Source organism: Polyangium sp. 15x6 (assembly GCF_029960785.1).
Classification (GTDB): domain Bacteria; phylum Myxococcota_A; class Polyangia; order Polyangiales; family Polyangiaceae; genus Polyangium.
The window spans coordinates 57,672-110,137 of sequence record NZ_JASBQE010000037.1; the positions used below are offsets into that span (position 1 = coordinate 57,672).

Sequence of the window (52,466 nt, forward strand, 5' to 3'; positions counted from 1 at the left end):
GCTCTGGAGCTGGTCGAGAACGGCAATGCCCAGTGCGGCGTCAACGCCGGCAATGGCACCATCGTGTGCGAGAACGACTGCAAGTTCGAGCCCGAGCTGCACGGGGTTCGGGTGTACGCGAACCGGGTGGAGAGCACCGCCGCCGACGGCATCCAGGTCGGCAGTGCGTGGTCGGACAACGACGGCACGGTCGATTACGACACCGAGGTCTACGACAACGTCGTGATTGCCGGGGCCACCGGCGACAGCCCCTACAACTCGGGCGCCCTCGACATCAACCCCGGGACTTCGGGCCGGGTGTACCGCAACTTCGTCCGCGGCACCGACGCTTATGCTGGCCTGTTCATCGCGGGCCCGGGCAACATCGACGTCTACAACAACGTCATCATCACCGCGACGGACGTGGGCCTGGTGATCCAGGACAATGACGTGGGCGCGAAGAACGGGCCGTTCCGCATTCTCAACAACACGATCGTCAACGACGGCCCGCACGGCATCTACATGTACCATTCGCACAGCCAGGGGAACCTCTGCCACAACAACCTGCTCCTGCGCGCGTCCGAGGCCATCCACCTGCTCAACGCCAGCGTCGACTGGACGGCGTCGAGCAACGTCACCACGGGCAGCCTCGAGAGCCACTTCGTGAACGCGGGCGAGGATGACTATCACCTCGTCTCGACGTCGAGCGCGGTCGACGCCGGGACCGACGTGTCCAGCCTGGGCCTCACCACCGACTTCGACAGGCTGCCCCGCAAGGTCGGCCCGTACGACGTCGGAGCCTTCGAATACAGGCCGTAAGCGATGCACCGCGCGGGAGGTCGCCGCCGAGCTCGAGGTCGGTGAGCGGGAGTGTGGCGACCGCACGAAGCAGCTCCTCAAGGGCCGGCCATACATGAAATTGCGGTGATCGATGCGCTTGCACCGCAACAGCTAAGCCAGCTCACGCAAGAACGACAGGACCACCTCTCCCAGGCGCTCGGGTTGTTCGAACGGAAGGCCGTGGCCGGCGTCCTGTACCTGTTCGATTCGTACGCGTGGGTTGAGACGCCGCAGCTCCGTTGCCATCTCGAGCGTGACGACGGGGCTATTGTCACCAATGACGAGCAGGCTCGGGACGTCAATCGCGCTCACCAGGTCGCGATACTCGGGGTTGGGCGGCGTGAGAACGTCGAACGCGCCCATGCGGGTCTTCCGTCTCGCCTCGGCTTGAAGCTCGACGATCTCGGGCGAGCGACGCGGGTGTCGGGCTCGGGCCTGCGCAACGAGGTCAGACTTCTGTAAGCCGAGGGCCTTCCGGTGTTGATCGGCGACGTCGCTGTCGCGCACCTCGCGTTGGCGCTCGGGGCTCAGGAACGTCGGGTCGACCAGGATGAGGCCGCGGATGAGCCCTGCCCCTCGACTCGCCACCACCGCGGCGGTCATGCCGCCCATCGAGTGGCCAAGCAGAACCGGACGAGAGAGCGCAAGGCCGCGGATGAGGCCTACGACGTCGCTCGCGTGATCGTCGTACCGGTATCCGTGGTGCGGCGCGCTCGAACCGCCGTGCCCTCTGGCATCGGGCATGACGACGTCGAATTCACCTTCGAGCGCCCGCGCCAGGGGAGTCCAGCAGGCGCCGCTCCCCATCAATCCATGGAGCAGAACGACGGGATACTTGGCGCCTCCCGTTCGGAGGTAGTGGATGTCGATGCCGTTCGTTTCGCAGACTTCACGTATCCAGGTCGTCATGGAACTGTCCCTGCCTGCCGCAGCTTCGCGCACGGACCCCTCGCTCAAGGCGGGACGGGTCGGTGCTGGAGGGCGTGCTCGGCTTCCATCATGTACCTCCGGTATTCGGCCTCGTCGGGCTCGAGCCCGAGCTCACCATGGAGATACGCCAGGGCCAGCGTTTGCAGCGCGGGCGCATGTTCCAGCTCGCCGGCCTTCTCGTAGAGCGCGAGGGCCTTCTTGTCGTCCTTCGGCACGCCTGCGCCCGCGCGGTACGCATTGGCGAGCAGGAACGTCGCGTCCGGCGACCCTCTCTCCGCAGCGATCTCGAACCAGCGCGCGGCCTCCCGAGGGTCGGCCCTGACGCCTTGCCCATTCTGGCTCATGACGCCGAGGAAGTAGGCGGCGCTCGGGTGGCGCGAGGGTTCGGCGCGAAGGAAATGATCACGCGCGCGCCTCACGTCCTTGGGGACCGTGGGTATACCCGCGAGGTAGATCCTCCCGAGCGCGATCTCCGCCTCGACATCTCCCTGCTCCGCGGCGCTCGTCAGCGTATGCATCCCGGCCTTCACCTGCTCCGGGTCGGAGAGGCCGAGCAGACGGAAACCGAGGTTTCGCATGGCAAGGCCGTCGCGGGGCTTGGCCGAGGATCGTGACGGCGGCGCGGACAAACCGGCGAGAGCAGGGCGATCGGGCTCTCGGCGAGCACTTCGGCCGAGCCATGACACGAGGAGAAGGGCGGCGGTGATGGCCAGGGCCGCACCGCCGATCAGCGTGACTCGTCGCACACCCAATTGAGAGCTTACTGGCTCAGGTCGATGGCGTAGATCGACAACAATTTGCCGCTCCCGTCGTCCTGTTGCAAAAGCGAGATGTTCGTGAGCCCGGCGGCCTGCGCCTTCGGGAGCGCGTTTTGCGCCGAGGTGAAGGTGACCGGGCCCATGGTCGTGACCTTGGTGAACTGGAAGCTCCGCGCGGAGCCGTTGTCTGCGCGCGTGATGTTCTGGATCTTCTTGATGTACGCGATGAGCACTTCGCGATTCGTATCGGGTGCGGCGAAGATCGTCTTCGACCCGTCGAGCCCGGGGAAGTTGCCGCCGCCGCCCGCGCGGTAGTTGTTCGTCGCGACGATGAACTCCTGGCCCATGTCCATGGGCGCCCCCTCGAACATCAGGTTCTTGATGCGCCCGCTCGCCTTCATGCCCAGGGGCGGCAGCGGCTGCGTCACGTCGATCTCATACGAGATACGCGTGTCCGTGAACATATCGAAGTTGTAGCCGGGCATCGCCGGGTTGATGAGCGGTTGCGGCATCGTCTGGGTCGGATCGATCTGGGCGTAGCGCGTCGCCGCCCACTCGAGCCAGTCGAGGATTCCCGCGCCGGTCACCTTCACCGCCTGGAGCGTGTTCGCGTAGAGGTAGAGGTCGGCTGCGTTGTTGATGGCGAGGCTGCCGGCCATCACGTCGGTATAATCGGTCCCGCCCTGGAAACCGGTCTTGAATGGGGCGCTCACCGACAGGACGGGGAGCCCCGCGTACTGGGGCAGGTTTTGCTGGATGTAGGACGCGACGTAATCTGCCTGGGCCTGGTTGACGATCTGGATCGCGCCGACGTCGCCCACCTCGGCGAACAGCGTCGTCATCTCGAAGTCGGTCGTGCCGATCGGCGTCTTGACGTAAGCGATGGTCGCCTGGTGCTCGGTATCGAGCAGCGACGCGATGGCCGGGTCGGCCGGGACGTAGACCTTCGTCTTGTCCGCCTGCATGTTGCACATCGTCGCGAACGCGCAGGGCGCCCCCGTGAGCCATTGCTCCATCGCATCGCACGCGGCGGGAAGCCCGTTCTCGCACGTGGTCGCGATGGGGCGGGCCTCGACGATGGTCTTCGTCTTGTCCACGGTCCAGCTCGTGCCATCGTAGGTCAGGCCGAGCTTGATGACGCCGAGGTGCTGGCCCCAGAAATTCGCCATGACCGCGGGTATCCCCGCGACGGTGCCGAGTGCCTTGTCGACCTCGGGCAGGTCGAACTGCGGCGTCGTGCTCTTTGCGTTGGGGAAGATCTGGTGGGAATGGCCCATGAGCATCGCGTCGATGCCGGGCACGTGAGCGAGGTGCCATGCCTGGTTCTCGAGGGACGGCACGTACGGCGTGTCGTCGAGGCCGCCGTGGATGATGGCGACGACGAGATCAGCCCCGTTCTTGCGAAGATCGGCGATGAGCGGCGCGGCGACCTCCTCCACGCCCTTCGTGAACACCTTGCCCTCGAGCCACTTCTTGTCCCAGTTCAAGATTTGCGGGGGCGTGAAGTCGATGAAACCCATGCGGAGCGTGCTCTCGACGGCCGTGCCGTCGGGCCCCGTCGCCGTGATGGTCTTCGTGACGAGGACCGACGGCTGGAAGAGCGTCTCGTTCGTCTTCATGCTGAAGACGTTGGAGTTCACCTGCGGGAACAGCGGGCCCGCGCAGGCCGAAGAACCGCTCAGCTCGAGGTCCGGGACGTCGAACGGGGTATGGGTCACCTGCGACAGGAAGGCGAGGCCGTAATTGAATTCGTGGTTGCCAATGCCTGCCACGTCGAACTTCAGCTGGTTCATGGCCTTGTACATGGCCAGCGTTTGATCACAAGGTAGCGGGGTGACGAGCGCCTGGTAATCGGCGAGCACGGTGCCCTGGATGGTATCGCCGTTGTCGACGAGCAGGTTGTTCGGGAACTCGGCGCGCGCCTGATTGACGAGGGTCGAGGTGCGCTCGAGGCCGATCGCCTTGTCCTCCACCAGCTTGAAATAGTCGTAGCTCAGGATGTTCGTGTGCAGATCCGTCGTCTCGAGCAGCGCGACGACCGCCGTCGATCCTTCCGGGGTCACCTGCATCCCGCCCGAGCCGCCCGCGCCCGCGGAGCCACCCGCGCCGCCGGAGCCGCCCGCGCCGCCGGAGCCGCTCGAGCTCGCATTGTTCGTGGTCGTGCCGCCCGTGTCGTCACCGCATGCTGCGAGCGCCCCCATCACCAGGACCGCCCCAGAAATCGCCAAAAGGCTTCCGAGTCGAGCTCTCATCTCACCCTCTCCGCCTAGGGCGGCCGTTTCGCAGGAGGGTAGGCAACGCGAAGGACTTTGTCCAGGTCTGGAGGGTAGGCAACACGCAGGACTTCGTCCAGGTCTGCCAAGGCCGCGTCATTTGGGGTAGAAGTGAGCCGGTCGTTGCTCTGGGACGCAGCCGGGACCGTTTCCCGCTCCGAACTTCGCGAGGTCGCGCCGCGGAACGTTTCCTCCGTCCTCCTGGCTGAGCGATTACGACTTTATTCGATGCCCGCCGGGCCAGGGCGGAGCCGCCTCTGCGCCGCCGAGCCCGAGCCCAGGCTGGTTGCCGGCGTGAGCAGCTTCGTCGCATCCACACGCCACGGCGCATCCCCCTGGGGCAGGACCGCGATGCTCGCGTTGTTCGGGTACGCCGGTGTGGTGGCGAAGTTCAGCGAGCTCAGATCGATCATCGTGAGGATCCCGCTGAACGCGGACATGAAGTAGTACTTGCGATTGGTGTGATCACGCACGCTCGTCCACATCGTGTAGTCGCCGTACGTGGTCGTGTACGAGGGCGGCGTCGTGGCCGGGATGCCCGTGGTGGCCGGCGAGTTCGCCACCGTCTGCAGCAGCATCCCGTACGGCGTCCCCATGCAGATCTGCGTGAGCTGCAGCGCGACGGTGACCGCAGTCTGCTCTGAACCGGCGAAGCCGGGCGGGTTCTTCGACGGCGGCGTCGTCGCAAAGATGCCTGGCGCCGGCAGCCAACCCGTACCGTCCGCCGGGAGCTGGCTGATGCCCTGGGAGAGGATCGTTGCCCTGACGAATCGCGAGGCGGACAGCGAGTCCCCTGGCAGCCCGACCAGGCCGCCTCCGACGGGATTGCCGGCACCCGTGGTGGAGGTCTCGCTGCCGACGAGCGTCAAATTGAAGTAGTTTTTGACGTTCGTGATCTGCCAGTCGTAGGTCGGCCAGTTGGTCATGACGCCGTTGGTGCATCTGTAGACGTTGGGTTTGCCCCCGATGAACTCGATGACGGCGCTCTGACCGGTGCTGTCCGTCACGATGTAGTGCAGCGGAACATAGAACCGAGTTCCCGGCGCAGGCCCCACGACGGAGATCGTCTGCAGGGCTGCCAGGAAGTCCTCGACCGACGCGAAGTTGCCGAGGATCCACGCAGGAAAATCCAGGTAAGACACCTGGTTTTTCTGCGTCCCAATGGGTGGGTACTCGGTACCGGGGGCGAGCCACAGCGCTCCGACGGACAATCCCTCCGTGTTGATGCCGTCGTTGAAGGTCGGCAGCGATGTCCAAGCGCTCCCGGAGGGGGCGATCCCCACGAAGCCATAGGGATTGGTCCACTGGAGCGTCGTCCATCCCTTTGCTGCCTCGGCGGGATGGACCGCTTGCAGCGGCCAGGACTGGTTGCTCGGCATGACGTAGACGCTCTGCTCAATCAACCCCGGCATCTCCAGCGCTCTCGCGCTCACGTACGTCTTCGCCGTGTCCGGGGGGCTCTGACCGGGATTGGAGGGGACGCTGATCATCAGGGTCGTGCACATTTTGGGGGCCTCCTTCTGTGGTCATTCACCGGCTATGCGCGACGGCTCATCGTCGGTTGGAGCTGGCCGGCAGCGCCTGCTGGTCGTTGGGTCGTTCCGTTGCTCGATCAGGAGCTCGAGGGAATGGCAACCCCCGTGCCGAACCGGCAGGCGCGCGTATTTCTCCGAATTCGTCCCGATCGATGGCTACGCGTCGATGGAACGCGTGCCTCGCTCGCGCCCGTCGACGCGTCGACGCCCCGCGCTTCGACATGTCGACGGCGCCGGGAAAGGTCCGGGCGCCTGCGAGGCCGCCACGTGGTGGCAGGAGGATTGCTTTCGCTCGGCCTTTCCGGGCACGTGAACTTCCCCCGCTTCGTGGACAGACCGACGATGCGTCCGGCAGGCGACACGGTGGGCAGGGCGGGGGTGGCCCGTGGGGCACCCCACGCCCCTTCCCGCGCTCGCCCGCCGCCAGACGGACGCCTTCAGCTTTGTCCTCATGATGCTGCTGTGCGCCCTGTGGGGCCTGCAGCAGGTGGCGATCAAAATGGCCGCCCAGGATATCGCCCCCGTCCTTCCAGGCCTCGCTGCGCTCGGGCATTGCGGCGCTGTTCGTGGGCCTCTTGATGACGTGGCGCGGGGCATGGCGGGGTCTCGGCCAGGGCACTCTCCGCGGAGGCCTCCTCGCCGGCTTGCTCTTCACCGGGGAGTTTTTCCTCATTGCGCTGGCGCTGCCCCATACCACCGCGGGGCATGTGGCCGTGTTCCTGTACACCGCGCCTGTCTTCTCCGCGCTGGGCGGGGGTGCTCGTCCTCGACGAGCCGCTCACCCCGAGCTTTTTTCTCGGCGCGGTGCTCGTGCTCGTGGGCATCGGGCTGAGTCGTTCTCGCGTAAAACCTCGAAGCGTGGTCTGGTACACTGGTTGCTTTGAGGAGGGGCGAGCCATGGATGCCTTCAGGAAGAACGAGGTGCCGGATGAAGCGACGGCCAAGCAGATCGCGGAGGACATGATCCTCGCGCGGAGGTCGAAAGCCGAGATCTGGCAGGAGCTCGTTGGCAGGAAGGTCGACGCGGACATGGCGACGGCTGTCGTCCAGATGGTCGCGGAGCGGCACGAGGTCGCCTGTTCTGATTGCGGCGCCTCCGCATTGAGGTCCGACACGACGCTCTCCCCAGCGGGGGACCCGATCTGCCCGGCGTGCGCCCAGCAGCACCACGCGAGAGCGCTTTATCAGCGCGCGACGGAGGCTGCGTCCACCGAGGATCGGGCGCGCCAATGCCGTCGTTGCGGTCGGTCGATGGTCTGCGTGGAGGTCGAGACGTACCGGATCCGCTTTCAAACCGTCACGATGTTCACGTTTCAATGCCGCTCGTGTTCCCACCGCTTCACGGGGTACGAGGGAACGCTGCCCGCCACATTCATCGTGGTCGCTTGCGGGGTCGCAGCCATTACATGGGGGCAAACGACCTGGGACGCCGAGCGCATCGCCAAGCTCGCGGCGTGCCTGGCGGTGATCCTGTTTCTCTTGTACAGGTACCTGGTTTGGCTTCGCTACCCCGCGCTTGGTTGGGATGGAGGGCCGGAGTGACAGGAAGCCGATCACGGTGCCCATTCTGACCTGGCGAGGGACTTGGTTCGGGCGTGTCACGCTCCCGAGACACTGTCATGTTGCCGTGACACCCGCTGTCACGCGCCTGTACCAGCCCTCCCGAAGACCTGGGATCAGCGGACGGGCGTCGCCCGGAGAGCTCACGCTCGGGCGCGGCAGTCGTCGAGGAACGCGCGCGCCTCGGCCTCGTGGGCGAAGAACTGCAAAGGGGGCAGCGAAGGCCGGAGCAGGGTGCCGGCGCGCGTGAGCATGTTCATGACCATGCGCTGCCGGAAGCTGCCGCCGTAGATGCCCGTCGCGGCGATGATGCCCGTGGGATCGAGCGCCGTGGAGAATTTGCGCGCCTCCGTGGAGAACTCTCCGAACCTCGAGATGTCGACGAGGAGAAAGACGGGCCGACCGCTCGCCATGGCGAGATCCCGCTGGAGGCCGTAAAGGTGCTCGATGATGGGCCCTTCCACGTTGCCCGCGAATCTGACATGGAAGATATCGGTCGACTCGACACGATAATGGTGCTCGCCCACCGGCTTCCAGTCCGTGAGATCAGCGCCGTTCGTGTCGCGGAGGTCCTCGGGAGGGCTCGTATGCATGGAAACCGGGGGAGTATCGCAACCGTGGCGACGGAATCAACGTCCACGTGCGTGGTTTCCCTGCCCAGTTTTTGCCGTCACCCGTCGAAGTCGTCGTCGAGGTCGAGGAGGTCACTGTCCTCGCCATCGGGAGCCGACGCGTGTTCGCTGCCTTGCGGCGTGGACGTCACCGAGGCGGGTTTGCTCGACCAGGGCCTTCCCCAGCCACCGGGCGCGCCGAAGGGACGCGAGGGGGGCACCGCGGCGGCGGCTCGACGTTTGAGAAAGCCCTGGCTCGTCGCGACGAACCCTGCTTCTTTCAGGACATCGGCGAGCGGCGAGCGGGCCGTGGGTTCGCCGTCGACCGTGGCGATGAGGACGATCCGCGCGCGGCCTTCGTCGACGAGGTCCGCGAGCGCGCGGGCGAGCGCGCGGCTCTCCGCGGTGCGCTCGGGCTCGTCGCGCGGCAGGAACGTGAGGAGCCCACGCTCGCTTTTGCCCATCCAGGCGAGCAATTTGCCGTCGTGGAGAAGGACACGCGCGCCGGCCGCGCGTTTGGGCCGCGAGGCGCCGCGATTGCCGCTCTCCGGCTCGGCATCGTCGCCCGGCCAGCGCACGGATGCGCCGAAGGGATTGGCCGGATCGGCGGCCGAGAGGACCAGCGTGCGGCCCTCGGCCGAGGGCTCGCGGAAGGAGCGCAGCCGATCGTCGGCGCCCGGAAGCGCGAATTGCGCGGCGCCGAGGCCCGCGACGAAATAGCCGCGACGAACCCTTCCCGCTTCCTCCATCGCGCGGAGGACATCGTACACGGCGGAAAAACCGCCCACGAGGCCCTCGGCGTGCGCGGCCTCGCGGGTGAGCACGCCGTGGCGATCGAGGAGAATCCGCGCGAGCGCGGCGCGGCGCTCGGTTTCGCTGGGACCTTTTTCACCCATCGGAGGCAAGAGCGACCAGCGGCCCTCGCTGCCGGGCGGCCCCGCGCGGCGGGCGCCGAAGAGACCGCCGCGGCTCGAATGCCGCCGACCACCGCGTTTTTCGTCGCGGCCGAGCGAGCGCAAAGGCGCGAGCGTGTCGTTCGTGACCTCCCCGGCCCATACGAGCTCCCACAAGGCCGCGAGCACGTCGTGCCCGAAGCCGCCCGTTTCTCGCAGAAGATCGCTGAAAAAGACGGCACCTCTCCGCGCGAGGGTCTCGCGGACGCGCGCGGCGACCGCGCCCTCGGCCTTGCCGGGCGGCGGCGCGAGATAGGGATAGGCCTGCGAGAGATACAGGGCAATGCGGCCCGAGGAATCGCCGACGGGCTCGACGCCGCGCCAGATGACCTCGCCGGCGGCGCATAACGCGTCGAGATCACCGGGGCGATACCCCTCCACGCGCGCCGGGAGGATCTCGGCTTCGAGCGCGGAGGCGACGAGCGGCGCGCCTTGCAGGAGCTCGACGGCATAAAGCAAGGCCTCCTGGCCGCGGCGCGGGCGCGTGAGGCCGTGCCATTCCAAAAGGAAACGCGCGTACGCCTCGGGCGGGACGGGCTCGACCTCGGCGCGGAGGCGCGCGAGAGAGCGTTGCTTGAGCGAGCGGAGGACCTCGGTGTCGCAATACTCGCGGCCGGATCCGCCGGGCAAGAGCTCGCCCTCCGTGACGCGGCGGCGCTCGACGAGCGTGGCGAGCGCGACCCGCACGGGGCCGACGCCGAGGCCATGACGTCGTGCGACGTCCTCGGCGCGGAACGGGCCGTGTGTCCGGGCATAACGGGAAACGATGTCGACGAGCGGATCGGCCGACGGTTCGAGGAAGGCCGCGGGCAAACCCCCCGGAGGCACGACGCCGAGCGCGTCCCGGAAGCGCCCCGCGTCCTCGGATGCGACGAACCGTCGCTCCCCCGCGATCGTGACCTCGAAAATCCGCCGCGCGCGCGTGAGTTCGTCCAGAAAACCGGATACGCGACTCGCCCCGCCGCCGTCTTCGTCGGTCCCCGCGCGGGCGAGGATCTCGTCCCGCGAGAGATCCCCGAGCGAGAGCAGGAGATCGTGGACCTGATCGGCGTGCTTGAGCGGGCGTTTTCCGTCGAGGCGCTGGAGCGAACGCGCGAGTACGTCAATCGAGGCCGGATCGAGCAGCTCGCGCATCTCGGCCTCGCCGAGCAGCTCCCGCAGGCGCGCGTGGTCGATCGCGAGCATCTGCGCCTTGCGCTCGGCGAGCGGCAGATCGCCGTCGTACATGAAGTTGCCGACGTACCCGAAGAGGAGCGACGCGGCGAAAGGCGAGGCCGCGCGGGTGTCGACCTCGTGCACGCGGACCTTGCGAGATTCGATCTTCTTCAGCAGATCGACGAGCGCCGGCAGATCGAAGACGTCACGAAGAACCTCGCGGTACGTTTCGAGGAGAATGGGAAACGAGCCGTACCGCGCGGCCACGGCGAGCAGGTCCGAGGCGCGTTTCCGCTGGGCCCAGAGCGGCGAGCGTTTGCCCGGGCGCTTGCGCGGCAAGAGCAAGGCGCGGCCGGCGCATTCGCGGAAGCGGGCGGCGAAGAGCGCGGAGGCGCCGAGGCTCCGGACGACGAGATCCTCGACCTCGTCGGCGTCGGGGAGCAAGAGGCGCGCGTCGGGCGGGCCCTCGGATTCGGGGAAACGGAGGACGACGCCGTCGTCGGCCCAGACGGCCTCGATTTCGAGGGCGAGCTCGGCGCGGCAACGCTCCTCGATGGCGCTCGCGAGCGGAGCGTGCACGCGCCCGCCGAAGGGCGAGAGAATGCAGACGCGGGTGTCGCCGACCTCGTCGACGAAGCGTTCGAGCACGATGGTGGTATCGCTCGGGACCTCCCCCGTCGCCGCGGCCTGATCGCGGACGTAACGAATGAGGTTTTTCGCGGCGCGCGTGTCGAGGTGGTGTTTTTCGCGCAGGAGGCGCTCGGCCGCTACGTCGTCGGCCTTTGTGATCTCGCGGGCGACGCGGCCGATCTCGGTCCCGAGCTCGACGTTGCGGCCCACGCGATCGCCGCGCCAGAACGGCATTTTGCCAGGCTCGCCGGGCGCGGGGACGACGAGGACGCGGTCGTGCGTGATCTCGGTGATGCGCCACGAGGACGCGCCGAGGACGAAGACCTCGCCTTCGCGCGCCTCGAAGACCATCTCCTCGTCGAGCTCGCCGACGCGACGACCGGGTTTGCCCGCGGACTCCTCCGTGGCGAGGAAGACGCCATAAAGGCCGCGATCGGGAATGGTGCCGGCATTGACGACGGCGAGGCGTTTGGCGCCTTCGCGGGCGCGGATCGCGCCGGTCGTCCGGTCCCAGACGATGCGCGGGCGCAATTCGGCGAACTCGTCCGAGGGGTAGCGGCCGGAGAGCATGTCGAGCAGGCCCTCGAAGCTCGCGCGCGGGAGATCCGCGAAGGGCGCGGCGCGACGAACGAGCGAGAAGAGGGCGTCTTCGTGGATCGAATCCATCGCCGTGACGGCGATGATCTGCTGGGCGAGGACGTCGAGGGGGTTTCGCGGGTAAAACGTGGCCTCGACCTTGGCGTCGATCATGCGGCTCGTGGCGGCCGCGCACGCGAGCAGATCGCCGCGGTGCTTCGGAAAAACGACGCCGCGCGAGGTGGCCCCGACGGCGTGGCCGGCGCGGCCGACGCGCTGGAGGCCGGCGGAGACGCTGGGCGGGGATTCGATCTGGACGACGAGATCGACGGCGCCGAGGTCGAGGCCGAGCTCCAGCGAGGAGGTCGCGACGATGCACGGCAGGCGCCCCTCTTTGAGGGCCTCCTCGATGCGCGTGCGCTCGTCCCGCGCGACGGATCCGTGGTGCGCGGCAGCGATCTCGGCGCCCGCGGCCTCGTTGATCGCCGCCGCGAGCCGCTCGGAGAGCCGGCGGCTGTTGGCGAAGATCATGGTGGATCGATGCGCGCGGACGAGCTCGACGAGGCGCGGGTGAATGCTCGGCCATATCGAGCGCGCCGCCGGATCCGCATTCGGCCCCTTCCCCGCGTCCTCGCCGGGTTCGCCCATGCGGGTCATGTCTTCGACTGGGACTTCAATCGAAAGCTCCAGCGATTTCGGCGCGCTCGCGTCGACGATGGTGACGGGGCGCGGGACGAACTTGCCCTGGTCGTCGATCTCGCCGCCGCCGAGCAGGCGCGCGATTTCATCGAGCGGGCGTTGCGTGGCGCTGAGGCCGATGCGCGTGGTCCGCGATCCATCGCCGCGCAGGGCTTCGAGCCGCTCCAGGGACGAAAAGAGGTGCACGCCGCGCTTCGTGGCGGCGAGCGAGTGGATCTCGTCGATGATGATGGTGTCGACCGAGCGCAATATCTCCCGCGCGTTCGAGGTGAGCAGGAGGAAAAGCGATTCGGGGGTGGTGATGAGGATGTCGGGCGGGCGTTTTGCGAGGCGCGCGCGCTCCTCGGGCGAGGTGTCGCCGGAACGAATCGCGACGGTGGGGACGCGGAACGGGATTTCGAGGCGCTCGGCGGTCTTCGTGAGGCCGGCGAGCGGGGCGCGGAGGTTTCGTTCGACGTCGGCGGCGAGGGCCTTCAGCGGCGAGACATAAAGGACGCGGCAGCGCGCGTCTTTCGGAGGTTCGTCCGAAAACACCAGTCGATCGAGGGCGACGAGGAACGCGGCGAGCGTCTTGCCGGAGCCCGTGGGCGCGAGGAGGAGGGTCGACTTGCCCGCCTGGATCGGCGGCCAGCCTTTCTCCTGGGCCTCGGTGGGCCCGGGGAAGGCGCCCTGGAACCAGGTACGCGTCGCCTCGTGGAAATGGGCGAGCGCGCCGCCTTTCGAGGTTTTCCCGCGGGGCCGCGTCACGCGCATGCCTCCCGATGCGCCGCGTGTCGAGGTGCCTGACATCGAGGACAATAATAGGTGGAGCGTCGCACCTCGCCCTGGCGGCGCATTTCGACGATGGCGCCGCAATCGTAGCAGGGCTCGCCCGCGCGGCGGTAGACGGAGAGAGGTCCCTCGCCGGGGCGCGCGCCCTCCCGGGTCGTTCGCGTGTGGCCGTCATGCGCGCCGGGGCCGCTCGCATGGGGTTTGGCTTTGGCGTTGGCGACCATGATGCGACGGGCGAAGGCGAGCAGGCGCGCGAGCTCCTCGTCGGAATGGGTTTCCACGAGGGCGAACGGGTCGAGCCGCTCGTGGAAGAGGATCTCGCTTTTGTAAACGTTCCCGATTCCAGCGACGACCTGCTGATCCATGAGCGCGTCGCCGATCTCCTTCTTGCCCATGCGCCGGAGCCGGGCGAGCGCGGCGGCGTCGTCGAACGCGGGGGCGATGAGGTCCGGGCCGAGCCTGCCGAGGGCGGGATCACCGGCGAGCAAGCTCGCGCGGACGAGGCGCGCGACGGGCGCGCGGAAGCAGACGGCAAAAAGGCCGGGGACGGCGAGTACGACCGTGGCGAACGCCGGAGACCGGCGCCAGCGCTCGTTCTCGCCATAAAGATGCCAGGCGCCGCCCATGCGGAGGTGGGTGTGGAGGACGGTGCCTTCGTCGAAAAAGACGAGCAGGTTCTTGCCCCGCGCCTCGATCTTGGTGACGAGGTGGCCCGTCAGGCGATCGATGGACTGGTGCCGAAGCAGGAGCGAGCGCACAGGCTGTCCCACGAGCCGCGGGCTGAGCGCGCTGGCAATGCGGTGGAGGGTGTCGCCTTCGGGCACGGCTCCGTCGTAACAGCGGCGAGCCGGTCCGACAAGGGAGCGGGCACGGACGCAGGCAAACCTTCCCTTTTCCGCGGTAAAACGCGACAATAGCGACATGCGTCGAGGGTTCGGGGGGCTCGTCGGGTGGATCGTGGCCGCGGCCGGCTGCGGCGCGCCTCCGCCGGCGCCGCCTCCGCATCGAGCGATCGCTTCCGCTCCCGCGACCGCTTCCGCCTCCGCTCCCGCTTCCGCCTCCGCCGCCGCATCCGCTCCCGCTTCCGCTCCCGCTTCCGCTCCCACGACCGGGCCCGCCCCTCGAGGCGACGCATTCGCGGCCCTTTACAGCAAACATCGTCGCTTCGTCCGGTCCGTTCTTCGCGGCTGGGGCGCTCACCTCACGGCCGCGCGCCTACCCGAGCGCTCTGCCGCCTTCGCCGCAGCGCGAGCAAGAGCCCAAGACCGATCCAGGGGGCCCCGTTCGCCGAGCCGCCCCCGACGACGCAGGCGCCACAGCCACTCTCGCTCGACGGGATTTCCCCGGCGCTACCGCCTGCGCCTGCACCCGTGGTCGTGCTCGTCGTTTCACCCGTGCTCGTGCTCGTCGCCATCATCCCGCCGCTCCCGGTCGCGCTGCCGCCGCCACCGCCGCCACCGCCGCTCCCGGTCGCGCTGCCGCCGCCACCGCCGCCACCGCCGCTCCCGGTCGCGCTGCCGCCGCCACCGCCGCCACCGCCGCTCCCGGTCGCGCTCGAGCTCGAGCTCGACGTCGGTCCCTCGATCTGGCACACGCCGGCGAGGCAAACCCCGCCTGCACAAGGCGTGTTATCCGGCTTGTGGATCGGTGAGCACACCCCATTGACCGGGTTGCAGAGCCCAACTTCGCACTCGCCCACCGGCGGGCAGACAAGCACGTTGGCTCCGGTGCACATCCCATTCTGGCACGTGTCCGTTTGCGTGCACGCGTCGCCATCGTCGCATCCCGCCCCATTGGCCTTCGCCGGCGTGGAGCATATGCCCGTCGCGACATCGCAGATGCCCGCATCGTGGCATTGGTCGAGTGCCGCGCAGGTCACCGGGTTCGCGCCGGTGCAGGTGCCTGCCTGGCACGTGTCCGTCTGCGTGCAGGCATTGCCATCGTCGCACGACGAGCCGTTTGGCTTGAGCGCGCCGCTGGAGCACACGCCCGTCGCCGCGTTGCACGTGCCCGCCGTATGGCACTGGTCCACCGCAGCGCACACCACCGGGCTCGCCCCGGTGCAGGTGCCCGACTGGCACGTATCCGTCTGCGTGCAGGCATTGCCATCGTCGCACGACGAGCCGTTCGGCAGCAGCGCGATGACGCAAGCCCCTGTCCCCACGTCGCACGCGGACATGCCGCGGCACAGCGAAAAGAGGCTCAGTCCGCTCGTTTGCACGGGGAAGTGGCTTTCGATGGTGGAACCGTCCCCGAGCTGCCCATGGAGGTTGTCCCCCCAGGCCCGGACCGTGCCGTCCGACTTCAGCGCCACGGTCTGACTGTAGCCTCCCGCCACCGCGGTGATACCGCCGAGGTCGGTCACCTGCCCAGGCGTGTTTCGATTGATGGTGGAGTTGTCGCCGAGCTGGCCTTGGGTGTTCCGGCCCCAGGCCCAGACCGTGCCGTCCGACTTCAGCGCCAGATTGTGGTCGCCGCCCCCCGCTACCGCAATGACACCACCGAACAACCACAGCTTCGTGGGAAAGTGTCGATCGTTGAACGTCGAGTCGCCAAGCTGGCCGTGGCTGTTTCGCCCCCAGGCCCAGACATTGCCGTCCGACGTCAGCGCCAGGGTGGTGTACATGCCCGCCGTGATGGCGGTGACGTTGTTCAGCCCGCCCACGGTCACGGGTATGCGTCGGTCGATGGTGGTGTTGTCCCCGAGCTGGCCGTTCAGGTTGTGCCCCCAGGCCTTGACCGTCCCGCTCGACTTCAGCGCCACGGTGTGGTCGAAGCCAGCCGCCACCGCGGTGATGTCGCTCAGCCCGGTCACCTGCACAGGCGCGCTTCGAGACGTGGTGGTGTTGTCGCCAAGCTGACCGTAATCGTTTCGCCCCCAGGTCCAGACCGTGCCGTCCGACTTCAGCGCGACCGTGTGGTAGCCGTTCACCGCCACCGCAGCGACACCGCCGAGGCCGCTTACCTGCCCGGGAGTGGATCGATTGATGGTGGAGTTGTCGCCGAGCTGGCCTTCGGTGTTCCGGCCCCAGGCCCAGACCGTGCCGTCCGACTTCAGCGCCACGGTGTGTCCGTAGCCCGCCGCCACCGCGGTGACTCCAGCGAGGCCGTTCACTTGCACGGGCGTAAGTTGCTCGGTGGTCGTGCCGTCCCCGAGCTGACCGAAGTTGTTGTACCCCCAGCCCCAGACCGTGCCGTCCGACTTCAGCGCCACGGTATGGGACTCGCCGGCAGAAAGGCTCACCGCCGCGCAGCGCACCGGGTTCCCGTTGCAGTCACCCAGGCTGCCCGCTCCCGCCGTCAACGCTGCCCGCGCCTCGGCCGTCGCCTCCGACGCCGGACTCGCGGCCTGCCCGCCCCCGTCGCCTCCTGCGCCCATCCCCGAGGAATCGACGTCACAGGCTCCCGCGAGCAAAACGAGCGGCCCGAGCCACAGCGGTACATAGAATCGATGATTGATCACTTGAGTTCCTTCTTGGGAGGAGACGGCGAGAGGGCGCGCAAACGTCGCGTTTCGTCGCGAGGGCAAAGAAGCGTGCGACGAAGGCGCGCCGGTTTTCCTTGTTACACTGCGGGCGAGCCACGATGCAATCCTTCGAATCGGACAGTGTCCGACACCGGTAACGTACCGTGTCCTCCGGTCGATGCCGCTCGTACCGGTCGCCGCCATGCAATGCGGAAAGCGCGTTCGAAGGACCCACGCGCGGCGCCATCGCGCGCGGCGTGCCAAACGAAAGGCGCGCCGATTGCCGAGCTCTTCATCGATCATCCCTGACGCCGGCCCCCCTCCGCCATGGTTCCCGCCACACCTTGCAAGGCCCATGGCCCATCCGGCGCTCGACCTACCCCCCTTCCTCAACAGCGGTACACAATCAGATCTCGGTTGCCGCCTCCGCATCCGCCCCCACACCGCCGCCGAAATCCGCGCGGGCCGAGGCGGCCGAGCGTGTGCTTTTCCTCGCCACGCACCTGCGCACGACGGAGCTCCGCGAGGCTTGCCCGGAGACGCTCGCCGAAGCGCCGCGCGTGCGTTGCTTGCTCTCACTGCGGTACGCGGACAACGCGGCCTCGAAAAAACTCGCGCTCGAACTCTACGAGGAGACGGGCTCGCTCGCGGGGCTCTTGCCCGAGGAGGAGACCGAGGACGGGCGCGGGCAGAAGGTGCGGCTCCGGCCCGCGCGGCCCGTGGGCCAGAACCGCGACCACCTCGTCTGGATCCTCGCGGCGATGCGCGGGTACGCGCGCTTCTTCGCCGCGCTCGAGGCCCGCACGGGCAAACGCGTGACGATGCGGGATCGGCCGCTCGATTTTCGATTTTTTTACACCGAGAAGGGCGGCGCCCCGAGCGCGTTCGCGGTGAACCAGAACGTCGGCTACAACCTGTTCGGCGCGGTGAACGTCTCCGAGGAGGCCGTGCGCGATACGTTGTTCCACGAGATCTTCCACCTGAACGACGCGTGGCACGATCAGTGGTCGACCCGCGCGCTCGGCGCGCTGCACGCGGGGATCGTCGCGCGCTGCAAGGACGATCGGCGTTGCCTCTTGCCCTACGCGCCGACGGACACGACGCTGAACGGCAGGCTCTACGCGTTCCTCCCCCGCGGCGGCGTGCGCGAGTACGCGGCCGAGCTCGCGCTCCGGTTTTTCCGGGAGCAACGCCTCGCGCTGGAGGACAAACCCCTGCCCTCCCGGCCCTTCAAGTGCGGGCCGACGGAGAACGCCGAGGCGATGCGGCTCCTCGCGGACGAGTTCTTCGGCGGCGCGGACTTCACGCCGGCGTGTGACGCCGCGCCCTAGATCAGTAGATCAGTCGTCCTTCTCCGCGAAGACGACCATGCGGTTGTGCGCGAGGCCGATCGGATCGCCGTCCCAGGTGCCGAAGGCCTCGGTCACGTGCAGGCCGACGGAGGCGAGCAGCGCGCGTAGCTCGGTGAAATGGTAGAGGCGCACGGAGAAGCGGGCCTCGCGCGTCCGGCCGTCCCGCACGAGGATGCGGTAATCGACGAGGCGGCCCGAGACCGGGTCGAAGACGTGCCGGTCGATCATGAGATCCGGGCCCTTCTGCAGGATGGTGACGGGCAAGAGGGCGCGTACCATCCAGTCGCGGTTGCGCACGTCGAGGCAGAGCTTGCCGCCGGGCCGGAGCGCGCGCGCGATGCGGCGCAGGACGTCGAGGTTCTCGTCGTCGCGGTGCAGGCCGAAGACGTCGAAGAGGCAAAGGACACGGTCGAACGCGGCCTCCTCGTCGAGCGTGCGGAGATCGGCGACGCGGTAGTCGATCGGGAGGCGGGCCGTCTCGGCTTCGCTGCGGGCGAGCTCGACGAAGCCCTCGGTGCGGTCGATGCCGACGACGTCGTAGCCGCGCCGGGCGAGCTCGAAGGCGTGCCGGCCGTGGCCGCAGCCGAGGTCGAGCACGCGCATGCCGGGCGTCATGCCGAGGTGCGAGACGAGCACGTCGACCTGATGGTCCGTGCGTTCGGCGCGCAGGGTGTCCTCGTAGAAGTGGAGGTAATCGTCGACGTCGAAGACGGCGTCCCAGTCGAAGACGTAAAACCTCTCGTCATCCAGGTTCTGGCTCATGGTCGGTCCGGGCCGCATGCTAGCCGAGCCGCGGGCCCCGGGGAACGCGCGAAAGGCTCGCCTCTCTCGACGGGCCGTGGTTAGGTGGGCGCGATGAGCGACGAGGTGAACCCTTCCACGCCGCCCGAGGCCAAGCCGGGGGAAGCGCGCGCGAAAAAGAAGAAGAAAAAAGAGCCAGCGACCGCGTCCGCGCCCGCGCCTGCGCCCGCGTCCGCCTCGATCGCCGAGGCCCTCGCGCGGCTGAACGAGCACATCGACGATGCGTCGAAGGTCGAGCGAGACCGCAAGGAGGTGGGCATCAGGCTGCGGATCGCCACGATGGTGCTCGTCTTCTTCGGCGGGACGTCGGTCCTCGGCATGCTCGCCGGCATTCTGCGAGGCGCGCCGATGCGCGGAGAGGGGTTCGTCCTGTCGCTCGCCTTCACGGCGATCTTCGCCGTCCTCGGCGCGGCGCTGCTCGCCGTGGACCTCTCGATCGCGCCGCGGAGCAGGGTCGTCGGGCCCGACGTGATGCTGAAGAGCTTCATCCGCGCGATGGCGGTGGGTCGCGAAGGCTACGCCTGGACGTGCCTCTCCCCCACGGCGCGCGGCCAGACCGTGAGGCAACCGTTCCTCGGCGACTTTCCCGTGGGCCCCGGTGACTTCTCGCTCGCCACGCCGACGGGCGTGAAGGACTACGCCTCGACGTTCCTTCGCATCGGGCACGGCCACATCCGGAGCACGAAGGTGAAGCGCGCGTCGATCGTGCGCGAAGACGGCGACGTGGCCGTCGTCGAGGTACACGTGGCCCTCCAGGCCTGGTCGCAGTGGGCGAACGTGATCGCCGCGCTCGGGGTCGTCGTGATCCGCCCCTGGGGCGCGCTCCTGTTCCCGGTGCTCTACCTCGCCCTGCAAAAGCGGCACGAGAGCACGTTCCGGAAGACGCTTTTGCGCGGCAAGAATGGGCTCTGGTACGTCTACACCGGCGATTTCTTCGAAAACCAAGCGTCGAAGTGACAGCCGAAAGAGGATGCGCCGCTCCCGCCCCGGCGCGCTGAGCGGGAGCGGCGCCCCGGTTTTCTTACTTGTTGAGCTTCTGGCGAACCTCGCCCTTCAGCTCCTCGAACTTGCCTTCGGCTTGCTTTCGTTCGTCGCCCGAAAGCGCGCCCGCGGCGCCTTGCACGCGGCCGCTGGCCTTCTCGAACGTCCCCTCGACCTGCTGGCCCGCCTTCTCGGCGTCCTGCCGGCCCTGTCCGCGCCCCTGATCCGAGATGCCTTCGCGGCGAAGACGCTCGTCGTCGGTCAGCTTGCCGAGGGCTTCTTTCGCCTTGCCGCCGAGCTCTTCCGCGGCGCCTTTGATCCGGTTTCCGATCCCCATGGTTTCCCTTCTCGGCCTCCGTCTGGGCCCGTTTCGAGGGGTTTGGGGGCGTAGCTCGGCTCGTCCGAGCGTGGCCCCCAAAACGTCGAATGACAGGGGGCTCCCCTGGGCAATCGACGTGCCGGAGCGTTTGGCGCCGAACCTATACATTACGAACGAGCTCGACCGCGATGGTTTCACCGGAGCCGGCCGAATGGAGTCATCATGAGCCGAATGCACCCCGCGCCGCCGGCCGGATCTCCGTACGCAGAGCTGCCCGAGGATCTCCGCGAGACGATCGTGCGGTCGTTCGTGGACCGGCTGGCCGGCGCGGCGGGCGCCGAGGACAACCTGATGTTCGGGTTCCGCGATCCCGCGCCGAAGACGGCGTGGGACGCGCTCGATCACCTCGGGCCGATGGCCGTGAACATGCTCGTGCGGCTGTTCCATCGCATCGAGGGCATCGATCGCACGCTCGGGACCTGGCGCGAGATCCAGTGGATCCGCAATCAATGGTGGGGCGGGAGCGCCGGGTTCAAGGTCGTCTACCGGAATCCGGCCGCGATGCGGAGGCGGCTCGACGATCTGCTCATGGGCGAGCGCGGCAAACGCGTGGCGCGGGATGCGTATCTGGGCGGGCTCGAGCATCAGCTCCGCCCCGCGCTCGAGCTCCTGCCGCGCGTGCTCTTGATGGATGCGCGCGCCGAGCTGCCCGACGCGGATACCTGGCGCGAGGTCGACGTGCCGCTGCAGGAGGGCACGCATTTCTGCGTCGGCAAGGGTGATCTTCGCGGGGCCGAGCGGCCGGAGGAGCGTCCTTGGGCGCTCGACGACATCCACCTCGACTGGTCGTCGCCGGTGGAGAGGATCGACGAACGCACGGGCCGCTGCGATTACCTCGAACCCTGGGAGGGGAGCGTGATGCACTGGCTCGAAGCGAAGCTCGGCCACGGCGCGCCGGTGTTCACGTTCGACGTTGCCCGCGAGGTGATCGCCCGGGGCAACGAGCTCGCCCGTTCGTCGTCCGCGGCCGCGGAGGTGGCGCGTTTTCGAGAGGTCGCGGCGAGCTTTCTGCGCGACGAGATGGCGCTCGCCGTGCGCGGGCGCGTCGGGTACGAGGCCTCGAAGGCGCGGCTCGACGAGATCGAGCGGGCCGTGCGGGCGCTCGAACCGCGCTGAGCCCTCAATCCGAGGCGCGCCCGCGCAGCGCGCCCACGCCGAGCAGGATCGGGACCAGCGTGAGGAAGATCCCGCCGAGCGCGCCGGGGCGGCTCGCTTCTTTGAGGCCGATGATGAAGGTGCGGGTGATCTCCGCGTCGGGGACGCGCTGCGGATCTTCGAGGTACGAGCACACGGCGGCCACGTTCGTCCAGGTCGCGTGCGCCGTGACGGTCAGGAGGGTGAGCCACATCGCGCCCGTGAAGGCCAGGCGTCGGGGCTCGGGGCGGCGCGCGAACCAGGCGGCGGCGCCGACGGCGATGAACCCGAAGAGGAGCGTGGACCACATCCCCCAGCCGCCCTCGGCGAAAAACTGCCACAAACTGAAGCCTTTCATGACGCTCGTTCTCCTTGGCTCGGCGCGGGCCCGAGAGGCGCCGTCCCCATGACGCGCAGAACGCCGGGCGGCGGCGGACGTGACAGCGTTTTTTTTCTGTCACGTCTGGGGTAGTTCGGTGTTCGAGGGGACGACATGGACCGGGCCGAGGAAGCAGAGCTCGTCGCACGCCTCCGCAGGGGCGACAAGGCCGCGCTGCGGGTGGTGTACACGTCGTTCTCGGACCGGATCTTCGGCTTCCTCCTGCGACTCGCGCGGAGGCGCGACGTGGCCGAGGATCTGCACCAGGAGACGTGGGTGTCCGTGGCGCGCCACGCCGAACGTCTCGCGGACGGGACGGATCTCGCGGCGTGGCTGTTCACGATCGCCCGGAACAAGTTCCGGTCGTGGCGGCGCTGGGCCGCGCTGGATTTCACGCGGCTCTCGTTCGACGCGGAGGGCGCCGAGCCGGAGGGGCCGCCTTTGCGGCCGGACGCGGGGGACGAGATCGTCGCGCTCGAAAAGGCGCTCGAAGCGTTGCCCATGGCCCACCGCGAGGTGCTCTTGCTCGTGGGGGTCGAGGGGCTCGAAGCGAAGCAGGCCGCGGAGGTGCTCGGGATCCAGCCCGAGGCCTTCCGGCAAAGGCTGTCGCGGGCGCGCGCGGCGCTCTCCGAAAAGCTCGATGGACCGGCGCGAAAAGACGCCGCCGTGGTAGGATGAGGTGAAGCGATGAACGGCCGTGACGACGATCCGCTCCTCGAAAAACTGCGCGGTTTGCCCGCGCCCTCGCTCGCGCCCGCGCGTCGCGGCAAGACGCTCGACGCGGCAGAGGCGGCGCTCGAAGGAAAACGTCGCGCGGGCTTGCGGTGGCCCGAGCTCGCGCTCGCGTCGGTGCTGGCGCTGGCGGGCGCGCTTTATACCGTCGAGTCGTTTGCCCGGATCGGGCACATTTATGGGCGGGCCGCGGTCGCGTCCGCGGACGGAAGCCAGTAATCAGCCTTCCGAGAGGAGCTTCTGCACGAGCGCGCGGCCCTCGGGGGTCCGGTCGCGCTCGGCGTTCGTTCCATTCATGGGCGTCCAGCTCATGTCGACTTCGAGACGATAAGAACCCTCGAATGCGTGCGGCGGCGAGCCGCCCCAATCCGCGGGGGAGAGCATCGAAAAGTAAAGGTCGTCCTCGCCGCGCCGATAGAGGTGGTAGACGCGGCCGGGGATCTTGCGGAAGCTGCAATGCGCGCGGTGCAGGCGCGCCGAGATGCGCGCCTCGTCGAGCAGGCGCCGCGCCTCTTCCTGGAGGGCGCGCATCTGGTCGCGGATGACCTCGAGCTTGCCCCCGACGACCATGCCGAGCGCCTGATCGGCTTTTTCGATCTCCTGGGCCATGTCGACCAGGTCGATGCGCGCGGCGAGCCGGCTCGTGGGGTAAGGGACGGCGCGGGTCGTGGCGAGCTCGGCCGAGGGGGTGGCTTTCGGGTCTTTTTCGAGGGCCATGGTGCGGGTCGGAGGCATGTCTGCCTCTTCGAGGTGGTACCCTCGGCGGGGGCGCGATGCAACCTGTGCGCCCGCGGACGCGCTCACGGCGCGAGCGGAGCCGGCCCACGAGCGCGCGTCGCAGCTCCGCGCGTCCCTCGTGGGCTGGCTCTTCGCAGCAAACGCGTCAGTCGTCCTCGCAAGAGAATCGCGCAAAGAACGCCTCGTCGGTCTTGGCGCCATAGCGCTTCTTGGTCTTCGACCTCTCCCGCTCGATGCATTCGCGACACCTGTCCTTGCACCCGAGGCGCTTCCAGAGGATCGCGGCAAAGAAGAGCTCGAATGTGTCGGCAAAGGGCATGACTTGTTGGTCTTCCTTCCTGCGAGGCTGCGAGAGGAACTCCGCGACTGCGCGTTCGTCCCGGAACCGATCGAAGAACGGCAGGGCCGCGACCTCCACGAGCCTCAACAGCTCCTGCCCTACTTCGTCGTCCTTCTCGGGCCCGTCGGAGGACGTGAGCTCCCACCACGTGTCGCGGCGCGCCGGTGTCAGGAGTCCAGGCCGCACGTTCAGGAGTCCGTATGCTGCGTCAGGCGCCTTGGGTTCGACGCTGCCTGGACCCCAGTAGAGAACTCTGACCCCCGGCACGTGGATCCCACAATTCGTTGTGAAGCTGGACTTGCCGGCCGTGTTGATTTTGCCAGTCTCGTGGTTGAAGAGGTGCTGGACACTCCCCAAGTCCCGCACGTACACGATCCCTCGTTTCTTGAAGCCCGTCGCCTGGAGCGTGGGCGTGACCCAGGTCTTGAAGATGTGGCTCCTTCGGTCCCGCAGGACTCGCTTAGGGGTCATAATAGATCACACGTCCCTTCTTTTTGAGAATTTCCTCGTACTTCTGCATCTGGCGTTTGCCCGCTTCTCTGCCCGTCGGCGTGTTTGGCTTGAGCTCAATCGGATGCCCTTTGGGCGTGACCGCGTCGGGTTTCACGTACGTGCCACCCTGCACCTTGATATGTGGTTCGGGTGTCCACCCTTTCTCCTGGACCTTCTTCTTGAACTCCTCATGCACCTCCCGCCCCCGCGCCGCCGCCGGGTTTTCGCCTCCCCGCTTCGGTTTGGCCTGCGGTGGTGGGTCCACCGCGCTCCCGCTGCCCGCCTGCCCCGCCGCCGCGCCGTTCGGCTTGACGCCGTTCGACTTCGCGGGGACCGGCTTCGTCCTCGTCTTGACCGTCGTCTTCGGCGCAGGCTGCGGCGCGCTCGCTCCCCCACCGCTGCCGCTCCCCGTTGACAGCGACTGCCCGTTGTGCGTCTCGGCGGGCTTCTTCTTGGACTTCGGAACGAAGTTCGGATGCCGGGCATGGCAAAGACCCTGGAGGCACTCCCTGGCTCGGTCCTGCGCGAGCGCGGAGACGTCCGCGGGGGTGAGCCCCCAGTCCTCATACTCCCGCGCCGCCTCCTCGGACAACCTCGCCGGCTCGGGCGGCTCGACCACGCGCGGGCTCTCCGCGGCGACGGGCTCCGTGGGGCCCCGGTGGACGAGGACCCGCGTGCAGGTCCGCGCGCCCGAGCCGCTGCGCCTTCGCGTCTGGCCCGGCTCTGCGTATGCCGTGCACCTGTGCGCCTCGACGCGCCTCTCCACCGCGGACGTTTCGCGCGGAATCGGCTGCTGCAGCGGCTTCGGCCGCTCGGCCTCCTCGGTCTCGACCTTCTCCTTTGCGTCGACCTTCGCCGCGGCGACGCGGGGCCTCGGCGGCGCCGGGCATTCGAGCCGATGGTACGGAATCGGGAGGAGCCTGGCGCTCTCGCGAGGCGCCACTTCGTCCCAGATATACACGCCCAGGCCGGCGCGCCTCGCGAGGTCCACCTCCCGGGCCTCGAAGACCGGCGAGCCGTCGGCGTCGAGCGCCCACATTCGCTTGTCTTTCGGCACGTTCGGCGGGCGCACGCAGACGTGGATGACGTTCGGCGCCTCGAAGATCCGGGCCATGGTGGGATCGCGCGTGGAGGCGCATCCGGACAGAACGAGCGACAGCGCGACGAGCGCGGCGATGAACCCAATGGGCAGAGGATTGCGATGACGACGCGACGCATTGCACGTCCGGCCGATCGGACGCGTCGAGGGAAGCCAGGCCATGGAAGGACTTTCCGTTCCCGCAGGCCACACCAATCCACCCCCGTGGCGTTATGCGCGGGCCTGCGTTGTTCCTGACGATCCTTGTGCATGCCGAGCGCGGCGCTGCGCAATGGAATTCGCATGAATATCGGACATACAATGTCCGCGCACGACGAGGCGATGAGTCTCGACGTCCGGGGTGGCTACGTCGACGATGGCTCCCGCGTCGTATTCGACCACCGACCGGCGCGCCTCCGACCTTCACGATTCGTGTCGACGAAGCCCCCAGCCGTTATCGACGAGCACGGCGAGCATGTCGACATAGCCCCTCCCCGTTATCGACAAGCACGGCAAGCACGTCGACAAGGACCCCAACCGTTGCCGACAATCGCGGCAAGCATGTCGACAAGGACCCCAGCCGTTGCCGACAATCGCGGCAAGCATGTCGACAAGGACCCCAGCCGTTGCCGACAACCGCAGCGAGCATGTCGACATAGCCCCTCCCCGTTACCGACAACCACGGCGAGCATGTCGACAAGGTCCCCAGCCGTTGCCGACAACCACCGCGAGCATGTCGACATAGCCCCTCCCCGTTGCCGACAACCGCGGCGAGCATGTCGACATAGCCCCTCCCCGTTGCCGACAACCACGGCGAGCATGTCGACATAGCCCCTCCCCGTTGCCGACAACCGCGGCGAGCACGTCGACAAGGACCCCAGCCGTTGCCGACAACCACCGCGAGCACGTCGACGGAGACCCCGCCCGTTGCCGACGAGCCCGGCAAGCACGTGTAAGGTGGTTCCAAGCTGAACCTTCAGCGCCGCGGTCTTGACCGGCAGGGACGTCGCCGGTCTTGACCCGGCTCGCTCGATGAACTGCGCTCCGCGCAGTTCATCGACCCCGAGTCCAGCGCTTGCGCTGGTCCGGGTGCAGGGGCGGATAGCCCCTGCTGGGGCCTGGGGCAAAGCCCCAGCGCAGCGCCCTTCAGCGGCCCCGCGCGCCCTCCTTCGCTGCTGCCCCGAGGTGCTCCTTGGCCTCGACGAGCGCCGCGATCGCGAGCTCACGCTGGCCCCGGGCCGCCAGCGCCCAGCCCTGCTCCCGCAGGATCGATCCGAGCAGACCCCGCGCGGAAGCCTCCTTGCTGGCCACCGCGTCCCGCGCCGACCGCACCGCGAGGTCCGTTCGGCCCGCCCGCGCGAGGGCCAGCGCAAAGGCCGAATGCCCGCCCGGCGGCGCCGCGGAAGGCCCCGACAGGAGAACCTCGCAAAGACGAACGCCCGCGGCCCGCGCGAGAGGATCCGCGCTGTCGAGCGCGGCGCGCGCGGCGGTCCACACGGGCGGCGCGATGGCAATGCCCCCGCTCGTGGCGAGCTCGGCCGCCTCGGTGAGCGCCTCCGCGGCTTCCCGCGGCCGGCCCTTGCCGAGCGCCACGTACGCCGCGAGCCCGAGCGACGCGAGGCGGAGCGACGGCGAGGACGGCTCCGTCGAGGCCGAAGGGCCGTAGTCGCCCTGCCCGCCGCCCGTGAGCGCGGCGCGCGCCCGACAAACCAGCGGGAAGATCTCGGGGGCGAGCTCGCCCGCCCGCGTGATCGCCTCCGCTTGCGCCTCCCCGCGCGAGGCGGCGATCGCCTGCGCCGCCGCGAGCCGCGCGAGGGCGTTTTCCCGCGCCGCATCGTCGGGCACGTGGCGCAGCGTGGCCGCCACGCGCTCGGCCTCCAGCGGCGTGAGCGCGTCCCCGAGCGCGTCGGCGTGCTCGGCGGCGAGGCGGATCGCGAGACGGCCGAGCGATGTCGTCGGATCGCGGCCGAGCTCTTCGAGGAGGGAGAGGCCCGAGGCCCGCGCGTAGCGGCTCGGCGAGCGCAGCCGACCGAGGGCGATCACGAGCTTGTGATCGGGCGGCGCGCCCGTGGGATCGGCCGACACGGCGTCCGCGACCGCGAGCTGCGCCGTGGTCCGATCGCCGAGCAGCCGCTCGACGCGCCGCGCGCGGGATGCCACCGCCACGTCCGCCGCGCCCTTCTCCGCGTCGGCCCGCGCGGCCGCCTTGCCGAACGCCACGAAGGCCCCGTCCCCGTCGCCCGTGAGCTCCAGCAAGCGGCCGAACAGGTAGAGCGCGCGCGCCGACTCCTCGCGCTCCACCTCGGCCCCCGCGAGCGCGAGCGCCGCGTTTTTCCGGCCGAGCCGCGTGAGCTGCCGGCAGAGCTCGAGGATGGCCGGCAAGTGCGCGCCGCTGCCCGAGAGCGTGCTCCAGTACGCCGCGACGTCCCCGATCTCCCGCTCGTCGCCGAGGCGGATCGCGCACCGGAAGGCGCCGAGCGCGGCGCGCGCGGCGAACGCGGGTTCGGCCGTGCGCACGAGCAGACGCTTGTACGCCGGCAGCGCGACGAAGGGCCCGACGGCCGCTTCGAGCTTCTGCGCGGCGCCGAGGCCGATGTCGTCGACGAACTTCACGCGCCGAGGGCCCTCTTGCTCACGCGCCTCCCCGCTCGGTGACGAGCCCGAGCGAAGGCAGCCGCTCGAGCGCGTTGTCGATGCGCGACGTCTCCGCGTTGATCGTGTCGAGCTTGCGCCGGAGCGCCCCCGCGTCGTTCGTGTCCGCCGAAAGGTTCCGGAGCGGATCGAGGACTTTTTCGTGAAGCTGCGCGACGAGCCTGTCGCGCTCGGCGACCTGGAGGGAGCCCACGTCGGAGGAGGACGGGACGAAGTCGACGAGCTTCCGCTCGACGCTCTGCGCGTAGTAGCGCTCGTTGCGCAGCCTGCGATCGAGGTAGGCCGGATCGTCGAGGCGCATCGCCGCGAACTCCTCCTGCATCGCGGTCTCGTCGAGGGCCTGCACCTCGTTGAAGACGCGGCGCCAGGCCACGGCGTCCGAGGCCTCGTACGCCGCCATCGCGCGGGCCTCGATGTCGGCGAGCCGCTTCTCCCAGGCCGCGCGATCCATACCGTAGAGGTTGCCCGTCGAGCGGTAGACGCGGAGCTTGAGCGCGTTGAGCTCGGCCTCGAAGCGGGCCAGGGGCGGCGAGAGCGTCTCGTTCGGGTCGCCGCGGTACCAGTCGACGAGCTGGCGGAGCTGCTCGCAGAGCGCCTGCAGTTTGTCCGGATCCGTGGCGACGACCTCGCGGATGCCGGCGACGAGCATGTCCGCCTCGGCGCGGTAGCTCTGCGCGCTCGAACCCCAGAGGGACTTGCTCGTCGACTCGGCCTCTTCGAGCAGCGACTCCACGGCGCCCGCCGGATCGAAGCGCGGCGCGGCGGGCGGCTCGACCTGCGCCCAGAGCTCCTGCCCGGCCACGACCGCGCGCGCCTCCATGCGCATCGCGTCGTCGCAGCGGAGCGTGAGATCCACGGGCGTGCCGACGGGGAGCTCGCGCGGGACCTGGAGCAGGAGGGTCTTGATCGGCATGCGGTTCTGCAGGAGCCGGAGCACCACGGCGCCGCTCTGATCCGCGGTGAAAAAGCGGCTCTTCACCTCCGCGGGCAGGCCCGCGCCGCGCGCGATGAGCACGCGCCGCTCGCGCCGCCCCGCGCGCACGACCTCGATGGCGAGATCCTTGGCCACGACCGAGGGCCGCGAGAGCGCGCTCGCGCGGGGCCGGACGTCGCCGCGGTAGAGCGCGAACGGGAGCTCCGCGAGCACCTCGCGCTCGACCGAACGCAAGGCGACCCGCGACGCATGCTCGGGCTCCTCGCCGAGCGGGACGTCGAGCCGCACCACGGCGCCCGCCGCGTCGGGCAAGGACGCCTTCGCGATCTCGTCGGCGCCGCTCATCCCACGGAGAACCGCGATCTCCGCCGCGCCCTCCGGCGCCTGCTCGACGCGCACGCCGAGCCGGATCTTCGAGCCCTGGCTGACGAGCGGCGTCGTGAACGAGACCGTGATCTTCCGGTCGGGCTCGCCGATCCGGAGGCCCCCGAGCTGCGCCGCGTGGATGGCCGCGCCGAGCGCGACGCACGTGTCCACCTCGTCCTGCAGAGGTTTCTCCGAGCGGCTCTTCTTGCAGATCGCCTCCGTCACGCGGCGCACGACCATCGGCACGCGGGTCGATCCGCCGACGAGCACGACGTGATCGATCTGCCCGAGATCCACCGAGGAGGTCTCGGCGCTCCGCGCGATCGCGCGCTCGCAGCAGGTGATCGTGGTCTCGACGAGATCACCGACCGCCTGCTCGTACTCGGCGCGCCCGACGTCGCCCTCGAACGAGACGTTCTCGCCGTTCTTGTCCTGCATGAAGTCCTGCTTGGAGACGCTCACGACCTCGGAGGTGGAGAGCGACTCCTTGATCTCCTGCGCGAGGTGGACGAGGCGGGCGAAGCGCTGCCGATCCGCCTCGTCGCCGCGGACGTCGAGATCGAGGGCGTAGCCGCGCGTGACCAGGATGCCGCGGAGCTTCTCGGCGAAGCGCCGATCGAAGTCGTCGCCGCCGAGGTAGTTGTCGCCGTCGATCGCGAGCACCTGGTACTCGCCGCCGAGGCAACGCAGGATCGAGACGTCGAACGTGCCGCCGCCGAGGTCGTAGACGAGGAAGTTGCCGTCGCCGAGGCGGCTCTTCCAGGTGTGGTAGATGGCCGCGGCCGTGGGCTCCTGCAGGATGCCGATGACGTCGAGCCCGGCCATCTCGCCGGCCTTGCGCGTGGCCTCGACCTGCGGCGCGTCGAAGTACGCGGGGACCGTGATCACGGCCCGATCGACGCGCACCTCGATGCCCTCGGCCGCCTGCTTGCCGAGGTGCTCGCTCATGCGCGCGCGGAGCTCGGCGAGGATCTTGGCGCTCACGTCCTCGGGCGCGAGCGCGTGCGGGCCGACCTCGACCTTCGCGCTCTGCCCCATCTTGCGCTTGATCGACTCGATGGGCGGGGGCGTCTTGCCGCGGCGCTGGCGCGCGGCGTGGCCGACGAGGAACGCCTCGCCTTTGGGATCCCAGGCGACCGCCGAGGGGACCGTGCGCCGCCCGAAGCGGTCGGCGTAGATGTGCAGATCGCGCTCGGACGGGTCGAGCATGGCGATCTCCGAGTTGGTCGTGCCGAGATCGATTCCAACGGGACGGTCGACGAACATGGTCTATCGCTTCCTCTCGGGGGACGTGGGGGCGAAGGGAGGATCGGCGCTCGGGGCGCCCGCGGCGAGCACGGGATCCTCGTCGAGCGAGAGCACGGTCCGCGGGCCCCTGTCGGCCCCGCGGAAAAGGAACGGCGCGAGCGCGAGGGCCACCGAGGGCCGCGGCGCGAGATCGGCGAGCCCGGCGGGTTCGGCCGCGCGGGATGTTCGACCCTTCGGCGGCGCATGCTCCGGGCCCGTACGATCGAGCGCGGGGTGGCGCGGGCGGGCGCCGATGGCGGCGCGCAAGCGGCGCAGCGGGTGCAGGGTGAGCTCTTCCCAGGCGGCGCGGATGCCCGCGCGCTCGGCCTCGCCCGCGTCCTCGGCGAGCTCGCGGAAGCGCTCCGTGATGGCGCGCGGGCCCTCTCTCGGATCGAGGTCGAACCGCTCGAAGGGGTTTTCGGGGTTATCACTCATGACGAGATCCCGAGGAGTTTCCTGGCCTCGCCGAGGCGCCTTTTGGCCTCCGGGAGCCGCGTGGCCGCGGGGTAGAGCTGCTCGGCGCGGTCGATGAGGCCCGCGGCCCGGTCGTGATCCTGGCGCGTCGGCGCGCGCGCGCCCGGCAGGAGCCGGAGCGCCTGATCGCAGAGGGTGTTCGCCTTCATGAGCCGCGCGTTCCTGTGCGTCGGGCAGATCGTGATGGCCCGATCGAGGAGCTCGAGCGTCTCGCGCTCGGTGCGCACGACGTCCGAGCGGAAGACGAGCATCTGGGCCGCGCGGGCGGCGTAGGCGAGCTTCGACGGGTCGTTCTCGATGCGGCGCGCGAGCGCGTCGACGAGGGGCTCGAGCGGGGCGATGACGATCCGGAGATCGTCCCAGCGGCTCGCGCGGTAGTGGGCCCAGGCGAGCGGCGTGGCCTGCTCGATCGCGGCGTGCTCGACGCTCTCGTCCGCGCCGGACCAGCGCCAGACGGCGACGAACCTCCCGAGCAGCGCCGCGCCCTCCGCGGTGCTCGGCTCGCCCTGCGCGGTCGCCTCGGCGAACGCCGCGAGCACCGGCGCGAGCGCCTCCTCGACGGCGACCGCCACGAGCGACGTGGCCCGCCGCGCCGCCCGCTCCGCGAGGGCCTCCGAAGCACGCGCGATCCGCGCGGCTTCGGGGACGCGGCCGAGCGCGGCGAGCGCCCGTTGCGCGTCGGCCGTGAGGTCGCGTGCACCCGTGCGCGCCCGCTCGCCAAGGTCCTCGATGCACCAGAGGGGCGCGTCGGCGAGGGCGCGATCGAGGTCCTGCCGCGGGAGCGCGCTGCCGGTCACGGCCTCGCCGAGGTCGCGGAGGTACGTCTCCTCGCGGCCGAGGGCGAGCCAGGCGGTGATCGATCGGACGAACGCGTCGGTGGAGCTCGCCGCGCGGTCGGCGAGGGAGGCGTGGTGGAGGGCGAGGTGGTGGAGCAGCTCCGGGGGCGGGTCGATCTGCCGCGCGGGCTCGAGGTGCTCGCGGAGGGCGTCGAGCTTGCCGGTGCGCGCGGCCTCGATGGCGTCGTTTCCGCCGGGGAGGCGCCGGAGGGCAGCGCAGAGGCCGGCGCCGCGGGCGGGGGGGCGGGCGTCGCTTCCGGCCTGCTCACGGAAGAGGCGCTCGAAGACGATCTCGTCCGTGAGCCGCGCGAGCAGCGCCTCGTCCTCGTCTCGCCACACGGGAGGCATCATCCGCGGGAGGGGCTCGTGCGGTCAAGACGGGCGGGAGCGGAGGCGGCGCTCGTGCGCCCTGCGGAAACGATGGGGCGTCAGGCATGCCGCGCGCATTCGTCTCCCGGCATGCAGATCATCGCGCGAATCGTCACCGCGGGAGGGATCCTCCTGCTCACGGGTGGCTGCTCTCCGGCCGAGGACACGTACCTCGCGAGAAGCGCGGAGACCACGCGCGCGGGAGATGTCGCCTGGGCCCGCGTTTTCCCGGTCGGAGAGGATCCTCCCATGGTGAATGGGGAGGAAGTCCACCCTGCCGTCACCGGACTCGCGTTGGGCCCCGACGGTGACATCTGGATCGCCGGGACGTTCGCGGGATCGATGGATCTCGGCGCGGGGACGATTTCCGCCGAGCAGCGGAAGGCGGCCTTCGTCGCGAGGCTCGATCCCAGCGGCCGAACGCGCTGGAGCACACCGATCCACAGCGTGAAATCCATGAGCGAGGGAGTCGCGGTCGACCAGGCGGGAAACGTCTTCGTCAGCGGCGTGCTGGACACGAACGATGAAGGCCATTTCCTGGAGAAGCTCGCCCCCGGTGGAACCGTGCTCTGGCGCCGCCCGCTCCCTTTCCAGACCGATGATGCCGTGGTCAGCGTGGATGTCATCACCCCCGACGGCGCGGGCGGCGCCGTGATCGTGGGCTGGTTCGATGGTCATCTCCGCGTCGGCGGCATGGAGCTCATCCGTGGTGTGTCGAGCTTCGCTGTGGGCCTCGGCGCCGAGGGGGAGGCCCGTTGGACGCAGAAATTCGGCCAGTCGAGCGACGACGGCCCGGTCCGCGCGGTCACGGGCAGCGAGGGATCCGTGATCGTCGTGGAGGACAACGCCCAGGGGAGCCGGGCGCCGCTCACGAAGCTCGACCGGAGCGGCGGCGTGATGTGGCGGAAGCTCTTCCGGCGCTGGTCCCCTCCCGCGTCCGAGCGCGGCGATGTGGACGCGTACACCATCGCCGTGGACGCGGACGACAACGTCCTGTTCGCGGGAGCCGGCCCCGCCGACCTCGGCAACGATCCGGTCATGAACCCGTTCGGAGGACCCTGGATCGTCAAGCTCACGCCCCAGGGCGAGCTGATCTGGCGCAAGGACCGGGACGCGTCGCTCCTCGGCGCCGACGCGGCCGGCGACGTGCGGCTCGTGAGCCGGACCGAGCACGGGTTCTCCGCAGCGCGGCTCAATGTTTACGGAGACCCGGTGTGGACACGTCCCTTCCCGAACGGCGGACGGCCCGTGGGCATGGTGGTCGAGCGCGCGGGCCGGATGATCGTCGCCGGCACCTTCCACGGCACGATCGATCTCGGGGGCGGCGCGATCACGAGCGGCGAGCGCGACGCGATCTTCGTCGCCGCGCTCGCGCCGTGACCGCCTACCAGGCGAGCTTCGTGACGTAGCTGCCGGAATCCGCGAAGAGGCCGGGGCCATAGGCTGTGCGGCCCTCGCCCTGGGCGAGGAGCAGGACGTTGCCCGCCCGGTCGATGGCGACCTCCTCGCCGCTCTGATCCGCGGGATCGCCGAAGGCGCAGCTCCGGAGGTGACGGCCTTCCGGATCGAGCTTGGCAAGGAAGATGTCGTCCTCGCCGACGTGCCGCAGCGGCGTGCCGCCGACATCGACGTCGCTGCGCATGAAGCCGGTCAATACGATGTTTCCCGCCGCGTCGACGGCGAGGTCGCGGATGCCGCCTCGCTCCGCGCTGGGGAGGCGTTTGCTCCAGATGTCGCCGCCGCCGGGGTCGAGCTTCAGCACGGCCATGACGCGCTCGGGCGCGGGCGGCGCGTTCGGTCCGACGTAAAACACGCTCGACCCATTGGCGCCGACGATGACGTGATCCGAGGCGTCGACGGCGATGGCCTCGCCGGTCGCGTCGTGGAAGCGACGGACCCAGCGCGGGACGCCGTCCGGGCCGAGCCGCGCGACGAACATGTCGAAGTCCGCCTCGCCCGCGAGGGGACCGCCGCCGAAATCGATGGTTCGGCTGGCGAATCCGGTCAACAGGATGTCATCACCCCGGCCCATCGCGATGCCGTAAGCCCGATCGGTCTCGGCGCCGCCGAACCGCTTCTCCCAGAGGAGATCGCCGGTCGGGGCGAACTTCGCGAGGAAGATGTCCTCTCGCAGACCGGGAGCCGAAAGCCGCGGCTCACTCGTGAACGAGAAATCGCGCTCGAACGAGCCAGTGACGACGACGTTGCCAGCCGTATCGGCGGCGATCCCGTGGAGGTAGTGCCGCTCGCTCCCAACGGCGCGCCGGCTCCAGAGGGCATGCCCATCCGGATCGAGCTTGGCCACGAACGCGACGCCGAGCGCGCGCAAGGGATTGTCGAGCACCCCAGCGCCGAAGTCGATGGTGTCGCGAAAGCCTCCGGTGATCAGGACGTTGTCCGCCCCGTCGATCGCGACCGCCGAGGCGTATGCGCTCGATGACTCGAAGCGCTTCGACCAGAGGACCCTGCCCGTGGGGTCGAGCTTCGCGACGGTGACGGCGCCCTGGATCTGGCCGGCGACGATCGCGTTCCCCGCGCTGTCGGTCGCGAGCGCGCCGCCGTCCACGCGCGTGCTCCAGAGCGCGTCGCAGGACGGCGGCGGCGTGAAGCACACCTCGAGGCGCGGCTTTCGCTTCGTCTCCGGGTATTCGGTGCTGCAGAGCTCCGTGAGCCCGGAATCACGCGCCACGAGCATCACGCCGTGGTTCGGGGCCGCTCCGCCGATCCATGTGCGCACGAGCGGCGTGACATCGAAGGCGACGTCGCCGCCGCCGGCAGGCCCGCGCGCCGCGAAGGACGCCTCCACGGACGAATCGAACGCCCCCGCGGATCGAGACCACGTGGCGAAGTGCTCGTCCCACGGCGCGGTGATCCGATGCACGTCGATCGTCATCGAGCCCGTGTCCGACGGCTCGCCGAGCGTGACGGTGGCGGATTGGATCTCGGCGCGCGGCGGTATCTCGCCGAGGTCGAACCGGAGCAGCGCCCGCGACTCCACCGGGCCCGCCTTTCCCACGTAGAGTCGTGGATCTTGCCCGAAATTCCGATCCGCGAGCGCTCCGAAGCTCACCACGGACGCGTCCGTGACCGCTTCCAGCGCGCCGCGCTGGATCGTGACGCACGACCGTGCATCCGCGGTCGCCGCGGGGCTCGATGCGGAGAGCGCCGCGAGGGCGGGTATGAACAGCGCCAAACGATGAAATGCCACCCTCTCCTCCGTTGTCGTCGCCGTGCCGGGACCGGCCATGCCGAGGCCGCTGTGCGCCCCGTGCTCGGCCACGCCCCGTCCACGACACCCGTGGAGAGCACAGCAAGAGCCGATCCGGATCGGTCTCGACAGCGCACGAATTCCAGTCCAGCGTGCACTGGCCAGGCAATGCCGCGCCCCCGCACGAGAGGAGCGGGGCGTCGATGGGCCCCGGATCGTACGGCGTGTCCGCGACGAGGTCCCCGTTGAGCCTCCTCGGGGTTCGAGCAATCGTCGGGCAGTGGCTGCGGCGGGGAATCGGGCGGAGCGCCGGATCCGCGCAAGGAGAAGAAGAGCGCGTCGGATCACGATGCCGGCAGTGTCACCGGAGAGGGGTGAACCTCATCTCGACGCGCCGAGCGTTTCCCGCATCCGCACGGCGACTCCGAGCCCCGAGGCGAACGTCAAGGCAGCCACGAGCCCCATGGCGACGGGGAGGCCGAGAGCATCGGCCGTGACACCCGCAATCACCGCGCCGATGGCGTATCCCAGGTCGCGCCAGAGTCGATACACCCCGACCGACGACGCGCGCCAGGAGGGATGCGCCACGTCGCCGATCGCCGCGAGCAGGGTCGGATAGACCATCGCCGTGCCGACGCCGAGCAGCGCGGCGCCCGCGGCGAAACCGGCGAACCCCGCCGCGACGATCACCACGACGATTCCCACGGCCTGCACCCACATGCCGCTCGCGATGAGCCATTTGCGCCCGACGCGGTCCGACAGCGCGCCCGTGACGAGTTGCGCGAGCCCCCACGTCGCAGGGTAGATCGCCGCGAGCACGCCGATCTGCTCGAGGCTCATGCCTGCCGCCGCGAAAAAGAGCGGGAACAGGCCCCAGGCCATGCCGTCGTTGAGGTTGTTCACGAGCCCGGCCTGGGTCACGCTGAAGAGGTTCCGATCGAGCAAGGTCGTGCGCCAGAAGATCTCGCGCTGGGTGGGCGCGCCGCGGGTGGACGGCTCGCCGTGCAGGCGCGATTCGTGCGCGGCGTGGTGCTTGGTTTCACGCACCGCGAGCGCAGAGAGGCCGAGTCCCAGCGCGACGAACCCAATGCCGAGGTAAAACGGCTCGGGGCGCAGCCCATATCGCGCCGCGATCCAGCCGGTCGCGAGCGCGCTCCCGGCGACGGCGAAGTAGCCGGCGAACTCGTTGAATCCCATCGCGAGGCCGCGATTCTTCGGGCCGGCGAGGTCGATCTTCATGATGACGGTCGTCGACCACGTGAGGCCCTGGCTCACGCCGAGCAGCACGTTCGCGAAGAGCACCCACGCAAAGCTCGGCGCCCACATGAGCAGGAACGGCACGGGCGCCGCGATGAGCCAGCCGCCCAGGAGCACCTGCTTGCGGCCGAAGCGGTCGGAGAGCCTCCCGGCGAGGTAGTTCGTGAACGCCTTCGTCACGCCGAAGACCACGATGAACGAGAGCACGGCCGCCCGCGCGGCGAGGCGGAACTCCTGCTCGGCGATGGCGGGCAGGATGCTCCTCTCCATCCCGATCATCGCCCCGACGAACGCATTGACGACCACGAGGAGCGAGAACTGCCCGAGGTTTTCGCGCAATCCGAGGCGCGTGGGGCCGGCGTGCTCTGCGGGGCCGGCGATCACCATCGGGCCCCGGCCTGACGTCCCTGGTTGTAACGCAGGATCTCCTGCATCTCGGTCGGCTTCGGCGGGACGTTCGCGAGGGTCTCGATGAACGCCTCGCGCGTCATCGTGAGCATGGCATTCCAGCGCTTCTCGAAGGCCATCGTGCTCGAAGGCTTCCCGCTCATGCCCGCGCCGCAGGCAGAGCCCGCGAAATGCGCCGGATACACCTCGACGTCGTCCGGAAGGGGCAGCAGCTTCGCGTGGATGCTGTCGAAGAGCTGCCCCGCATTCTCCTGCGCGCGCCCAGGCAGATCCGGCCGGCCCACCGCGCCGACGAACAACGTATCCCCTGTCAGGACGAACCACGGCTCGGGGCCGCGTCGCAGATCGGAAACGAGCAAGCAAACGCTCTCCAGCGTGTGCCCCGGCGTGTGAAGCACTTTTACGCGCGTGTTGCCGAGCTCGACCTCCTGCCCGTCTTGGAGCGGCTCGAAGGGCAGCGCGACGTCTGCGGACTCGTGGAGGCAATAGGCGGCCGATGTTCGTCGCGCGAGCTCGGGACCGCCGGAGCGATGATCGGCGTGGACGTGTGTGTCGAACACGTGCGTGATGCGCATCCCCTTCGAGGCCGCGAACGCGATGTACACATCGATGTCGCGCTCCTGCGCATCGACGACGGCGCACTTTCCAAGTCCTCCGCAGCCGAACAGATACGCGGCACACCCGATCTCGAAGGAATAATAAGGCTTGAAGATCATGCCTGCGTTTCTTTCTGGGTTTCGACGCGGTAGCCGCGGGCGCGCCAATCGAGGACGCCGAATTCCATGCGCTGTGCCCGGAAGCCCTTCTTGCGTAGAAGCTCGACGGCCTCGACCGCCCAGATGCAATAGGGGCCCCGGCAATACGCGACGATCTCCCTGTTCTTCGGCAGCTTGGCGAGGCGCTTCGCGAGCTCGGGCAGAGGGACGGAGATCGCCCCGGGGATGTGGCCTGCGCGGTACTCCTCGAGCGGCCGCACATCGAGGACCGTGACCTCACGAGCCCGCACGCGGCGCAGGAGCTCCTCGCCGCACACCGGCTCCGGGGCGCCGTGTCGTTCGAGGTGCTGCCGCGTGATCCGCTCGAGCTCGACGAGGCGCGTCTCGGCGACGGTGCGGAGCGCGTGGAAGTAGAGCCCCACCTGCGCGTCGGCGACGCGGTACTCGACGTAAAGCCCCTGCTTCTCGGCCGTGACGAGCCGGGCCTCCCGGAGCACCTTGAGGTGCTGGGAGGCGTTCGCGACGCTGATGCCCGAGAGCTCGGCGAGCGTCTCGACCGTACGCGGCGCCTGGCAGAGCAGGTCGAGCAGCTCGATGCGCTTGGGGGCAGCCATGGCCTTCCCGACGCGGGCGAGTTGCTCGTAGACGGAGTCCTTGAACTGCCGATGCGTGATCGTGGATGCTTCAGTGTTCAATGAACCACTTGAATACTCGACGAGCTGGCGTCCGCGCAAGTGCGAACGGGGCAGCGCTCATCCTTCGATTTGTAAGCCCAGCTCAAACGCCCGCCCGTTCCCCCTCACGCCGATCGCCGACGGCATCCCCTCCACGAGCGACCGGGAGTCGCACGACGACCCGGCTCCCCTTCGTTCGCGCGGCATCGATGAGCACGTCGCCGCCATGGGCTCGCGCGATCTGACGCGCAATGGGCAAACCGAGCCCGGCGCCCGGCATGTCGCCTGCCCGCTCGCGCACGCCCCGGTAGAAGGGCTCGAACACCCGCTCGCGTTCGGCCTCGGGTATCCCGGGCCCCTCGTCGCTCACCGCGGCCTCGATCACGTCGCCGCGCTGCTCGACGACGACATCGACGCAGCCCCCCGTGGGCGAATGACGTACGGCATTCTCGATGAGATTCCGAAGGAGCCGCTCCAGGTTCCGCGAATGCCCCACCAGGAGGAGCCGAGCGTCGCCCCGGATATCGATACGCGTATCCCGCTCGCGGGCCTCCCAGGCGACCGCCTCGGCCGCAGCGCGAGCTCGGTCGAGGACATCCACCGGCTCCGAAGGTTCGCCCACGTCCGCGCCGAGGCGCGCGAGGGCCAGCAAGTCGTCGGTCATGAGCTTGAGCCGGCGGGCGGCTTCGAGCGCCTCCTCGATCGCCTGCCGATAGGTGTCCGCGTCGCGCGGCTTGCGCAGGGCGTGCGAGAGCTCGCCGTAGAGCGTGGTGAGCGGCGAGCGCATCTCGTGGGCGGCCTGCGCGATGAACCGATGCTGCGAGGCGACGAGCACGTCGAGGCGCTCGATCATCTCGTTGATGTCCTTGCCGAGCTGGGCGATCTCCGCGTCCCCCGTACGCGTCGCGACGCGGGCGGAGAGATCACCGGCCGCCACCCGCCGCGCGACGAGCGTGATCGCCTCGTGCTCACGCGTCAGCCGGCGGACGATCCACGTCGCGAGGAGCACGGACCAGCCGACGGCGACGAAGAACACGGTGAGCATCGCGCGGGCGAGAAAGGACGCATCGCCGTCCAGATCGGTGCGGGGCGCCGCGAGCAGGAGGCGCGTGCCCGGGTGGGCCGGGATCGGGCTGAGCACGCCGCGCAGGTGCTCGCCGCGGAACCACAGATCGAAGCACTCGTTCGAGCCTGGTCCCAGCGTCTCGATCGGCGGAGGCGAGCCGTTGAACGTCGGCGTCGCGGCGACGACATGGCCATCGGCCGCGAAGATCGCCGCGTACTTCGTCAGCGGTCCGACGTCGTTCGCCGCGGGCCCGGGGCGGTCGCTGATGGCGAGCTCGTCGCCGCCGAGCGCGGACGCCTCGCGCGCCTCCTCCGCGGCTTCGGCGCGCAGCGCCTCGTCGAGCTGGCGCTGCTGGGATCCGTTGACCGCGATGGAGATGGCCATGAGCGCCCCGCCGAGCGTCGCCATCGTCATCACCGAGACTGCGCCGACGAAGCGCCTCCGGAAGCTCACGGCGCCCGCTCCGCGCGGAGCCGGTAGCCGACGCCGCGCACGGTCTCGATCATCCAGGCATGAGCGCCGAGCTTGTCGCGGAGGCGGCTCACGTGGACCTCGACGAGGTTCGTTCCGGGGTCGAACTTCATCTCCCAGACGTGCGCGAGGAGCTCCGACTTCGGCACCACGCGATCGACGCGGTGGGCGAGGTGCAGGAGGAGCGTGTACTCGCGGCCGGTGAGGTCGAGCGCGGACCCGCGGAGGAGCGCGCGGCGGTTCATGCGATCCATCTCCAGGTCCCCGCAGTGGAGCCGAGAGAACGCCGACGAGCGACGCACGAGCGCCCGGATGCGCGCGAGGAGCTCTTCGATCTCGAAGGGCTTCACGAGGTAGTCGTCCGCGCCCGTCTCGAGCCCGAGCACGCGCTCGCGCAGCTCGCCGCGCGCGGTGAGCATGAGGATCGGCGTGACGAAGCCCGCGCGGCGGAGCGTGCGGCAGACGGAGAGGCCGTCGAGGTCCGGTAGCATCCAGTCGAGGACGATGAGGTCGTACATCCCCGTCTGGGCCTGCTGTGTGGCATCTGCGCCGTTCCCGCAGATGTCGGTGACGTAGCCTTCTTCCGTGAGGACCCGGGCGACGAACTTCGCGACCCGCGCATCATCCTCGACGATCAGCACCTTCATCCCGCCCGAAGGACTAGCAGAACATGCGGAGCGGGAACATTACGAGTTTTTAATCTGGCTTGTAAGGACCCGCGGGCCCCCGGTGACTACGGTCCAGCGCGATGTCGCCCCATCCCGCCCACCCCGGAGAGCCTTCCGTCGCTCGGTCACCCGCACATTGGTACCGGGTGTCCCCGAGCATTCGGGTCTTGCGCTTCATGACGATTTTCGTTTCCTTGCTCATTCATGCCGTGGCCTGCAAGCCGGGCGTGAAGCCGGAGCCGAGCGCAACCGCGGAGGCCGGGCTGGCCTTACCCGTCGCTTCGCCCATCGTCGCCGATCGATTCGTCGAGCGCGAGTATGTCGCGGAGATCCGAGCGGTTCGTTACGCGGAAGTGCGATCACGTATCAAGGGCGTCATCGAGGCCGTCGCCGTCGACGAGGGCCAGACCGTGAAGGCGGGCGACATGCTGTTCTCGATCGACGCTCGCGCGCTGAAGAAGGAGGTCCTCGCGGCGAAAGCGGCCGCCGCGACCGCGGAGGCCGAGCTCCGGGGCGGCCAGCTCGAGCGTGAGAACATGCAGCTCCTGATCGACAAGAATGTCGTCTCGAAGGCCGAGATCGCGCTCGTCGACGCGAAGATCCAGACGCTGAAGGCGAAGGTCGAGGAGGCGCGGGCGGGCGCCGGGCGGGTCGCTGTCGAGCTCGGCTATGCGACGATCAAAGCGCCCTTCGACGGTGTCGTGAACCGCATCCCGCGCAAGGTCGGCAGCGCCGTCGCTGAAGACGAGCTCCTCACGACGATCGCCGACACGAGCGACGTGTACGCCTACTTCCGCGTCTCCGAGCGGGAGTATCTCGAATATTCGGGCGCGTCGGCCGAGCGCCCGAAGGAGGTCACGCTCGAGCTCGCCGACGGCAGCACATTTCCGGTCACGGGCGTCATCGACGCCATCGAGAGCGAGTTCGACAAGGAGACGGGGAACATCGCGTTTCGCGCGAAATTCTCCAACGCCGCCGGCACGCTCAAGCACGGCAGCAGCGGCAAGGTCGTCCTCGAGACGGAGATGCGGGGCGTCCTGCTCGTGCCGCAAAAGTCGACCTTCGAAGTGCAGGGGGAGATCTTCGTGTACGCGCTCGACGCGGACAACACGGCGAGGGCCCGGAGGCTCGTCCCCAAGGCGAGGCTGAACGACGCGTTCGTCGTCGAATACGGCCTCCAGAAGGAGGATCGGTTCGTCCTCGAGGGGGTCCAGAAAATCAAGGAGGGCAGCCGCATCCACGTGCGCCCCGCCATTTCCTCCACCGCACGGTGACTCGCGCATGCTGACGAAATTCGTCCGTCGCCCCGTCTTGTCGGCGGTCATCTCGACCATCCTCGTGCTCCTCGGGTTGCTCTCGCTCCGGCGCATGCCGATGGCGCTGTTTCCGAGCGTCGCGCCGCCGGAGGTCAACGTCACCGTCGAATACACGGGCGCGAACGCCGAGACCGTCACGAAGGCCGCGATCGTCCCGCTCGAGCGCGCGATCAATGGCGTGCCGGGGATGAAGTACATGAGCAGCGACGCCGGCAACGACGGCGTCGGCGTCGTGCAAATCCTCTTCGAGACGGGCACCGATCCGGACGTCGCGGCGATCAACGTGCAGAACCGCGTGAATGCCGTGATGGGCGAGCTGCCCGCGGAGGTCATCCGCAACGGCGTGAAGATCGCCAAGGAAGAGAACGCGATGCTCATGTACTTGAGCATCCACAGCCAAAACCCCGACCACGACGAAAAGTTCCTCTACAACTTCGCCGACATCAACGTCCTCGCGGAGCTCAAGCGCATCAATGGCGTCGGGTACGCCGACATCCTCGGCGCCAAAGAGTACGCGATGCGGGTATGGCTCAAGCCCGACAAGATGGCGACGTACGGTGTGTCGAGCGACGATGTGCTCGGCGCGCTCGAGGCGTACAACGTCGAAGCGGCCCCCGGCAAGATCGGCGAAAACAGCGACAAGGGGACGACACCACTCCAGTACACGCTCAAGTACACCGGCAAGTTCAACACGGTCGAGGCGTACGAGGCGATTCCCATCCGCGCGATGGCGGACGGTCGAGTCCTCAAGATCAAGGACGTCGCCGATGTCGAATTCGGGACGACCTATTTCGACGTCGAGGCGAAGTTCAACGGGAGGCCCGCCGCATCCATCATGCTGAAGCAGCTCCCCGGGTCGAACGCCCGTGAGGTCATCGAGGCCGTGAAGCAGCGCCTCGCCTCGATCAAAGAGGAGTCCTTCCTCCCCGGGATGGACTACGCGTTCAGCTTCGACGTGAGCCGCTTCCTCGACGCGTCGGTCCGCGAGGTCGTGAAGACGCTCGTCGAGGCCTTCCTCCTCGTCGCGCTCGTGGTGTTCTTGTTCCTGCAGGACGTTCGCTCGACGCTGATCCCGGTCATCGCCGTGCCGGTCTCGCTCGTCGGCACTTTCGTCTTCATCCAGTTCCTGGGCTTCTCGCTGAACCTGATCACCCTGTTCGCCCTCGTGCTGGCGATCGGCATCGTCGTCGACGACGCGATCGTGGTCGTCGAGGCCGTCCACCACAAGATGACGCACACCGGGCTCTCCCCTCGCGCCGCGACCGAACAGTCGCTCGGGGAGATCGGCCCGGCGATCATCGCCATCACGCTCGTCATGGGCTCCGTCTTCGTTCCGCTCGGGTTCATCGACGGGCCGGCCGGGATCTTCTATCGACAGTTCGCTTTGACGATGGCCATCGCCATCGCTCTGTCGGGTATGGTCGCGCTGACGCTGACGCCGGCCCTTTGCGCGTGGTTCCTCCGGCCACACGAGGCGCATCCGCGCACGGCGCTCGCTCGGTTCTTCGGGTGGTTCAATGGGGGCTACGCCCGGCTCGAGGGCGGGTACGCGAGGCTCGTGCGCCGCACGGCCGCGCGGCGCGCCGTCACCTTCGTTCTGCTCGGCGGTTTCGCGGTGAGCACGGGGCTCGTCGCGAGGACGGTTCCGCAGGGGTTCATCCCCGAGGAAGACCAGGGCGTGTTTTACGTCAGCATCACGTCGCCGCCGGGCGCCACGCTCGAGCAGACGAAGGAGGTCGTCAATGCCATCGCGGCGGCGGCGCGCGACCTCGAGGGCGTGGAGAGCATCTCGACACTGGCAGGGACGAACGTGCTCTCGGACGGAACCGGGGCCGGATATGGAACCTGTCTCGTGAACCTAAAGCCGTGGAAACAACGGACTCGATCGGTCCAGGAGATCATCCAGGCCCTCGAGCAGCGGGTCGAGCATGTTCATGCCGCGGATCTCGAGTTCTTCCCGCCGCCGTCCGTCCCCGGCTACGGCAACGCGAGCGGGTTCGAGCTGCGCCTGCTCGACAAGACCGGGCGCGGAGACTTCCACGAAATGCAGGGCGTGGTCGACCAGTTCGTCGCCGACCTGGAGAGCCGGCACGAGATCGCGAGCGCCTTCACGATCTTCAACGCGAACTATCCACAATACACGCTCCGCGTCGACGTCGATCGCGCGGCGCAAAAGGGCGTTTCGATCGAACGTGCGCTCGGCACGCTCCAGACCTTGCTCGGCAGCGAATACGCGACGAACTTCATTCGGTTCGGGCAGATGTACAAGGTGATGGTCCAAGCGCTGCCCGAGTACCGCGCGTCCCCAGAGCAACTGCTGCGGCTCCAGGTGCGGAGTGACCGCGGCGAGCTCGTCCCTCTGTCGGCGTTCATGACGATGGAGAAGTCGTACGGCGTCGACCAGACGACGCGCTACAACATGTATCCCTCGGCCGAGCTCAATGGAGATGGCAAGCCCGGCGTGAGCAGCGGCGATGTCATCAAGGCCATCCAGGAGACGGCGCGCGACAAGCTCCCGCGCGGATACGGCATCGACTGGGCGGGCATCTCGCGCGACGAGGTGAACGCCGGCAACCAGGGGCTCCTGGTCGGGCTGATCGCGCTCGCCTTCGTTTATCTCGTCCTCGCGGCGCAGTACGAGAGCTTCCTCCTGCCCGCGTCGGTCGTCCTTTCATTGCCGCCGGGGGTCTTCGGAGCGTTCGGGTTGTTGAAGCTGACGGGCCTCGAAAACAACATCTATACGCACATCGCGCTGGTCGTGCTCATCGGCCTGCTCGGAAAGAACGCGATTCTGATCGTCGAGTTCGCCGAGCTCCGGTGCCGTGAGGGGCTTGGCGCGTTCGACGCAGTGATGGAAGCTGCGCGGCAGCGGCTTCGGCCCATCCTGATGACGTCGCTCGCGTTCATCGTCGGGCTCATCCCGCTCGCCACGGCGACCGGCGCCGGCGCGATCGCGAATCGCACGATCGGCACCGCCACGGTCGGCGGCATGGTGATGGGCACGCTGTGGGGCGTCGTGCTCGTGCCGGGGCTCTACTTGGCGTGCAAGGGGCTCGCCGCAAAACTCTCGCAACCTCGTGCAATCGAGGAAGCGGGGCCGGTTGAAGCAAAAGCCGAAGATGCCGAAGCGGCAGGAGCGGAGACATGAACACCCTACGCAGGAGCATCCTCCTGGCCCTCGCGCTCACGGCGCCCCTCGGGTGCGCCTACACGGAGCCGAAAGTGCCGGAGGTGGAGTTGCCCGCGTCGTTCGACGCGAAGAGCGCCGGCCCATCCGTCGCCGGCATGAAGTGGCAGGACTACTTCGCCGACGAGAAGCTCAACGCGCTGATCGCGACGGCGCTCGAAAGCAATTACGACCTTCGCGTCGCGTTGCAGCGCATCGAGATCGCGCGCGCAAGCATCCGGCAGTCGACGGGCGCCGTGCTGCCGCAGGTCTCCCTCGGCGCCGGCGCGGGTGTCCGCAAGTTCGGCTTGTACACGATGGATGGCGCCGGGAATGCGACCACCGACATCACCCCCGGTCGACGCGTCCCCGTACACTATCCGGACTTCGTCATCGGTTTGCAGGCGAGCTGGGAAATCGACCTCTGGGGCAAGCTGCGGAGCATGCGCAGCTCGGCGCGGGCCCAGTACCTCGCGACCATCGAGGGCACGAACCTCGTCATCACGATCCTGGTATCGGAGGTCGCCCTCGCGTACTTCGAGCTCCTCGCGCTCGATCACCGGACGGACATCCTGGCGCAGACCGTGGCGCGACAGACGCAGTCGCTCGAGATCATGCGCCTCCAAAAAGAAGCGGGACGAGCGAACGAGCTCGGGGTTCAGCAATTCGAGGGCCAGCTCGCGAGCACCGAGGCAATGGTGGCGGCGACGCTCCGGCAGCGGAAGGAGACGGAGAACCAGATCAACCTGCTCCTCGGGCGCGTCCCCCAGCCGATCGTTCGCTCGAAGGACCTCCTGCTCCGCGACGTCGCGGCCGGGATTTCCCTGGGCATTCCATCCGATCTGCTCGAGAATCGCCCCGACATTCGCGAGGCCGAGCTCCAGGTCCAGGCGACCAAGTTCGACGTCGAGGCGGCGCGCAAGGCGTTCTATCCGAGCCTCACGCTCTCCGCCGGTGTCGGTTACCAAGCCTTCGATCCGAGGTTTCTGTTCGTGACGCCCGAGTCGCTCGTCTATTCGGCGGTGGGTGGAATCACCGCGCCTCTCCTGAACCGGAGCGGGCTCGAAGCGCAGCTCGACACCTCGAAGGCGATGCAGGTCCAGGCAATGTACAACTACCAAGGCGTCATTCTTCGGGCCTTCGTCGAGGTGGAAAACGCGCTGGTGGCGGTGGAGCGGACGTCGGAGGTCGTGGCGCAGAAAAAGCGGCAAAAGGTGGCCGTCTCCGGGACGGTGGACACGGCCGACGCCCTCTTCCGCGCTGGCAAGGCGACCTATCTCGACGTGCTCCTCGCGCAGCAAAACACGTTGGAGGCCGAGCTCGAGCTGATCGATGCGCTCCTCGAGCAGCGCTTGGCTGGCATTGGGCTCTACCGAGCCCTCGGCGGTGGCTTGCATCCGTTGACGGCCAAACCCACCCAATGAACACGCCGACCGCTCATCGCTTCAGGAGTTTGCTCCCCACAGCCAAGCCACGAAGGAAGGCACAAGCATGCTCGACCCTCAGGGCGAACTCGTTCTCGTCCGGCATCACTCTCGTCGCGGCGATGATGTCGTCGGTCTTCTGGATCGCGCCTTGGGCGTCGTTCTGGATGCCCCAGGTTTCGAATGCGTCGAAGAATCGCATCAGGAGGTCTTCTCGCTGGTTGTTCATTGCTTGGCGTCTCCGGCGGCCGACAGCAGCACGGGACGCGTCGGCATCGCACTGGACCGTAGCCAGCGGGTTGCCCGCGGTCCTTACAAGAGACATTAAAAATTCGTAATGTTTGCTCTCAGGCCCGGTCGGAGCGCTTGCGCTCGTCCTCGGGCCACGTGGCCCAGCGCTCAGGACAGCGCGGCCGAGCTCCATGCTGCCATCGCTCCGATGACCGTCTCGATCCACGCAGGGCTCCTCTCCATGGCGAGCTCGCCGAAGCCATGGAACCACGCGAGCGTCGCCTCCTCGACGGGCGCCGCATGCACGTTCACCTCGGAGGCTGGCTTCCAGTGGGAGGGGATGACGAGTGCGAGTGCGCCATCTTCCGCAGGACGCACAGCGGTAAGCTCGGCTGCCGACCGGATGCACACCGTCTCGCCGAGGCGATTCATGCTTCTCCTCATGGCGGCATTTCCCCTAGGTCGTTGTCTTCAATTGTGAGATCCATGCACGCGCGTCCGTTTCGGTTGGGAAGAATCGAACCGGGCCCCGAAGCCCCATCCTCAGCAGGCGCGCTGCCCTGAGGAGCATGGACACGAGAACGGCCATGTGAGGATTGGCACCGAACACGGCGGTGGCACATGGGTCCAGGGTCAGCATTCCGCTCACGCCTTGGCGCCGAGCGTGCTCGCTTACTTTGCCGGTTTTCGACAGATCGACGACCAAGTTGATGGGGCCGTGAAGCCGCGCAACAGCCTCCAGCGCGGCATTCATGCGACAAACCGTCTCTGCGTCGAGGTCTCCGATGTACGCTACGAGGCACGTGTTCGGTGGCTCGAAGCGCATGGTGCTCGGACCGACGCAAAGCTGCTCGAGTATTGCTCCCATCGGACTCTGAGGCATGGCTTCGTATCCCTCCGCGACAGACCATCGGTAATCGCCAGGCTCGGGACTGCTTCAACGAGCGATGACCGCTGCGTCCAATCCGTCAGAGTGCAGCGGACGACTCGCGGCGAGCCCGGTCGCGTCCTCCCTCGACAAGTGCTTGCAGCACAAACTGTACGGTATACGGACGGAAGCCGGATGCAATGGCCCGCGTGGGGGAGCCGGCGAAGCGAGTTCCTTGGCTTGCCCGTCGAGATCCAGCAAGGCCATTCGAGCAGCCCAGAATTTGCGCGGATTGCGCCCTGGATAGGCGCACAGCGGGTGTTTCACGGGGTGAAGTCGGCAGGTCCGGGGCAGCGCAAAGCGTATGCCATCGGTGGGTAAACTGCGATTTAGCAGAGCGGGGCAACAAACGCAGTCCACGAAAAGCCATGGTTTCCATGGATGAGCCATTTCTGGCGGCATGCGGCCCACCATGGGTGCCCACGGGCCCGTTCGAGGACCTCGACAGGCGAGGCGGCTTCGGGTGCGGGTAAGCTGATCAACGAGGCTCTGCAAGCGAGGTGCCGGCGTCCAGACGAGCCTCCGCATCGCGGGCTCCGCCTTACCGGCCAAGGCAAGCCGGGCGGCCAGCCTTGCCAGGCGTTCAACGAATGCTGCTGTGCCCAGTGCACGAACGGGACGTGCCAATGGACGGCCCGCAGTCCCACGCGCGGGGCAGCCGCTCGCGCTGCCATTCCACGCGCATGAGCGGCAAGCGACGATGAAGCAGTACCGCTCTCGAGAGAGGGAGCTCATCTCCCTGGCTCTTCTCTTCCCCACTTTTTCTCTGGCATGATGCCCTCCATGGCAGAGACCGCAGCGATCGCCCTCCCCCCGCGAGCGCGCACCTCCCTCGTCGGAGCGCTCATCGGGGCCAGCGGCGCTGCCTGGATCGCCTTCTCGGCCCCGCCCCATGCCTTCGCGCTCGTCCTGCTCCTCGCCATCGCCGTCGTCTGTGGTGCCGTCGCCGCCGCGAAGCTCCCTGCCTGGCGCCCGACCCTCGCCCTTGGCCTCGCGCCCTTGGCCCTTCTCCTCGGGCCCGTCCTTTTCTTGGTCGTTCGCGAACGATTCGACGAAACGAAGCTCGTCGAGGATATCTGCGCTTTCTCGTTTTCTCTCGACCTGCGCGCCGCCCCCTTCCATGCCCTCTTCGGCCTCCTCCCCCTCGCCATCGGCGGCGCCATCACCTTCCCTCTGGCCCGATTCCTCACCCAGCGCGCGCCCTTCCTCGCGCCTCTGCTTCGCGCCGGAAGCCTCGCCGCCCTCGCCGGCACGTTCGCCCTGCTCGCCTGGGCCACGCCACGGATGCTCCGCGACTCCGACCCTGGTCGTTATGTCGAATCCCTCCCGGTCATCGGCGTCGTGCCGCCGGTCGAGGAGGGTTCGCCTTCGCGAATCCACGAGGCGGCAGAAGTGGCCCCTGGTCCGGAATTCTGTATCCTCGAGGAGCATCCGGTCTACACCACGCGCGTCTACGAAGTCCCTCTACCCCAAAACCTCGTCGCGCAACGATACTGCCCGAGCTTTCGCCGTGATTGCTCGCTCCTCATCAACCCAGCCGGTTCCACGTCGGACGACAAGTACTTCCTCCGTCCGCTGATCTTGACCGGCTCGAAGATGTGGGCCTGTGATCCCCGCAGCGTCGACGTCGCCGAAGACGACGCATTCCTCGTCCGCGAGGACGCCCCACGCGGGCTGCTTTTCCTCGATGGCGAGGAACGTTACGCGCTGGATCGCTCGACCCGGACTTTCAAGAGCCTCCACATGAGCGATATCAAGGCTGGGATCATCAGCCCGCCGTACGGTTGGATCGCCACCGCCGCCTCCGGACTGCTCGTCGCGGCCTTCCTCGAACGCCTCCGATTCCGCGCGCGGCGCCGACTCGCGCGTATTGCCACGGCGCCCGCCGGCGTCCTCGGCGAGGACGGCTGGCTCGTCCTCGGCGACGGCGCCTCGCCCCTCCGCGTGGAGCTTCACGCACGCCTTCCTCCCGGCCCGGTGCTCGTCATGTCCCGCGAAGGGGCCACGGCTTGCCAGGGTCCCTATCGAGGCGACGCGCTCCGGAAGACCTCGAGCTCCTCCCCGGCGAGCGCGCCGAAATTCTCGCCCGCGAGCGCTGGGTTTCCCTTTCGCCGATCGACGCGGTCACGCTCGCGATGATGCTCCTTGCCGCGGCGCCGCTCGCGGCTTTCTGGCTCGGGTGACGTGCCGGGAGCGTGGCAGTGGCGCTGGAAAAAACGGGTCCGTCTCGCGCAAAACGGAGCGGTGACGACCCGAAGTGAGGTCCGGGCGGTCGGGATCGGTCATGGGGAGGCCCCAAAGCGAGCTCCCCGCGGTCGGGGTGGTCTTTGGGGAGGCCCCAAAGCGAGGTCCCGACGGCCGGTAGTGGTCAAAGTTGACCAACCCCCCTCTCCGCCATCCGGTGTAGCGCCTTCAAACTTGACCAGTCGGCCTGGGCGCGTAGCGGCCTGGAGCCGGGGTCGGGTTTGGAGGCCTGGGCGACGCACGGCCGTGCGTCGCCCAGCGATCTATCTAACTACTACGGCGACAAGTTCCGAAGATCGCTCACCATGATGAGACGTCGTCCAGACGGGGGTGGGCGAGATGATACACTCCGCGAGGGGGAGATCCGCCGCGCGCGAGGGCCCGGAGAGGCCGGGCCGCCTGGGCTAGGTGGGCTAGGTGGTGCGACGGGGGCCCCGACATTCTGGAGCTGACCATCGATTGCACAGGAACGACTCGCTAAGGCCGTCGGGGGAGCTGCTATGAGCGGAAGCTGAGAGGCGAGGAGAATTGGCGCTTGTGCTGAGCGCGTGATCCGATGAAGTGGATCCCGATAGCCACCGCACGGCATTTCGTCACGTGCGTTCTAGTGAATGATTTTTACCAGATCCGGCACCGATATACCCAGAAGTGCATAGTTGGCGCCAGTATCCGTCGTCATGCCCCAAGCAACGGAAAATGTATTGACGAACGAAGCGCCAACGCCGAAGGCGAGCTGCGCCCCGTCCTGTTTGGGCTTGGACGAGGTGCCGCCATTGGCATCGGCAGACAACGGGAGGATCAAGGACATGTGCGGGAACACCTTGATCATGTCGGCGAGGCGCCGAGCCCCACGGAAATTATAACCAATCATCCACGGCAGTGTGATTGCCACATGGCGACTTTCCGCAGCACTCATGTTGTATGCCCATGAAATTGGTATCGAGGACTTGAACTCTGGGGCCTTGGGATTCAATTCATTCGCTCCCCCCTTCTGGGCGAGCGAGACTATCTCGGATACCACCGGGAAGCTCGTTACGAGCCCGAAGTCCTCCACCACAACGCTGTCTCGTCGTATCTCGAAACGCTCGCCGCCGATATTGTACCAAAGCTTGATGGTGACCTCCTTGTACAGAAAATCACGCAATGACATATCGAGCTTCCAGCCGTCACTGGCATCCGTGAGAGACACAGCGCGATTGACGTGCTTGCCGTCCTTGTCGGTTCCTTCGATGGTCACCGTCAGGTACTTGTGGACTAGCTCATCGCAGGACCTGGCCGTGTGCGCGCAAACGCTCTTTTCCGTGGGGACGAGTCGGATCTCGGATCCTTGGTGAACATTGGTGGAATCGGCGAGCCAGCGCGCCTCGGAGCCATCCACCTCCTTCAGCGCGAACTGTGTCTTGGGCTCTCGTAGCACGCTGAATGGGTGGTCGGCCCAAACGTAGATGTTTTCCGGCTGATCTTCGGCATCAGCCTTCACTTCGATGTTATCGATGTGCTCGTTACTGCGTATGCGATCGACCAGTAGCATGCTCAATTCGTGCTTTTGCCTTGTCCGGTAAGCCTTAGCACGCGCATCGCGGTCGCTCGTGCTTTCGCCTGCGGGCCCAGTGCCGGCGGCCTTCTGCCAGTCGATCAGGGCGCTTATCTTTCCACAAAAGGAGTAGAAAACGGGACTCTTCGTCGTCCCCAGCCCACTCGATAGCAAACCGATGGCGTTGAGCTGATCCCGCGTCGCCTTGCTTGCATCACATTTGTCTGGTGCCCCCGCGTCGGCTGCATTCATCTTGATCTGCGGGCAAATCGACTGCATCGGGTCTTTGATCTCTGTGCCGTCTTTGCGGATCTCTTGCTCCTGTGCGCAGAGGTATGACGCCAAAAATTTAGACCTGACTTCTAATGAGAGATAGTCCACGACGTCATTGCCGGGCAGTTTGCCTGCGGCGATCAGCAGCTTGTCATCAGGGGTCCCCTTTCCCAGTTCGACTCCCTCGATCTTGACTCTCAGTGGTGACGCAGGCCCACCGCAAGAAGGCGACGAGCACTTGAGGGCGTAGGAGAAATTGCGCAGGGTGGACAGGCTAACTTTCGAGATGTCGTCCTTTTTTATGCGAAAATAGAGCCCCACAAGCTTATGACTGAGGCTCGAACGAGGGATCATCTCACCATCAGCTAGAGTGATGGTGATGGCATTACCTCCTGCATTGGGGTGCGGCTCGTAACGTGCATAAACCTCGTAGGGCTCGGCGAGCGCAGGGGCGGGCGAGAGGAGCATGGTGAACGTTGCGGCACACAAGGCGGATGCAAGGACGCGCATGGATTGTAGCTCCTGGTGAGGGCTAATGGTGCCAACTCTACCCAAGGATACATACACTGGCGGTGCCTGTAAACGTGGTTTGATGTGAGTTTTCATGCGTTGCAGGGCCACCCACTAACCCCGCGTGAGTCTCACCCCATCCCCGCACTGCCACCCCCGTCGTGACACCGACGGCTTGCTCCTCCGTATCCGTCCCGCCACCCCCATCCTTCCGCCTCCCCCCTCGGCCATGCATGTATGCCTCGTTGAAGGGAGGCTTGTCATGGCTACGAGGACGACCAAGGCCGAGCGTCGCTGGCGGCGGATCGTGGA

39 protein-coding genes and 1 pseudogene (1 of these 40 only partly in view) are annotated in these 52,466 nt (G+C 68.1%); 13 read left to right on the top strand and 27 right to left on the bottom strand.

Annotation, left to right across the window (positions count from 1 at the left end; genetic code table 11):
- Positions 1-798, top strand: partial view of a choice-of-anchor Q domain-containing protein gene (locus tag QHF83_RS25995; RefSeq protein ID WP_282420631.1) — the 3' portion only. The gene continues 615 nt to the left of window position 1, outside the view; 798 of the gene's 1,413 nt are visible here — the last part of the coding sequence; the start codon falls outside the window, past its left edge; its stop codon occupies positions 796-798.
- A 132-nt stretch (positions 799-930) separates the two neighbouring features.
- Here the strand turns inward: QHF83_RS25995 and QHF83_RS26000 are convergent, their stop codons facing one another.
- From QHF83_RS26000 to QHF83_RS26015, 4 genes are all read right to left on the bottom strand, one after another.
- Positions 931-1,728 carry an alpha/beta hydrolase gene (locus QHF83_RS26000; RefSeq protein WP_348980469.1) on the bottom strand — a complete coding sequence of 266 codons (798 nt, stop codon included), beginning with the start codon at positions 1,726-1,728 and terminating at the stop codon, positions 931-933.
- 44 nt (positions 1,729-1,772) lie between these two features.
- Positions 1,773-2,327 carry a tetratricopeptide repeat protein gene (locus QHF83_RS26005; protein ID WP_282420633.1) on the bottom strand — a complete coding sequence of 185 codons (555 nt, stop codon included), beginning with the start codon at positions 2,325-2,327 and terminating at the stop codon, positions 1,773-1,775.
- Positions 2,328-2,509: 182 nt separating this feature from the next.
- Positions 2,510-4,576, bottom strand: a complete 2,067-nt coding sequence (locus QHF83_RS26010; protein WP_348980470.1) for a 5'-nucleotidase C-terminal domain-containing protein — start codon at positions 4,574-4,576, stop codon at positions 2,510-2,512.
- 425 nt (positions 4,577-5,001) lie between these two features.
- Positions 5,002-6,285, bottom strand: coding sequence for a linear amide C-N hydrolase (locus QHF83_RS26015; protein ID WP_282420635.1), 1,284 nt, complete (start codon positions 6,283-6,285; stop codon positions 5,002-5,004).
- Positions 6,286-6,766: 481 nt separating this feature from the next.
- On the opposite strand from QHF83_RS26015, the pseudogene QHF83_RS53505 reads away from it, so the two are divergent.
- Both QHF83_RS53505 and QHF83_RS26020 read left to right on the top strand, forming a co-directional pair.
- Positions 6,767-7,067, top strand: a pseudogene (locus tag QHF83_RS53505) (EamA family transporter); the annotation flags it as partial.
- Positions 7,068-7,212: 145 nt separating this feature from the next.
- Complete coding sequence (locus QHF83_RS26020; protein WP_282420636.1) at positions 7,213-7,857, top strand: hypothetical protein; 645 nt, start codon at positions 7,213-7,215, stop codon at positions 7,855-7,857.
- Between the two features lie 161 nt (positions 7,858-8,018).
- Here QHF83_RS26020 and QHF83_RS26025 read toward each other — a convergent pair whose 3' ends face one another.
- The 4 genes from QHF83_RS26025 to QHF83_RS26040 form a co-directional block, all read right to left on the bottom strand.
- On the bottom strand, positions 8,019-8,468 hold the full coding sequence (locus QHF83_RS26025) for a hypothetical protein (RefSeq protein WP_282420637.1): 450 nt from the start codon (positions 8,466-8,468) through the stop codon (positions 8,019-8,021).
- A gap of 77 nt (positions 8,469-8,545) precedes the next feature.
- Complete coding sequence (locus QHF83_RS26030; RefSeq protein WP_282420638.1) at positions 8,546-13,246, bottom strand: DEAD/DEAH box helicase; 4,701 nt, start codon at positions 13,244-13,246, stop codon at positions 8,546-8,548.
- Entirely contained in the window at positions 13,243-14,094 is an 852-nt protein-coding gene (locus QHF83_RS26035; protein ID WP_282420639.1) for a DNA-formamidopyrimidine glycosylase family protein, read from the bottom strand. The genes QHF83_RS26030 and QHF83_RS26035 overlap by 4 nt, the downstream gene beginning before the upstream one ends.
- 377 nt (positions 14,095-14,471) lie before the next feature.
- Positions 14,472-16,733 carry an MYXO-CTERM sorting domain-containing protein gene (locus QHF83_RS26040; protein WP_282420640.1) on the bottom strand — a complete coding sequence of 754 codons (2,262 nt, stop codon included), beginning with the start codon at positions 16,731-16,733 and terminating at the stop codon, positions 14,472-14,474.
- A gap of 485 nt (positions 16,734-17,218) precedes the next feature.
- Here QHF83_RS26040 and QHF83_RS26045 point away from each other — a divergent pair, with 485 nt between their 5' ends.
- Positions 17,219-18,067 (top strand): hypothetical protein, encoded by an 849-nt coding sequence (locus QHF83_RS26045; protein WP_282420641.1) that lies wholly within the window; start codon positions 17,219-17,221, stop codon positions 18,065-18,067.
- Between the two features lie 9 nt (positions 18,068-18,076).
- Here the strand turns inward: QHF83_RS26045 and QHF83_RS26050 are convergent, their stop codons facing one another.
- Positions 18,077-18,850 (bottom strand): class I SAM-dependent methyltransferase, encoded by a 774-nt coding sequence (locus tag QHF83_RS26050; protein WP_282420642.1) that lies wholly within the window; start codon positions 18,848-18,850, stop codon positions 18,077-18,079.
- Positions 18,851-18,943: 93 nt separating this feature from the next.
- Between QHF83_RS26050 and QHF83_RS26055 the strand changes: the two genes are divergently transcribed.
- On the top strand, positions 18,944-19,846 hold the full coding sequence (locus QHF83_RS26055; protein ID WP_282420643.1) for a hypothetical protein: 903 nt from the start codon (positions 18,944-18,946) through the stop codon (positions 19,844-19,846).
- Between the two features lie 64 nt (positions 19,847-19,910).
- Here the strand turns inward: QHF83_RS26055 and QHF83_RS26060 are convergent, their stop codons facing one another.
- Positions 19,911-20,207: a CsbD family protein gene (locus tag QHF83_RS26060; RefSeq protein ID WP_282420644.1), complete on the bottom strand. Its 297-nt coding sequence runs from the start codon at positions 20,205-20,207 to the stop codon at positions 19,911-19,913.
- Between the two features lie 204 nt (positions 20,208-20,411).
- Between QHF83_RS26060 and QHF83_RS26065 the strand changes: the two genes are divergently transcribed.
- The gene (locus QHF83_RS26065; protein WP_282420645.1) at positions 20,412-21,365 is read left to right on the top strand and encodes a hypothetical protein; all 954 of its coding nucleotides are present in this window, start codon (positions 20,412-20,414) and stop codon (positions 21,363-21,365) included.
- Between the two features lie 4 nt (positions 21,366-21,369).
- Here QHF83_RS26065 and QHF83_RS26070 read toward each other — a convergent pair whose 3' ends face one another.
- Positions 21,370-21,741: a hypothetical protein gene (locus QHF83_RS26070; RefSeq protein WP_282420646.1), complete on the bottom strand. Its 372-nt coding sequence runs from the start codon at positions 21,739-21,741 to the stop codon at positions 21,370-21,372.
- A gap of 135 nt (positions 21,742-21,876) precedes the next feature.
- On the opposite strand from QHF83_RS26070, the gene QHF83_RS26075 reads away from it, so the two are divergent.
- Both QHF83_RS26075 and QHF83_RS26080 read left to right on the top strand, forming a co-directional pair.
- Positions 21,877-22,440 carry an RNA polymerase sigma factor gene (locus QHF83_RS26075; protein ID WP_282420647.1) on the top strand — a complete coding sequence of 188 codons (564 nt, stop codon included), beginning with the start codon at positions 21,877-21,879 and terminating at the stop codon, positions 22,438-22,440.
- 9 nt (positions 22,441-22,449) lie between these two features.
- Positions 22,450-22,713 carry a hypothetical protein gene (locus QHF83_RS26080; protein WP_282420648.1) on the top strand — a complete coding sequence of 88 codons (264 nt, stop codon included), beginning with the start codon at positions 22,450-22,452 and terminating at the stop codon, positions 22,711-22,713.
- Here the strand turns inward: QHF83_RS26080 and QHF83_RS26085 are convergent, their stop codons facing one another.
- The 7 genes from QHF83_RS26085 to QHF83_RS26115 form a co-directional block, all read right to left on the bottom strand.
- Positions 22,714-23,229: a DUF2452 domain-containing protein gene (locus tag QHF83_RS26085; protein WP_282420649.1), complete on the bottom strand. Its 516-nt coding sequence runs from the start codon at positions 23,227-23,229 to the stop codon at positions 22,714-22,716.
- A gap of 148 nt (positions 23,230-23,377) precedes the next feature.
- On the bottom strand, positions 23,378-24,043 hold the full coding sequence (locus QHF83_RS26090; RefSeq protein ID WP_282420650.1) for a DUF4304 domain-containing protein: 666 nt from the start codon (positions 24,041-24,043) through the stop codon (positions 23,378-23,380).
- Positions 24,033-25,325, bottom strand: a complete 1,293-nt coding sequence (locus QHF83_RS26095) for a hypothetical protein (protein ID WP_282420651.1) — start codon at positions 25,323-25,325, stop codon at positions 24,033-24,035. The genes QHF83_RS26090 and QHF83_RS26095 overlap by 11 nt, the downstream gene beginning before the upstream one ends.
- A gap of 963 nt (positions 25,326-26,288) precedes the next feature.
- A complete protein-coding gene (locus QHF83_RS26100; protein ID WP_282420652.1) occupies positions 26,289-27,755 on the bottom strand; it encodes a hypothetical protein in 1,467 nt (488 codons plus the stop codon).
- A gap of 19 nt (positions 27,756-27,774) precedes the next feature.
- Positions 27,775-30,360 (bottom strand): Hsp70 family protein, encoded by a 2,586-nt coding sequence (locus QHF83_RS26105; RefSeq protein WP_282420653.1) that lies wholly within the window; start codon positions 30,358-30,360, stop codon positions 27,775-27,777.
- A 3-nt stretch (positions 30,361-30,363) separates the two neighbouring features.
- Positions 30,364-30,816 carry a hypothetical protein gene (locus tag QHF83_RS26110; RefSeq protein ID WP_282420654.1) on the bottom strand — a complete coding sequence of 151 codons (453 nt, stop codon included), beginning with the start codon at positions 30,814-30,816 and terminating at the stop codon, positions 30,364-30,366.
- Positions 30,813-32,030, bottom strand: a complete 1,218-nt coding sequence (locus QHF83_RS26115; RefSeq protein WP_282420655.1) for a hypothetical protein — start codon at positions 32,028-32,030, stop codon at positions 30,813-30,815. Before QHF83_RS26115 ends, QHF83_RS26110 begins: the two co-directional genes overlap by 4 nt.
- Before the next feature lie 63 nt (positions 32,031-32,093).
- On the opposite strand from QHF83_RS26115, the gene QHF83_RS26120 reads away from it, so the two are divergent.
- Positions 32,094-33,440 (top strand): hypothetical protein, encoded by a 1,347-nt coding sequence (locus QHF83_RS26120; RefSeq protein WP_282420656.1) that lies wholly within the window; start codon positions 32,094-32,096, stop codon positions 33,438-33,440.
- Between the two features lie 4 nt (positions 33,441-33,444).
- On the opposite strand, the gene QHF83_RS26125 is transcribed toward QHF83_RS26120, so the two are convergent.
- The 6 genes from QHF83_RS26125 to QHF83_RS26150 all read right to left on the bottom strand — a co-directional run bounded on the left by QHF83_RS26125 (position 33,445) and on the right by QHF83_RS26150 (position 40,507).
- On the bottom strand, positions 33,445-35,268 hold the full coding sequence (locus tag QHF83_RS26125) for a DNRLRE domain-containing protein (RefSeq protein WP_282420657.1): 1,824 nt from the start codon (positions 35,266-35,268) through the stop codon (positions 33,445-33,447).
- A 381-nt stretch (positions 35,269-35,649) separates the two neighbouring features.
- A complete protein-coding gene (locus QHF83_RS26130) occupies positions 35,650-36,912 on the bottom strand; it encodes an MFS transporter (protein WP_282420658.1) in 1,263 nt (420 codons plus the stop codon).
- A complete protein-coding gene (locus QHF83_RS26135; protein ID WP_282420659.1) occupies positions 36,906-37,649 on the bottom strand; it encodes an MBL fold metallo-hydrolase in 744 nt (247 codons plus the stop codon). Before QHF83_RS26135 ends, QHF83_RS26130 begins: the two co-directional genes overlap by 7 nt.
- Positions 37,646-38,344: a metalloregulator ArsR/SmtB family transcription factor gene (locus tag QHF83_RS26140; protein ID WP_282420660.1), complete on the bottom strand. Its 699-nt coding sequence runs from the start codon at positions 38,342-38,344 to the stop codon at positions 37,646-37,648. Before QHF83_RS26140 ends, QHF83_RS26135 begins: the two co-directional genes overlap by 4 nt.
- An 82-nt stretch (positions 38,345-38,426) precedes the next feature.
- Positions 38,427-39,842, bottom strand: coding sequence for an ATP-binding protein (locus QHF83_RS26145; protein ID WP_282420661.1), 1,416 nt, complete (start codon positions 39,840-39,842; stop codon positions 38,427-38,429).
- Positions 39,839-40,507, bottom strand: a complete 669-nt coding sequence (locus QHF83_RS26150; RefSeq protein ID WP_282420662.1) for a response regulator transcription factor — start codon at positions 40,505-40,507, stop codon at positions 39,839-39,841. The genes QHF83_RS26145 and QHF83_RS26150 overlap by 4 nt, the downstream gene beginning before the upstream one ends.
- A 197-nt stretch (positions 40,508-40,704) precedes the next feature.
- Here QHF83_RS26150 and QHF83_RS26155 point away from each other — a divergent pair, with 197 nt between their 5' ends.
- From QHF83_RS26155 to QHF83_RS26165, 3 genes are read left to right on the top strand one after another with little or no spacing between them, the layout of a single operon-like run.
- Positions 40,705-41,802, top strand: coding sequence for an efflux RND transporter periplasmic adaptor subunit (locus QHF83_RS26155; RefSeq protein WP_282420663.1), 1,098 nt, complete (start codon positions 40,705-40,707; stop codon positions 41,800-41,802).
- Positions 41,803-41,809: 7 nt separating this feature from the next.
- The gene (locus tag QHF83_RS26160; RefSeq protein WP_282420664.1) at positions 41,810-44,992 is read left to right on the top strand and encodes an efflux RND transporter permease subunit; all 3,183 of its coding nucleotides are present in this window, start codon (positions 41,810-41,812) and stop codon (positions 44,990-44,992) included.
- Entirely contained in the window at positions 44,989-46,434 is a 1,446-nt protein-coding gene (locus QHF83_RS26165; protein ID WP_282420665.1) for a TolC family protein, read from the top strand. The genes QHF83_RS26160 and QHF83_RS26165 overlap by 4 nt, the downstream gene beginning before the upstream one ends.
- A gap of 13 nt (positions 46,435-46,447) precedes the next feature.
- Here QHF83_RS26165 and QHF83_RS26170 read toward each other — a convergent pair whose 3' ends face one another.
- Together QHF83_RS26170 and QHF83_RS26175 are read right to left on the bottom strand one after the other, a co-directional pair.
- Positions 46,448-46,636 (bottom strand): hypothetical protein, encoded by a 189-nt coding sequence (locus tag QHF83_RS26170; protein WP_282420666.1) that lies wholly within the window; start codon positions 46,634-46,636, stop codon positions 46,448-46,450.
- A 197-nt stretch (positions 46,637-46,833) separates the two neighbouring features.
- Entirely contained in the window at positions 46,834-47,097 is a 264-nt protein-coding gene (locus QHF83_RS26175; protein WP_282420667.1) for a hypothetical protein, read from the bottom strand.
- A gap of 1,279 nt (positions 47,098-48,376) precedes the next feature.
- Here QHF83_RS26175 and QHF83_RS26180 point away from each other — a divergent pair.
- On the top strand, positions 48,377-49,732 hold the full coding sequence (locus QHF83_RS26180) for a hypothetical protein (RefSeq protein WP_282420668.1): 1,356 nt from the start codon (positions 48,377-48,379) through the stop codon (positions 49,730-49,732).
- Between the two features lie 709 nt (positions 49,733-50,441).
- On the opposite strand, the gene QHF83_RS26185 is transcribed toward QHF83_RS26180, so the two are convergent.
- Positions 50,442-52,154 carry a hypothetical protein gene (locus tag QHF83_RS26185; RefSeq protein ID WP_282420669.1) on the bottom strand — a complete coding sequence of 571 codons (1,713 nt, stop codon included), beginning with the start codon at positions 52,152-52,154 and terminating at the stop codon, positions 50,442-50,444.
- Between the last annotated feature and the right edge of the window lie 312 nt (positions 52,155-52,466).

What these genes read in the sequence shown, in the direction of transcription:
- QHF83_RS26000 (WP_348980469.1), bottom strand. Translation starts at nt 1,728, where the DNA reads ATGACGACCTGGATACGTGAAGTCTGCGAAACGAACGGCATCGACATC.
- QHF83_RS26005 (WP_282420633.1), bottom strand. Translation starts at nt 2,327, where the DNA reads ATGCGAAACCTCGGTTTCCGTCTGCTCGGCCTCTCCGACCCGGAGCAG.
- QHF83_RS26010 (WP_348980470.1), bottom strand. Translation starts at nt 4,576, where the DNA reads ATGCAGGTGACCCCGGAAGGATCGACGGCGGTCGTCGCGCTGCTCGAG.
- QHF83_RS26015 (WP_282420635.1), bottom strand. Translation starts at nt 6,285, where the DNA reads ATGTGCACGACCCTGATGATCAGCGTCCCCTCCAATCCCGGTCAGAGC.
- QHF83_RS26020 (WP_282420636.1), top strand. Translation starts at nt 7,213, where the DNA reads ATGGATGCCTTCAGGAAGAACGAGGTGCCGGATGAAGCGACGGCCAAG.
- QHF83_RS26025 (WP_282420637.1), bottom strand. Translation starts at nt 8,468, where the DNA reads ATGCATACGAGCCCTCCCGAGGACCTCCGCGACACGAACGGCGCTGAT.
- QHF83_RS26050 (WP_282420642.1), bottom strand. Translation starts at nt 18,850, where the DNA reads ATGAGCCAGAACCTGGATGACGAGAGGTTTTACGTCTTCGACTGGGAC.
- QHF83_RS26055 (WP_282420643.1), top strand. Translation starts at nt 18,944, where the DNA reads ATGAGCGACGAGGTGAACCCTTCCACGCCGCCCGAGGCCAAGCCGGGG.
- QHF83_RS26060 (WP_282420644.1), bottom strand. Translation starts at nt 20,207, where the DNA reads ATGGGGATCGGAAACCGGATCAAAGGCGCCGCGGAAGAGCTCGGCGGC.
- QHF83_RS26065 (WP_282420645.1), top strand. Translation starts at nt 20,412, where the DNA reads ATGAGCCGAATGCACCCCGCGCCGCCGGCCGGATCTCCGTACGCAGAG.
- QHF83_RS26070 (WP_282420646.1), bottom strand. Translation starts at nt 21,741, where the DNA reads ATGAAAGGCTTCAGTTTGTGGCAGTTTTTCGCCGAGGGCGGCTGGGGG.
- QHF83_RS26075 (WP_282420647.1), top strand. Translation starts at nt 21,877, where the DNA reads ATGGACCGGGCCGAGGAAGCAGAGCTCGTCGCACGCCTCCGCAGGGGC.
- QHF83_RS26080 (WP_282420648.1), top strand. Translation starts at nt 22,450, where the DNA reads ATGAACGGCCGTGACGACGATCCGCTCCTCGAAAAACTGCGCGGTTTG.
- QHF83_RS26085 (WP_282420649.1), bottom strand. Translation starts at nt 23,229, where the DNA reads ATGCCTCCGACCCGCACCATGGCCCTCGAAAAAGACCCGAAAGCCACC.
- QHF83_RS26090 (WP_282420650.1), bottom strand. Translation starts at nt 24,043, where the DNA reads ATGACCCCTAAGCGAGTCCTGCGGGACCGAAGGAGCCACATCTTCAAG.
- QHF83_RS26095 (WP_282420651.1), bottom strand. Translation starts at nt 25,325, where the DNA reads ATGGCCTGGCTTCCCTCGACGCGTCCGATCGGCCGGACGTGCAATGCG.
- QHF83_RS26105 (WP_282420653.1), bottom strand. Translation starts at nt 30,360, where the DNA reads ATGTTCGTCGACCGTCCCGTTGGAATCGATCTCGGCACGACCAACTCG.
- QHF83_RS26110 (WP_282420654.1), bottom strand. Translation starts at nt 30,816, where the DNA reads ATGAGTGATAACCCCGAAAACCCCTTCGAGCGGTTCGACCTCGATCCG.
- QHF83_RS26130 (WP_282420658.1), bottom strand. Translation starts at nt 36,912, where the DNA reads ATGGTGATCGCCGGCCCCGCAGAGCACGCCGGCCCCACGCGCCTCGGA.
- QHF83_RS26135 (WP_282420659.1), bottom strand. Translation starts at nt 37,649, where the DNA reads ATGATCTTCAAGCCTTATTATTCCTTCGAGATCGGGTGTGCCGCGTAT.
- QHF83_RS26150 (WP_282420662.1), bottom strand. Translation starts at nt 40,507, where the DNA reads ATGAAGGTGCTGATCGTCGAGGATGATGCGCGGGTCGCGAAGTTCGTC.
- QHF83_RS26155 (WP_282420663.1), top strand. Translation starts at nt 40,705, where the DNA reads ATGACGATTTTCGTTTCCTTGCTCATTCATGCCGTGGCCTGCAAGCCG.
- QHF83_RS26160 (WP_282420664.1), top strand. Translation starts at nt 41,810, where the DNA reads ATGCTGACGAAATTCGTCCGTCGCCCCGTCTTGTCGGCGGTCATCTCG.
- QHF83_RS26165 (WP_282420665.1), top strand. Translation starts at nt 44,989, where the DNA reads ATGAACACCCTACGCAGGAGCATCCTCCTGGCCCTCGCGCTCACGGCG.
- QHF83_RS26170 (WP_282420666.1), bottom strand. Translation starts at nt 46,636, where the DNA reads ATGCGATTCTTCGACGCATTCGAAACCTGGGGCATCCAGAACGACGCC.
- QHF83_RS26175 (WP_282420667.1), bottom strand. Translation starts at nt 47,097, where the DNA reads ATGAATCGCCTCGGCGAGACGGTGTGCATCCGGTCGGCAGCCGAGCTT.
- QHF83_RS26180 (WP_282420668.1), top strand. Translation starts at nt 48,377, where the DNA reads ATGGCAGAGACCGCAGCGATCGCCCTCCCCCCGCGAGCGCGCACCTCC.
- QHF83_RS26185 (WP_282420669.1), bottom strand. Translation starts at nt 52,154, where the DNA reads ATGCGCGTCCTTGCATCCGCCTTGTGTGCCGCAACGTTCACCATGCTC.